The organism is Roseovarius sp. THAF27 (assembly GCF_009363655.1).
In the GTDB taxonomy this organism is placed as follows: Bacteria; Pseudomonadota; Alphaproteobacteria; order Rhodobacterales; family Rhodobacteraceae; genus Roseovarius.
This window is the reverse complement of the sequence record NZ_CP045393.1, coordinates 2,141,772-2,197,466: the sequence shown is the minus strand read 5'-3', so window position 1 is coordinate 2,197,466 and position 55,695 is coordinate 2,141,772. Positions and strand designations below refer to the sequence as shown.

At 62.4% G+C, this 55,695-nt stretch carries 53 protein-coding genes and 1 pseudogene (2 of these 54 running past the window's edge); 26 read left to right on the top strand and 28 right to left on the bottom strand.

All coding sequences use genetic code 11. The features are described 5' to 3' along the window. Nucleotides 1-647 carry the 3' portion of a 3-dehydroquinate synthase gene (gene aroB / locus FIU89_RS10880; RefSeq protein ID WP_152492609.1) on the top strand. The gene continues 466 nt to the left of window position 1, outside the view, so the window shows 647 of its 1,113 coding nt (coding positions 467-1,113); its start codon lies beyond the left edge, outside the window; the stop codon is at nucleotides 645-647. A gap of 62 nt (nucleotides 648-709) precedes the next feature. Here aroB and arsH read toward each other — a convergent pair whose 3' ends face one another. Genes arsH through FIU89_RS10865 form a run of 3 tightly spaced genes read right to left on the bottom strand, consistent with a single transcriptional unit; the run spans nucleotide 710 to nucleotide 2,869 of the window. Then, on the bottom strand, nucleotides 710-1,438 hold the full coding sequence (gene arsH / locus FIU89_RS10875; protein ID WP_152492608.1) for an arsenical resistance protein ArsH: 729 nt from the start codon (nucleotides 1,436-1,438) through the stop codon (nucleotides 710-712). After that, on the bottom strand, nucleotides 1,435-2,508 hold the full coding sequence (gene arsB / locus FIU89_RS10870) for an ACR3 family arsenite efflux transporter (RefSeq protein ID WP_152492607.1): 1,074 nt from the start codon (nucleotides 2,506-2,508) through the stop codon (nucleotides 1,435-1,437). Before arsB ends, arsH begins: the two co-directional genes overlap by 4 nt. A 28-nt stretch (nucleotides 2,509-2,536) precedes the next feature. Beyond that, the gene (locus FIU89_RS10865; protein WP_152492606.1) at nucleotides 2,537-2,869 is read right to left on the bottom strand and encodes a helix-turn-helix transcriptional regulator; all 333 of its coding nucleotides are present in this window, start codon (nucleotides 2,867-2,869) and stop codon (nucleotides 2,537-2,539) included. Between the two features lie 169 nt (nucleotides 2,870-3,038). Between FIU89_RS10865 and FIU89_RS10860 the strand changes: the two genes are divergently transcribed. Beyond that, nucleotides 3,039-4,019, top strand: coding sequence for a zinc-binding dehydrogenase (locus tag FIU89_RS10860; protein ID WP_152492605.1), 981 nt, complete (start codon nucleotides 3,039-3,041; stop codon nucleotides 4,017-4,019). A gap of 72 nt (nucleotides 4,020-4,091) precedes the next feature. On the opposite strand, the gene tyrS is transcribed toward FIU89_RS10860, so the two are convergent. Continuing rightward, entirely contained in the window at nucleotides 4,092-5,345 is a 1,254-nt protein-coding gene (gene tyrS, locus FIU89_RS10855; RefSeq protein ID WP_152492604.1) for a tyrosine--tRNA ligase, read from the bottom strand. 63 nt (nucleotides 5,346-5,408) lie between these two features. Here tyrS and FIU89_RS10850 point away from each other — a divergent pair, with 63 nt between their 5' ends. The 7 genes from FIU89_RS10850 (at nucleotide 5,409) to FIU89_RS10820 (ending at nucleotide 13,027) form a co-directional block, all read left to right on the top strand. Next, nucleotides 5,409-6,527 carry an anhydro-N-acetylmuramic acid kinase gene (locus FIU89_RS10850; protein ID WP_152492603.1) on the top strand — a complete coding sequence of 373 codons (1,119 nt, stop codon included), beginning with the start codon at nucleotides 5,409-5,411 and terminating at the stop codon, nucleotides 6,525-6,527. After that, nucleotides 6,524-7,273, top strand: a complete 750-nt coding sequence (locus tag FIU89_RS10845; protein ID WP_152492602.1) for an aspartate/glutamate racemase family protein — start codon at nucleotides 6,524-6,526, stop codon at nucleotides 7,271-7,273. Before FIU89_RS10850 ends, FIU89_RS10845 begins: the two co-directional genes overlap by 4 nt. Before the next feature lie 277 nt (nucleotides 7,274-7,550). Continuing rightward, on the top strand, nucleotides 7,551-9,149 hold the full coding sequence (locus tag FIU89_RS10840) for an ABC transporter substrate-binding protein (protein ID WP_152492601.1): 1,599 nt from the start codon (nucleotides 7,551-7,553) through the stop codon (nucleotides 9,147-9,149). A 419-nt stretch (nucleotides 9,150-9,568) separates the two neighbouring features. Then, nucleotides 9,569-10,582, top strand: coding sequence for a TRAP transporter substrate-binding protein DctP (gene dctP, locus FIU89_RS10835; protein WP_152492600.1), 1,014 nt, complete (start codon nucleotides 9,569-9,571; stop codon nucleotides 10,580-10,582). Nucleotides 10,583-10,656: 74 nt separating this feature from the next. Then, nucleotides 10,657-11,283: a TRAP transporter small permease gene (locus tag FIU89_RS10830; RefSeq protein WP_152492599.1), complete on the top strand. Its 627-nt coding sequence runs from the start codon at nucleotides 10,657-10,659 to the stop codon at nucleotides 11,281-11,283. Nucleotides 11,284-11,286: 3 nt separating this feature from the next. Beyond that, a complete protein-coding gene (locus FIU89_RS10825; protein WP_152492598.1) occupies nucleotides 11,287-12,573 on the top strand; it encodes a TRAP transporter large permease in 1,287 nt (428 codons plus the stop codon). 13 nt (nucleotides 12,574-12,586) lie between these two features. Beyond that, nucleotides 12,587-13,027, top strand: a complete 441-nt coding sequence (locus FIU89_RS10820) for a universal stress protein (protein ID WP_152492597.1) — start codon at nucleotides 12,587-12,589, stop codon at nucleotides 13,025-13,027. Between the two features lie 109 nt (nucleotides 13,028-13,136). On the opposite strand, the gene FIU89_RS10815 is transcribed toward FIU89_RS10820, so the two are convergent. The 5 genes from FIU89_RS10815 to FIU89_RS10795 all read right to left on the bottom strand — a co-directional run bounded on the left by FIU89_RS10815 (nucleotide 13,137) and on the right by FIU89_RS10795 (nucleotide 18,425). Then, the gene (locus FIU89_RS10815; protein WP_216647015.1) at nucleotides 13,137-14,468 is read right to left on the bottom strand and encodes an Nramp family divalent metal transporter; all 1,332 of its coding nucleotides are present in this window, start codon (nucleotides 14,466-14,468) and stop codon (nucleotides 13,137-13,139) included. Nucleotides 14,469-14,884: 416 nt separating this feature from the next. After that, complete coding sequence (locus tag FIU89_RS10810; RefSeq protein WP_152492596.1) at nucleotides 14,885-15,946, bottom strand: methyltetrahydrofolate cobalamin methyltransferase; 1,062 nt, start codon at nucleotides 15,944-15,946, stop codon at nucleotides 14,885-14,887. A gap of 3 nt (nucleotides 15,947-15,949) precedes the next feature. Next, complete coding sequence (locus FIU89_RS10805) at nucleotides 15,950-16,882, bottom strand: methylenetetrahydrofolate reductase (protein ID WP_152492595.1); 933 nt, start codon at nucleotides 16,880-16,882, stop codon at nucleotides 15,950-15,952. 32 nt (nucleotides 16,883-16,914) lie between these two features. After that, nucleotides 16,915-17,220 carry a virulence factor gene (locus tag FIU89_RS10800; RefSeq protein ID WP_152492594.1) on the bottom strand — a complete coding sequence of 102 codons (306 nt, stop codon included), beginning with the start codon at nucleotides 17,218-17,220 and terminating at the stop codon, nucleotides 16,915-16,917. Nucleotides 17,221-17,450: 230 nt separating this feature from the next. Continuing rightward, nucleotides 17,451-18,425, bottom strand: a complete 975-nt coding sequence (locus FIU89_RS10795) for a hypothetical protein (protein ID WP_152492593.1) — start codon at nucleotides 18,423-18,425, stop codon at nucleotides 17,451-17,453. A gap of 176 nt (nucleotides 18,426-18,601) precedes the next feature. On the opposite strand from FIU89_RS10795, the gene FIU89_RS10790 reads away from it, so the two are divergent. Both FIU89_RS10790 and FIU89_RS10785 read left to right on the top strand, forming a co-directional pair. Then, nucleotides 18,602-19,732, top strand: a complete 1,131-nt coding sequence (locus tag FIU89_RS10790; protein ID WP_152492592.1) for a Ppx/GppA phosphatase family protein — start codon at nucleotides 18,602-18,604, stop codon at nucleotides 19,730-19,732. Beyond that, complete coding sequence (locus tag FIU89_RS10785) at nucleotides 19,732-20,463, top strand: RlmE family RNA methyltransferase (RefSeq protein ID WP_152492591.1); 732 nt, start codon at nucleotides 19,732-19,734, stop codon at nucleotides 20,461-20,463. Before FIU89_RS10790 ends, FIU89_RS10785 begins: the two co-directional genes overlap by 1 nt. Nucleotides 20,464-21,012: 549 nt before the next feature. Here the strand turns inward: FIU89_RS10785 and FIU89_RS10780 are convergent. From FIU89_RS10780 to FIU89_RS10770, 3 genes are all read right to left on the bottom strand, one after another. Further along, nucleotides 21,013-21,228: a hypothetical protein gene (locus FIU89_RS10780; protein ID WP_152492590.1), complete on the bottom strand. Its 216-nt coding sequence runs from the start codon at nucleotides 21,226-21,228 to the stop codon at nucleotides 21,013-21,015. After that, nucleotides 21,225-22,385, bottom strand: coding sequence for an aromatic ring-hydroxylating dioxygenase subunit alpha (locus FIU89_RS10775; RefSeq protein ID WP_152492589.1), 1,161 nt, complete (start codon nucleotides 22,383-22,385; stop codon nucleotides 21,225-21,227). The genes FIU89_RS10780 and FIU89_RS10775 overlap by 4 nt, the downstream gene beginning before the upstream one ends. Nucleotides 22,386-22,508: 123 nt before the next feature. Continuing rightward, on the bottom strand, nucleotides 22,509-23,336 hold the full coding sequence (locus FIU89_RS10770) for a helix-turn-helix domain-containing protein (RefSeq protein ID WP_152492588.1): 828 nt from the start codon (nucleotides 23,334-23,336) through the stop codon (nucleotides 22,509-22,511). Nucleotides 23,337-23,559: 223 nt separating this feature from the next. On the opposite strand from FIU89_RS10770, the gene FIU89_RS10765 reads away from it, so the two are divergent. Then, complete coding sequence (locus FIU89_RS10765) at nucleotides 23,560-23,946, top strand: hypothetical protein (RefSeq protein WP_152492587.1); 387 nt, start codon at nucleotides 23,560-23,562, stop codon at nucleotides 23,944-23,946. An 18-nt stretch (nucleotides 23,947-23,964) separates the two neighbouring features. Here the strand turns inward: FIU89_RS10765 and ilvN are convergent, their stop codons facing one another. Further along, nucleotides 23,965-24,525 carry an acetolactate synthase small subunit gene (gene ilvN, locus FIU89_RS10760; protein ID WP_152492586.1) on the bottom strand — a complete coding sequence of 187 codons (561 nt, stop codon included), beginning with the start codon at nucleotides 24,523-24,525 and terminating at the stop codon, nucleotides 23,965-23,967. A gap of 42 nt (nucleotides 24,526-24,567) precedes the next feature. Continuing rightward, nucleotides 24,568-26,325, bottom strand: coding sequence for an acetolactate synthase 3 large subunit (locus FIU89_RS10755; RefSeq protein WP_152492585.1), 1,758 nt, complete (start codon nucleotides 26,323-26,325; stop codon nucleotides 24,568-24,570). A gap of 378 nt (nucleotides 26,326-26,703) precedes the next feature. On the opposite strand from FIU89_RS10755, the gene FIU89_RS10750 reads away from it, so the two are divergent. Then, complete coding sequence (locus tag FIU89_RS10750) at nucleotides 26,704-28,605, top strand: PhoX family phosphatase (RefSeq protein WP_152492584.1); 1,902 nt, start codon at nucleotides 26,704-26,706, stop codon at nucleotides 28,603-28,605. 63 nt (nucleotides 28,606-28,668) lie between these two features. On the opposite strand, the gene FIU89_RS10745 is transcribed toward FIU89_RS10750, so the two are convergent. From FIU89_RS10745 to FIU89_RS10735, 3 genes are all read right to left on the bottom strand, one after another. Next, on the bottom strand, nucleotides 28,669-28,995 hold the full coding sequence (locus tag FIU89_RS10745; RefSeq protein ID WP_152492583.1) for a hypothetical protein: 327 nt from the start codon (nucleotides 28,993-28,995) through the stop codon (nucleotides 28,669-28,671). A gap of 125 nt (nucleotides 28,996-29,120) precedes the next feature. Continuing rightward, nucleotides 29,121-29,765, bottom strand: a complete 645-nt coding sequence (locus FIU89_RS10740) for a response regulator transcription factor (RefSeq protein ID WP_152492582.1) — start codon at nucleotides 29,763-29,765, stop codon at nucleotides 29,121-29,123. Then, the gene (locus tag FIU89_RS10735) at nucleotides 29,762-31,183 is read right to left on the bottom strand and encodes a cache domain-containing protein (protein ID WP_254701647.1); all 1,422 of its coding nucleotides are present in this window, start codon (nucleotides 31,181-31,183) and stop codon (nucleotides 29,762-29,764) included. The genes FIU89_RS10740 and FIU89_RS10735 overlap by 4 nt, the downstream gene beginning before the upstream one ends. Before the next feature lie 262 nt (nucleotides 31,184-31,445). Here FIU89_RS10735 and FIU89_RS10730 point away from each other — a divergent pair, with 262 nt between their 5' ends. From FIU89_RS10730 to FIU89_RS10715, 4 genes are all read left to right on the top strand, one after another. Next, nucleotides 31,446-32,531 carry a TRAP transporter substrate-binding protein gene (locus FIU89_RS10730; protein WP_152492581.1) on the top strand — a complete coding sequence of 362 codons (1,086 nt, stop codon included), beginning with the start codon at nucleotides 31,446-31,448 and terminating at the stop codon, nucleotides 32,529-32,531. A 170-nt stretch (nucleotides 32,532-32,701) separates the two neighbouring features. Beyond that, the gene (locus tag FIU89_RS10725) at nucleotides 32,702-33,628 is read left to right on the top strand and encodes a TRAP transporter small permease subunit (protein ID WP_152492580.1); all 927 of its coding nucleotides are present in this window, start codon (nucleotides 32,702-32,704) and stop codon (nucleotides 33,626-33,628) included. Continuing rightward, nucleotides 33,628-35,982, top strand: coding sequence for a TRAP transporter large permease subunit (locus tag FIU89_RS10720; RefSeq protein ID WP_152492579.1), 2,355 nt, complete (start codon nucleotides 33,628-33,630; stop codon nucleotides 35,980-35,982). The genes FIU89_RS10725 and FIU89_RS10720 overlap by 1 nt, the downstream gene beginning before the upstream one ends. A 78-nt stretch (nucleotides 35,983-36,060) precedes the next feature. Further along, nucleotides 36,061-36,600 carry an AAA family ATPase gene (locus FIU89_RS10715; protein ID WP_152492578.1) on the top strand — a complete coding sequence of 180 codons (540 nt, stop codon included), beginning with the start codon at nucleotides 36,061-36,063 and terminating at the stop codon, nucleotides 36,598-36,600. A gap of 17 nt (nucleotides 36,601-36,617) precedes the next feature. Here FIU89_RS10715 and FIU89_RS10710 read toward each other — a convergent pair whose 3' ends face one another. The 5 genes from FIU89_RS10710 to FIU89_RS10690 form a co-directional block, all read right to left on the bottom strand. Next, nucleotides 36,618-37,346 (bottom strand): DUF1194 domain-containing protein, encoded by a 729-nt coding sequence (locus tag FIU89_RS10710; protein WP_152492577.1) that lies wholly within the window; start codon nucleotides 37,344-37,346, stop codon nucleotides 36,618-36,620. Nucleotides 37,347-37,461: 115 nt separating this feature from the next. Beyond that, the gene (locus tag FIU89_RS10705) at nucleotides 37,462-38,472 is read right to left on the bottom strand and encodes a serine hydrolase (RefSeq protein ID WP_152492576.1); all 1,011 of its coding nucleotides are present in this window, start codon (nucleotides 38,470-38,472) and stop codon (nucleotides 37,462-37,464) included. A 164-nt stretch (nucleotides 38,473-38,636) separates the two neighbouring features. Beyond that, a complete protein-coding gene (locus FIU89_RS10700; RefSeq protein ID WP_152492575.1) occupies nucleotides 38,637-39,467 on the bottom strand; it encodes an arginyltransferase in 831 nt (276 codons plus the stop codon). A gap of 86 nt (nucleotides 39,468-39,553) precedes the next feature. Next, on the bottom strand, nucleotides 39,554-40,003 hold the full coding sequence (locus tag FIU89_RS10695; RefSeq protein WP_152492574.1) for an RDD family protein: 450 nt from the start codon (nucleotides 40,001-40,003) through the stop codon (nucleotides 39,554-39,556). A gap of 67 nt (nucleotides 40,004-40,070) precedes the next feature. Continuing rightward, nucleotides 40,071-40,514, bottom strand: coding sequence for a DUF2852 domain-containing protein (locus FIU89_RS10690; protein WP_152492573.1), 444 nt, complete (start codon nucleotides 40,512-40,514; stop codon nucleotides 40,071-40,073). Nucleotides 40,515-40,679: 165 nt separating this feature from the next. Here FIU89_RS10690 and FIU89_RS10685 point away from each other — a divergent pair, with 165 nt between their 5' ends. From FIU89_RS10685 to FIU89_RS10665, 5 genes are all read left to right on the top strand, one after another. Further along, nucleotides 40,680-43,466 carry a glutamine-synthetase adenylyltransferase gene (locus FIU89_RS10685; RefSeq protein ID WP_152492572.1) on the top strand — a complete coding sequence of 929 codons (2,787 nt, stop codon included), beginning with the start codon at nucleotides 40,680-40,682 and terminating at the stop codon, nucleotides 43,464-43,466. After that, on the top strand, nucleotides 43,459-43,722 hold the full coding sequence (locus tag FIU89_RS10680) for a hypothetical protein (protein WP_152492571.1): 264 nt from the start codon (nucleotides 43,459-43,461) through the stop codon (nucleotides 43,720-43,722). The genes FIU89_RS10685 and FIU89_RS10680 overlap by 8 nt, the downstream gene beginning before the upstream one ends. 119 nt (nucleotides 43,723-43,841) lie before the next feature. Further along, on the top strand, nucleotides 43,842-44,495 hold the full coding sequence (locus tag FIU89_RS10675) for a DUF6778 family protein (protein WP_152492570.1): 654 nt from the start codon (nucleotides 43,842-43,844) through the stop codon (nucleotides 44,493-44,495). 20 nt (nucleotides 44,496-44,515) lie between these two features. Next, nucleotides 44,516-45,712: an RSP_2647 family RNA methyltransferase gene (locus tag FIU89_RS10670; protein WP_152492569.1), complete on the top strand. Its 1,197-nt coding sequence runs from the start codon at nucleotides 44,516-44,518 to the stop codon at nucleotides 45,710-45,712. Continuing rightward, nucleotides 45,709-46,254: an RSP_2648 family PIN domain-containing protein gene (locus tag FIU89_RS10665; RefSeq protein ID WP_152492568.1), complete on the top strand. Its 546-nt coding sequence runs from the start codon at nucleotides 45,709-45,711 to the stop codon at nucleotides 46,252-46,254. The genes FIU89_RS10670 and FIU89_RS10665 overlap by 4 nt, the downstream gene beginning before the upstream one ends. Before the next feature lie 109 nt (nucleotides 46,255-46,363). Here the strand turns inward: FIU89_RS10665 and FIU89_RS10660 are convergent, their stop codons facing one another. Further along, the gene (locus FIU89_RS10660; protein ID WP_152492567.1) at nucleotides 46,364-47,065 is read right to left on the bottom strand and encodes a M48 family metallopeptidase; all 702 of its coding nucleotides are present in this window, start codon (nucleotides 47,063-47,065) and stop codon (nucleotides 46,364-46,366) included. Nucleotides 47,066-47,322: 257 nt separating this feature from the next. Between FIU89_RS10660 and FIU89_RS10655 the strand changes: the two genes are divergently transcribed. Beyond that, on the top strand, nucleotides 47,323-47,505 hold the full coding sequence (locus FIU89_RS10655; protein ID WP_152492566.1) for a hypothetical protein: 183 nt from the start codon (nucleotides 47,323-47,325) through the stop codon (nucleotides 47,503-47,505). 7 nt (nucleotides 47,506-47,512) lie between these two features. Here FIU89_RS10655 and FIU89_RS10650 read toward each other — a convergent pair whose 3' ends face one another. After that, nucleotides 47,513-48,466, bottom strand: a complete 954-nt coding sequence (locus tag FIU89_RS10650) for a radical SAM protein (protein ID WP_152492565.1) — start codon at nucleotides 48,464-48,466, stop codon at nucleotides 47,513-47,515. 128 nt (nucleotides 48,467-48,594) lie between these two features. Here FIU89_RS10650 and zwf point away from each other — a divergent pair, with 128 nt between their 5' ends. From zwf to pgi, 3 genes are all read left to right on the top strand, one after another. After that, a complete protein-coding gene (gene zwf, locus FIU89_RS10645) occupies nucleotides 48,595-50,049 on the top strand; it encodes a glucose-6-phosphate dehydrogenase (RefSeq protein ID WP_152492564.1) in 1,455 nt (484 codons plus the stop codon). After that, complete coding sequence (pgl, locus tag FIU89_RS10640; protein WP_152492563.1) at nucleotides 50,046-50,717, top strand: 6-phosphogluconolactonase; 672 nt, start codon at nucleotides 50,046-50,048, stop codon at nucleotides 50,715-50,717. The genes zwf and pgl overlap by 4 nt, the downstream gene beginning before the upstream one ends. 94 nt (nucleotides 50,718-50,811) lie before the next feature. Next, nucleotides 50,812-52,356, top strand: coding sequence for a glucose-6-phosphate isomerase (pgi, locus tag FIU89_RS10635; RefSeq protein ID WP_254701871.1), 1,545 nt, complete (start codon nucleotides 50,812-50,814; stop codon nucleotides 52,354-52,356). Here the strand turns inward: pgi and FIU89_RS10630 are convergent. The 4 genes and pseudogenes from FIU89_RS10630 to FIU89_RS10615 form a co-directional block, all read right to left on the bottom strand. After that, nucleotides 52,353-52,772 (bottom strand): annotated as a pseudogene (locus tag FIU89_RS10630) (cupin domain-containing protein). The gene pgi and the pseudogene FIU89_RS10630 overlap by 4 nt on opposite strands. Before the next feature lies 1 nt (nucleotide 52,773). Next, the gene (gene eno, locus FIU89_RS10625) at nucleotides 52,774-54,051 is read right to left on the bottom strand and encodes a phosphopyruvate hydratase (protein WP_152492561.1); all 1,278 of its coding nucleotides are present in this window, start codon (nucleotides 54,049-54,051) and stop codon (nucleotides 52,774-52,776) included. A gap of 122 nt (nucleotides 54,052-54,173) precedes the next feature. Beyond that, complete coding sequence (locus FIU89_RS10620) at nucleotides 54,174-54,965, bottom strand: methyltransferase domain-containing protein (RefSeq protein ID WP_152492560.1); 792 nt, start codon at nucleotides 54,963-54,965, stop codon at nucleotides 54,174-54,176. A 110-nt stretch (nucleotides 54,966-55,075) separates the two neighbouring features. Then, nucleotides 55,076-55,695, bottom strand: the 3' portion of a protein-coding gene (locus FIU89_RS10615; RefSeq protein WP_152492559.1) for a DMT family transporter. Its footprint extends 262 nt past the window's final position; 620 of the gene's 882 nt are visible here — the last part of the coding sequence; the start codon falls outside the window, past its right edge; the stop codon is at nucleotides 55,076-55,078.

Below are 55,695 nucleotides of genomic sequence, written 5' to 3'. Positions count from 1 at the left end.
TCGGCGCGTTCCATCAGCCCAGTTTGGTCCTGGCCGATACGGACGTCCTCGGATCGCTGAAAAACCGTGATTTCCTGGCGGGTTACGGAGAGGTCGTAAAGTACGGCCTGCTCGGGGACGCCGCGTTTTTCGACTGGCTGGAAACTCACGGCCCCGGCGTTGCCGAAGGCGACATGCCGGCGCGCATCGCGGCCGTCAAGCGCTCGGTCGAGATGAAGGCCGAGATCGTCATCGAGGACGAAAAGGAACATGGCCGCAGGGCGCTTCTGAACCTGGGCCACACATTCTGCCACGCGCTCGAGGCTGCCACCGGCTATGGCGACCGGCTGCTGCACGGCGAAGGCGTCGCCATCGGCTGCGCGCTGGCGTTCGAGCTGTCCAGCCGCCTCGGCCTGTGCTCGCAGGAGGATCCCAGCCGCGTCCGCGCACACCTGCGCGACATGAAGATGAAGGTCGATCTGTCTGATATCCAAGGCGGTTTGCCAGATGCGGATGGGCTGATCGACCTCATGGGCCAGGACAAGAAAGTGGTCGACGGTAAGCTGCGCTTCGTCCTCGCCCGTGGCATCGGCGACGCCTTCGTGGCGGAAGACGTGGACATGACCGAGGTCCGCAAGGTTCTCGACGACGCGCTCGCCGCCCGCTGACCGCGCCCTCGGACCGGCGCGCCATACGCGTAGGGTGGGTGAAAACCCACGCGCCGCACGGGTCACTCCGTCCCGATCGCCTTTGCCGCGTTCACCCGCGCCGACAGCTCCTCCAACGTCTCCACCCGCTCGCTGTAGCGATCCGTCAGGTAGCCCGCCTGTCCGCGCGTCAGCACCGTGAATTTCACCAATTCTTCCATCACGTCCACCACCCGGTCATAGGGCGGCCCCGGCTTCATCCGGTCGGCCTCGTCGAACGCGTCCCAGGCTTTCGGCACCGAAGACTGGTTCGGGATCGTCAGCATCCGCATCCAGCGCCCCAGGATCCGCATCTGGTTCACCGCGTTGAAGCTCTGGCTGCCGCCGCTCACCTGCGCCACGGCCAGCACCTTGCCCTGCGTGGGCCGGATTCCTCCGATAGGGGCCAGCGGTATCCAGTCGATCATGCTCTTCATCACGCCGGTCATCGCGCCATGCCGCTCGGGACTGACCCAGACCATGGCTTCGGACCACATCACCAGCTCGCGCAGTTCGGCCACTTTCGGATGGCTCGCCTCCGCATCGTCCGGCAGGGGCAACCCGTGCGGATCATACGTCCGCGTTTCCGCGCCAAGATGGCGCAACACCCGCGCCGCTTCCTCGCTCAAGAGGCGCGAGAACGACCGCTCCCGCAAGCTGCCATAAAGCAGCAGCACACGCGGTACATGGGCGGCGCGTTCCGCCGGGAACAGCTTGCCTTCGTCGATATCGGGCAGGGCGCCCGCCTTCAGGTTCGGCAACTCGTCCGTCATCGCGCGCCCTCCCGTTCAGCCGAGTGCCCAGGAAACCGCGCCCGTGTCCGGTTGGCGAAGGCCACCAGCGACAGCATCACCGGCACCTCCACCAGCACGCCCACCACCGTGGCCAGCGCCGCGCCCGAGTTGAGGCCGAACAGGCTGATCGCCACGGCTACCGCCAGTTCGAAGAAATTCGAGGTCCCGATCATCGCGCAGGGCGCCGCCACCCGGTGCGGCACGCGCATCACGTAGGCCGCGCCATAGGCCAGCGCGAAAATCCCGTAGCTCTGGATCAGGATCGGCACCGCGATCAGCGCGATCACGAAGGGGTTCGCCAGGATGATGCTGCCCTGCAAGCCGAACAGGATCACCACCGTCGCGATCAGTCCGATGATCGACCACGGCTTCACCCGTGCCGTGAACGCCTCGATGGCGGTTTTTGAGCCCAGCATCCGCCGCGTCACCAGCCCCGCCACCAGCGGCAGCACCACGTACAGCACCGTCGCCGTCACCAGCGTCTGCCACGGGACGGTGATGTCCGTCACCCCCAGCAGCACTGCCACAATGGGCGCAAAGGCCACAACCATGATCAGGTCGTTCACCGACACCTGCACCAGCGTATAGGTCTCGTCACCGCGGGTCAGTTGCGACCACACGAACACCATCGCCGTGCAGGGCGCCGCCCCCAGCAGGATCAGCCCCGCGATATACTGCGCCGCATCCTCCGGCGCGATCCAGGGCGCAAAGACGTGGTCGAAGAACAGAACCGCCAGCAGCGCCATGGTGAAGGGCTTGATCAGCCAGTTGACCACCAGCGTGATCACCAGACCCTTTGGCTGTTTCGCCACCGCCGGGATGGTGCTCAGGTCCACGCCGATCATCATCGGATAGATCATCGCCCAGATCAGCACCGCCACCACCAGGTTGATCTGTGCGACTTGCGCCGCCGCGACCGCCTCCACCAGCCCGGGCGCCACGACGCCCAGCGTGATGCCCAGCACGATGGCCAGCGCGATCCAGACGCTCAGATAGCGTTCGAACACGCCAAGTCCGTTGTCCTGCGCGGTATCGGCTCTGTCCGTCATGCTTGCCTCTCTTCCGGTTCTGCCCTGGTCAGCACTTGAGTGAAATCTCGTCGATAAGTGACTGGCATTGCGCCGGATTCCCGCCGCAACAATCCTCCATCAGGAACCCCAGCAGCCCGCGGATTCCCTCGATCTCGGCCCTATAGCGCACCGATCGACCCTCCCGCGCAGCCCGGATCAGCCCGGCTTGCGACAGGATCGACAGATGGGCCGACATGGTGTTCTGCCGCACCGCGCAGCGTTCCGCGATCTCACCCGCCGCCATGCCCTCGGGGCCGGCGCGCATCAACAGGCGAAACACGTCCAGACGCGTGTCCTGCGACAGCGCCTGAAGGGCGGAAAGGGCGGCTGGCTTATCCATATATCGAGAAATATGGATATATTGCCCGCAACGCAAGCGACGTTTCCATGAAAGGGAACCGCTGCCGCCACGGCAGCACGGCGGCGCAGGAACAAAACCCATCGCCACCCGTTCCGCCGGGAACAGGCCCGCAGTCCGGCCGCACACTCAAAAAGAAAGGTCGATCCCAATGAAAGCCGCCCTCCACGACACGTTCGGCGACCCGGCAAAGGTCCTCTACGCCACCGATACCGACACGCCCGAACCGGGCGAGGGGCAGGTGCGCATCAGGACCCTTCTGTCGCCCATCCACAACCACGACCTCTGGACGGTACGCGGCACCTACGGCTACAAGCCTTCGCTGCCGGGCGCCATCGGCGGCTCCGAAGCGGCGGGCATCGTCGATGCCGTGGGCGCGGGCGTCGATGACAGTCTCACCGGCCAGCGCGTCGCCGTCGCGGGCGTCCACGGCACTTGGGCCGAGCATTTCCTGGCCCCGGCGAACGGCCTCATGCCCTTGCCCGAGCAGATCTCCGACGAGCAGGGCGCCCAGCTCATCGCCATGCCGTTCTCGGCCATCTCCCTGCTCGACAGCCTGAAGGCCGACAAGGGCGACTGGATCGCCCAGACCGCGGCCAACGGCGCGGTGGGCCGCATCATGGCGGTTCTGGCAGCCGAACGTGGCATCAACCTCGTCAACCTCGTGCGCCGGGAGGAGGCGGCGCAAGGCCTGCGCGATGCCGGCAAGTCCAACGTCATCTCGACGTCCGATGACGACTGGACCGACCGGGTGCGCCAGGCGGTCCGCGATGGCAAACTGGTGTCCGCCATCGACTCCGTCGGCGGCGACATCGCGGCACATCTTGTCGATATCCTGTCCAGCGACGGCGAACTGATTGTATTTGGCACCGCCACGGGCGAGCCGATGCCGCTGTCGTCGGGGCCTCTCATCATGAAGCAGATCACGGTCAAGGGCTTCTGGGGCGCGCGCGTCGGGTCCGAGATGGACCCCGACCGCCGCGAAAGCCTGATGAAAGAACTGGTGACACTCGCCATGCAAGGCAAACTGCCCCTGGCAACGGACGAAAGCTTCAGCCTCGACCGGATCACTGACGCCGTCACCGCCTCGCTGACGCCCGGTCGGGCCGGCAAGGTGATGATAAAACCCTGAGCCCCGAACGGCCCCGTTTTCCGAAAAATAAAACGCCCCGGAATTTTTCAAAAATTCCGGGGCGCCAAGGCCTTACCCGGCGATCTTCACCAGCGCGTGCCGCTTCTTGCCCGCCGACAGTTTGATCGGGCTGGCCAATGCCTGCGCATCCACCATCAGGCCCGCGTCGGTCAGCGGCTGGTCGTCCAGCCTGGCGCCGTTCTCGGCAATCAGGCGCTTGGCCTCCTTGCCCGAGCCCGCCAGCCCCGATTTCACGATCAGCTGCACAATGGAAATCCCGTCGCCCACCTCTGCCGCCGACAGCTCCAGCGTCGGCAAATCGTCCCCGACGCCGCCTTTCTCGAACACTTCCCGCGCCGTGGCCTCGGCGTTTTCCGCCGCCTGCGCCCCGTGCAAGAGGGTGGTGACCTCGTTCGCCAGAATGACCTTCGCCTCGTTGATCTCCGCCCCCGCCAGCGCGCCCAGGCGCTCGCATTCGTCTACCGGCAACTCGGTGTAAAGCTTCAGGAACCGGCCAACATCCGCATCCATCGTGTTCCGCCAGAACTGCCAGAACTCGTAGGGCGACCGCATGTCGGCGTTCAACCACACCGCGCCGTCCGCCGACTTGCCCATCTTGCGCCCATCTGCGGTTTCCAGCAGGGGCGAGGTCAGGCCGTAGATCTCATGGTCCAGCACCCGCCGCGTCAGGTCGATCCCGTTGACGATATTGCCCCACTGGTCCGACCCGCCCATCTGCAACAGGCAGCCATAGCGCCGGTTCAGCTCCAGGAAGTCGTAGGCCTGCAGGATCATGTAGTTGAACTCGAGGAACGACAGCGATTGCTCGCGGTCCAGCCGCGACTTGACGGATTCGAAGGACAGCATCCGGTTGACGGAAAAATGCCGCCCGATATCGCGCAGGAACTCCAGGTAATTCAACCCGTCCAGCCATTCGGCATTGTTCAGCATCAGCGCATCGGTCGGCTCGTCGCCATAGGCCAGGTAGCGCGCAAAAACCTGCTGCATCCCGTTGATATTGCTCTCGATCTGTTCCGGCCCCAGCAAGGGCCGCTCGTCCGACCGAAAGCTGGGATCGCCCACCTTCGTGGTCCCGCCGCCCATCAGCGTGATCGGCTTGTGCCCGGTCTTCTGCAGCCACCGCAACATCATGATATTCAGCAGATGGCCCACATGCAGCGACTGCGCCGTGGCGTCATAACCGATATAGGTCGGCACCACGCCCGCGCTCAGGGCCTCGTCCAGCCCCTGGTAATCGGTGCAGTCGGCCAGAAAGCCGCGCTCGATCATCGTGGCCATGAAATCCGATTTGGCGTGGTAGGTCATATCGCTTGTCCCAGCTGGTTTTGCGCGGCATGTATAGGGATGGTTCAGGCGAAGGAAAAGGCCATGTTGAAGGCCGGTTTGAAGAGCGGCCCTGTCTGGGCATTGGGGGCGATGTCGGGCACCTCGCTCGACGGGGTCGATGCCGCCATGGTCCAGACCGATGGCGAGACGATTTTTGCCTTCGGCGACAGTGCCTATCGCGCATATTCCCCCACCGAAGAGGCCGTTCTGCGCGACGCCTTGGGCAAGTGGCCGGACGAGGTGGGGCAGGAGGTCCTGCCGCTCGTTCAACAGGCCCATATCGACGCGCTGTCGCGCTTTCAGGGCGCGCAGATCGTCGGGTACCACGGCCAGACCCTGGCGCATGAGCCTCAAGGGCGCGGCACGCACCAGTTGGGCGATGGCGAGGCGCTGGCCATGCATCTCGGCCTGCCGGTGATCTGGGATTTCCGCAGCGCGGACGTGCGCCTGGGGGGCGAGGGCGCGCCGCTCGCCCCGTTCTTCCACTTCGCCTGCGCCAAGTGGATGGGGGCCGACCGCCCGCTGGCGTTCCTCAACCTCGGCGGCGTGGGCAACATCACCTGGATCGACCCCAGCCGCGACCGCCCCGATCAGGACGGCGCGCTTCTGGCTTTTGATACCGGCCCCGCCAACGCCCCCGTCAACGACCTCATGATGCAACGCCGGAACCAGCCTTGCGACCGCGACGGCGCATTGGCCTTGCAAGGCACCGTGGCCCAGGGCGCGCTCGAGCTCTTCCTCGACGAGCCATACTTCCGCAAGATCCCCCCGAAAAGCCTCGACCGAGACGCCTTTTCCGACCTCTACACCCTCGTGCACGAACTCTCCGATGCCGACGCCGCCGCGACCCTGACCGCGATGAGCGCCGCATCGGTCCTGCAGGCGATGGAGCATTGCCCATCCCCGCCCGAACGCCTGCTGGTCTGCGGCGGCGGGCGCAAGAACCCGGTGATGATGGCCATGCTGCGCGCCGCGCTCGACGCCGTGGTCGACCCGGTCGAGGCCGTGGGCCTCGACGGCGACATGCTCGAAGCCCAGGCCTTCGGCCACCTCGCCGTGCGCGTGTTGCGCGGCCTGCCCACATCCTGCCCCGCGACAACCGGCGTCGCGGCGGCTGTGGCAGGCGGCACTGTCAGCTGGCCGGACGGAAGCTCGCGATGAAATACGATCTGGACACCGGCATGGGCACCCGCATCGGCCTCGTGGTCCTCAGCACCGACGAGACGCTGGAAACCGAGGCGCGCCACGTTCTTGCGGGCCGCGACGTGGGCGTGCATCACACCCGCATCTTTTCCGACAACGAGGTCAGCCCCGCAAACCTGCTGTCCATGCAGGAACGCATGGCCGCCTCCGCAGCCCTTCTGCCGGGCGAGCTGAATGCGGTGGGCTACGGCTGCACCTCCGCCTCGGCGTTGATGGGGCCCGACCTGGTCGAGGGACAGGTGCAGCTGGCCCATCCCGGCGTGCCGGTCACCAACCCGATCAGCGCCGTGGTGGCCGGTCTGCGCGCCCTCAACGCCTCACGCATCGCGATGGTCACGCCATATTCGGCCCAGGTGATCGCCCCCATGCGCACATTCCTCGAATCGCGCGGCATCGAGGTGGTCCATAATCTCAGCTTCGGCGAAACCGACGACCGCCGCGTCGCCCGCATCACCGAATCCTCCACCCACGCCGCTGTGACAGAGGCCGCCAAGGCGGCGGGCGTGCAGGCCATCTTCACCTCTTGCACCAACCTGCGCACCTTCGGGGTGATCGACACGCTGGAATCCGAGCTTGGCCTGCCGGTCATCAGCTCCAACCAGGCGCTGCTGTGGCACGTTCTGGGCCGCGCCGGGACTGATGCGCGCGGCTGGGGACCGGGCTGGCTCTTCCAGACCGAGGGCGTGCGCACCGCCGTCGCCTGACCGGCGCCACCGCCACGTAGGGTGGGTGACAACCCACGCGTGCATACCGCCCACTTGTCGCCGCCCGACCATCCGATTGCACCGCCGCAGGGGCGACCAGGACGCTCAAAAAAGTGCCACCCGGCGGGGGAAACCGCGCATCCTCCCAACATCCACGAGACAGATCGTGAAAAGACTCGCTAAGCTGCGCCATGGGGGAGGCGCATCACGTGCAGTACGTCCCCCCGGAAACATAAAAAACGGCTGCCAAAAAGGCCGGTCCAACAAGGAGAAGAGAATGGATTTCCTCGACAAACTGACGCGCGACCTGCGCACGCGACGGATCTCGCGCCGCCGCTTCATGCAACAGGGCCTGGCCGCCGGCGCCACCGTCTCGGCGCTGTCGCTGACCGCCGACATGGTCCACGCCCAGACGCCGAAAAAGGGCGGACATTTCCGCGTCGCCCGCGGCCACGGCGCCACCACCGACAAGCTCGATCCCGGCGTGATCGAGAACGGCTACACCATCGGTCTCTCGCTCGGCGGCTACCAGGGCTACCTGACGCAGATCGGCACTGACGGCGGCCTGGAACCGTCGCTCGCCGAAAGCTCGGAATCCTCGCCCGACGCCAAGACCTGGACGTTCAAGCTGCGCGACGGGCTGGAATTCCACAATGGCCGCACCGTCAAGGCCAGCGATGTCGTGGCCTCGATCAACCACCATCGCGGCGAGGGCAACACCTCCGCCGCCGGCCCGCTGGTCGCGCCCGTGGTCGACCTCAAGGCCGATGGCGATCTCGTCGTGGTGGTCGAGTTGGAATCCGGCAATGCCGACTTTCCCTTCATCATGACCGATTACCACCTGCCGGTGATGCCCGCCAATGACGACGGCACCATGAACTGGCAGGATTACATCGGCTGCGGCTCCTACGTGCTCGACAATTACGACGCGGGTGTCAGTTCGCAGCTCTCGCGCCACGCCAACCACTGGTCCGACGACGTGGCCTTCTTCGACACCGTCGAGGTGCTGTCGATCATCGACCAGAACGCGCGCACCTCGGCGCTGGTGTCGGGCGACGTCCACGTGATCGACCGGGTCGACCTCAAGACCGCGGCACTTCTGGGCCGCCGCCCCGGCGTGAACCTGAAAACCACCACCGGCACGCTGCACTATTCCCTGCCGATGCTCTGCGACGTCGATCCCTATACCGACAACAACATCCGCCTCGCGGTGAAATACGCCATCGATCGGCAGGAACTGGTGGACAAGATCCTCTTCGGCTACGGCGAGGTCGGCAACGACCATCCCATCGGCTCGGGCCAGCGCTTCTACAACGACGAGCTGGAACAGCGCCAGTACGACCCTGACAAGGCCAAATTCCACCTCAAGGAAGCCGGCCTCGACTCCCTGCAGATCGAGATCATGGCCTCCGAGGCCGCCTTCGCCGGCGCGGTCGACGCGGCCATCTTGATCCAGAACTCCGCCAAGGGCGCCGGCATCGACCTCAAGGTAAACCGCCAGCCCAATGACGGTTTCTGGGCCGACCACTGGATGAAATCGCCCTTCATCACCAGCTATTGGAGCGGGCGCCCGGTGGAGGACCAGATGTTCTCGACCACCTACCAAACCGGCGTGTCGTGGAACGAGTCGCACTGGTCGAACGAGCGTTTCGACAAGCTCCTTGTCGAGGCGCGCGCCGAACTCGACGAGGCCAAGCGGCGCGACATGTATTTCGAGATGCAGAAGATCCTGAACGAAGAGGGCGGCTCGGCCATCCCGATGTTCGCGTCCTACGTTTTCGGCGTGGGCGACGATGTCGGCATGCCCGAACAACTGGCCACCAACTGGGATCTCGACGGCGAACGCTACATGGAACGCTGGTGGCTCAACAGCTGACCTGAAGGGCAGGGTGGGGCGCCCGGACGACCGGCACGCCCCACCGATCCGCCAAGCGCCGGACGGCATCGCATCCCTTGGAAACGCAGCGTGGAAAACCGGATGTCGGCACGCGTTTTGGGCGGCGGCTGACCGGCCGCCTGTGCCCGGTTCCGTGCGAAAATCATGCCTTTGAGAACGTTTTTCGCGTTGCTCGCACAGGTTCTCATAGAAAAGCCACCTGATTTTTCGGCATGGTTTCCGGCGCTGCAGCCCATGGTCAGTGCACAGGCATTGGCTTGATTTTATTGAGTAAATTCAACACCTCCAAAGTCCCGCCACCGCGTCGCGCCACCTCGGTCGCGCCGGATAAGTTCATTGACAGCTTAACTTCGGCCCCTCAGCCTAGGGTCAGTCACGAAAGAAATGGGAGATTTGAAATGGCTAGATTTTTGCCCACGTCCTTTGCCGCCGCGGTCGCCGCGGGCATGGCATTGAGCGCAAGTACCGCGAACGCCGAGACCTGGCGCTACGCTTTCGAAGAAGCGCTCGACGAGGTCCAGGGCGTCTATGCCCAAAAGTTCAAGGAAGAGGTCGAGGCCAATTCCGACCACACCATCCAGCTCTTCCCCTACGGCACGCTGGGTGAATCCGCCGATACGATGGAACAGGCCCAGACCGGCATCCTGCAATTCGTCGATCAAAGCCCCGGTTTCACCGGCTCGCTGATCCCCGAGGCGCAGGTCTTTTTCGTGCCGTACCTGCTGCCGCAGGACACCGAGAAGCTGGGCGAGTTCTTCCGCACCTCCAAGGCCATCAACGAAATGTTCCCCGAGCTTTACGCCGAGCAGGGGCTGGAGCTGTTGACCATGTTCCCCGAAGGCGAAGTCTGCATGACCACGCAGGAACCCGTCACCGGGCCGCCCGACCTCGACCAGGTCAAGTTTCGCGTCATGACCAATCCGCTGCTGGTGGAAAGCTACAAGGCGTTTGGCGCCACTCCCACGCCGCTGCCGTGGGGCGAGGTCTACGGCGCGCTTCAGACCGGCATCATCCAGGGCCAGGAAAACCCGATGTTCTTCATCGAGTCGACGAAGATGTACGAGGTGACCGAGGTCATCACCTGTGCCGGCCACAACAACTTCACCACCGCCGTGATGGCCAACAAGGATTTCTATGATGGCCTGTCGGAAGAGGACCAGACGGTGATCCAGAACGCGATCGACGTCGCCTTCGACCACATCATCGACTACCAGAAGGGCCTGCACGAAGAGAGCATCGAGAAGATCAAGGAAGCCAAGCCCTCGATGCAGGTCAACACCCTCAGCGAGGAAGAACGCCAGCCCTTCGTCGAGGCCGGCGCCTCGGTCGAGGAGACCTTCCTCGAAATGACCGGCGATGGCGGCAAGAAGATCCTCGATCAGCTCAAGGCCGATCTGGAAGCCGTCCAATAATAACAACAGCCGTGCGGCGGCCGTGCCTTGCGGGGCGCGGCCGCGGCCGGAACCACTGAACGCGGGGACAGGCTATGTCAGACGAACACGGCTCGCAGATCCAGTCGCAGACCGACACTACGGGGCTGGACGACGAACCCACGGGAGAATACGTCTCCACGCTGCCCGGAATTCTCGGCACCATCGACATTCTCATCAGCAAGATCGAGGCGGTGATGCTCGCCGTCGGTGTGCTCCTGATGGCGGCCAATACCATCGCCAACGTGGTCGGGCGCTTCGTCTTTCAGAACAGCATCTTCTTTTCCGAAGAACTCAACCGCATCCTGATCATCCTGATCACCTTCGCCGGGATCAGCTATGCTGCCCGCCATGGCCGGCATATCCGCATGTCCGCGATCTACGACACCATGCCGCCCAAGGCCCGCAAGCTGATGATGATCGTCATCACGCTGGTCACGGCGGTGTTCATGTTCGGGCTGGCCTATTACGCCTACGGATACATCCTCACACAGTCGGGCAGGGGCCGCGTCCTGCCCTCGCTTCAGATCCCGGTCTGGATCACGCTCGTCTGGGTGCCCATCGGCTTCTTCATGACCGGCGTGCAGTACCTGCTGACCGCCATCAAGAACATCATCGACAAGGATATCTACCTCTCGACCGCCGTGCTCGAAGGGTATGACGACACCGAGAAGGAGGTCTGAGCGATGGCCCTTACCATCTTTTCCATCATGGTCGTCCTTCTGCTCCTGGGCTTTCCGATGATGATCCCGCTGATCGTCGCCGCCTTCGTCGGCTTCTACACCATGTTCGGTGGCTTCGGTCAGCTTGAAACCATGATCCAGCAGATCATGGCGGGCATTCGGCCCGCGTCCCTGATCGCCGTGCCGATGTTCATCTTCGCCGCCGACATCATGACACGTGGCCAGTCCGCAAATCGCCTGATCGACCTTGTCATGGCCTTCGTGGGGCACCTGAAGGGCGGGCTTGCGGTGTCCACCGCCGCCGCCTGCACCATGTTCGGCGCGGTCTCCGGTTCAACCCAGGCCACCGTCGTGGCCGTCGGCTCGCCGCTGCGCCCCCGGATGCAGAAGGCGGGCTACAACGACAGCTTCATCCTCGCGCTCATCGTCAACGCTTCGGACATCGCCTTCCTGATCCCGCCCTCCATCGGCATGATCATCTATGGCGTCGTTTCCAACACCTCCATCGCCGAGCTTTTCATCGCCGGCATCGGGCCGGGCCTGCTGATCCTGTTCCTGTTCTCGGTCTACGCCTGGATCTACGCGGTCCGCCACAACGTGCCGACCGAACCGAAGTACAGCTGGGACGAACGTTTCAGCGCCGGGCGCAAGGCGCTCTGGCCGCTGGGTTTCCCGGTGATCATCATCGGCGGCATCTACGGCGGCATCTTCAGCCCGACCGAGGCGGCGGCCGCCTGCGTGCTCTACGCACTGGTGCTCGAAGTCATCATCTTCCGCGAAATGGACCTCAAGGGCGTCTACGAAACCGCCAAGTCCACCGGCCTCATCACCGCCGTGGTGTTCATCCTAGTGGGCGTCGGCGCCGCGTTCTCATGGGTCATTTCCTTCGCCCAGATCCCGCAGGAAATCCTGGGCGGCATCGGCATCGACGAGATGGGCCAGATCGGCGTGCTTTTCGTCATCTCCATCGCCTTCTTCATCGGCTGCATGTTCGTCGACCCGATCGTGGTGATCCTGGTCCTGGTCCCGATCTTCGCGCCGGTGGTCGATTCCGTCGGCCTCGACCCGGTGCTGGTCGGCACGATCATCACGCTTCAGGTCGCCATCGGCTCGGCCACGCCGCCCTTCGGCTGTGACATCTTCACGGCCATCGCGGTCTTCAAGCGCCCCTATATCGAGGTCATCCGAGGCACGCCGCCCTTCATCTTCATCCTGTTGTCGGTCGCCGTGCTGCTGATCTTCTTCCCCCAGATCGCCCTGTTCCTGCGGGACCTGGCCTTCGACAAGTAACCGGAGGAGAGACATGTACAAATTCATCCTGGTGCCCTTCGACGGGTCGCCCAATTCCGAGCTGGCCGTGGACAGGGCCATCGAGATGGCTGCGCTTTGCGGCGGGGCCGCGCTGACGATCCTGACCGTCTATCGCCACCATTCGATGCTCGAGGCGTCGCTCTCCATGGTCCGCCCCGACGATCCGGGCAACATGGACGACGCCATGCGCAGCCACGCCGAAGAGGTCGTCGGCACCGCCAAGAAACGCGCGCAGGACGCCGGCAAGACCGATGTCCGCGCCTTCGTCATGGCCGGCCCGACCGCGCGCAACATCGTCAAGTTCGTCGAGGAACACGGCATCGACCTGATCGTGATCGGCCGGCGCGGCATGGGCTCGATGGAAGGCTACCTTCTCGGCAGCGTCTCGCAGAAGGTCACGTATCTCTCGCCCGTGCCGGTGCTGATCGTCTGACGCGGCGGCACGCGCGTCCGGGGCAGGGGGGCCGCATCCGGCCCGCCCATGAAAAAAGCCGCGCCACGGTATCCCGTGGCGCGGCCTTTTCGTACAAGGTCAGGGCGCGCTAGGCCGTCGCCATCATGTACAGCACGTAGATCGACACCAGGGTCAGGCCGATTGTCCCGGCCCAGGCCAGTCCCATCATGAAGCGACCGGGCATGTGCTCGCGCTCCTCGGGTGTCTGGAACCCGTCGGTGATCGCCTTGATCGTCAGCCAGTAGATGACCGGCGAGAAGACCAGCGCCAGGATCGAGGCAAGCTGCACCACCAGGATCGGCTTCGGCAATCCGAACATCACCGCGGCCCCCCCGATGACCCACAACACCTGAAACCCGCGGTTGATCAGCTTGCGCGTTCCCGGCGTGTCCCAGCTTGTCTTCAGCCGCACACAGCATTCCTCGAACACCCGCGCCTGACCGTCGAAATAGGTGAACACGGTCGAAAAGAGCGCCGCGATACCGCCCGCGATAATGACCGGGAAGACCCACGCACCGAACGTGTCGGTATAGATGCGCGCGATGGTCACGCCCATTTCACGCCCCGCGGGAACCAGCCCGATCGGGTTCAGCACGACGGCGCCCACGATCAGGAACACCATGCCGGTCAGCGCCGCAACGATGTAGGACACGTTCATGTCGCGGCGATAGAGGATCATCGAGTTCTTCATGTAGTCGGGATGCACCTCGACCTTGTGGCCCTTGGCGCGCATCTCCTTGACGTAGACCATGCCGCTTTTCTTGTCGACGGCCCAGTTGGACTGCATCGCCGAAACCTCGGTCGTGGTCGGAAAATACCCGAACATCGCCCCGAACAGGATCATGGCCCCGGCCGGCGGAAGGCTCGGCAGCAGCCGCGACAGGTACTCGCCCGGGGGCGGTGCCTGCAGCGCGAAGGCGATGAAGGAAGACAGCGCGAAGACGATGATCGCCACCTTCACCACGCCTTCGAACACCTCGTACTTGCCCAGCCACAGGATCGCGACGCTGATCAACAGAACGGACATCGACCACATTTCCAGCGACATGAACGGAAACGCGGCCCAAAGCAGCGCACCGCAGCCCAGGGCCCGCCCGGCAATGCCAAAGGTGTTGGCCAGCGACTGGAAGCCAAGATACCAGAACGGCCACTGGCCGACCCGGCCATAGGCGTTCATGATGCTTTCGCCCTTCACCATCGTGTAGCGGTGCGCGAATTCGAAACAGCAGTATTTCAGGATATAGGCCGCCGGGATGATCCACAGCAGGGCGTAACCGTACTGCGCGCCGGCGGTCGGACCGTGCATGATGTGGCTCGCCCCGATGCCCGTCATCGCGGCGGCGATGCCCGGGCCTGCGTTCTTCCAGGTGTCCTTCAGCGTCGTTCCCGGCGCATCAAGATAGATCGTTTCGCCTGGCACGGCATCGGATCCGCTTGCGGCGGTATCCTTGCCTCCCGCTGGTATTGAAATGTCACTCAACTCTTGTCCTCCCAGACATCGTGCAAGCCCTTCGCAGGACCCCGGCCCGATGCGCCCTGAGGCCGCTCGGGTGGTCCGTGACACGCGTCGGGCGATACTCTTGTTGTCAGGGCAAATTGAGGCAGCGCGAACCTCCTCGTACGCGCTGTCCTTTTACCCGTACTGGTAGGCTGGCATCCCACACACCAAAATTCAAGACAAATATAATTGCGCGTCCGAACCGGCCATTTGCGGCCCCGTGTTCCGACTGAGAGCTAGCAGGATTTCGGGCATGTCAGAAGCCCGCTCACCCCCCTCGCACAATGAAAAAGCCCCGGCGCAAGACCGGGGCTTTCCAGATTTCACTGTCCGGGTGTTCAGGCCCGGCGACGGCGCCGTCCACCGCGTCCGCCACGTCCGGCCTCTTCTTCGCCGGCTTTCGGCGGGGCCTTGTTGAACTTGATCCACTCGCCGCCATGCGGGTCGTTGTTGGTCAGGAAGTTGGCGGCGCGAATGGCCTCCATCTCCTTGCCCGCGCGCGGCTTCGTGCTGCCCAGGCCAAACAGCTGGCAGAAGGTCTCGTCATCCATGTCCTCGGGAATGATGATCCCCGCGGCCTCGGCCTCGGCTCGCTTGGCGGCCTTCTCGGCCTCCTTCACGGGCAGGGCGATCGGGTTCATGATGGCGCTCGTCATCCCCGCACCCATCGCCATCGGCAGGAATGCGTTGTTGATCCCGTGCCGGTTGGGCAGGCCGAAGCTGATGTTCGACGCACCGCAGGTGGTGTTCACGCCCAGTTCCTCGCGCAGGCGGCGGACAAGCGTAAAGACCTGCTGACCGGCCGTGCCCATCGCGCCGATCGGCATGACCAGCGGGTCGACCACGATGTCATGCGCCGGGATACCGAAATCGGCGGCCCGTTCCACGATCTTCTTGGCCACGGCAAAGCGCACGTCGGGGTCTTCCGAAATGCCCGTGTCGTCGTTGGAAATCGCCACCACCGGCACGTTGTATTTCTTGACCAGCGGCAGAACCAGCTCCAGCCGCTCTTCCTCGCCGGTGACCGAGTTCAACAGCGGGCGGCCCTCGCAGGTCTCAAGCCCCGCCTCCAGCGCGCCGGGCACCGAGCTGTCGATGCACAGCGGCACATCCACCAGCCCCTGCACCAATTCCACGACCTTGCGCATCAGCGGCGGCTCGGTCTGGTTGGGATCGGGGTTCGAGTTGTAGACAACGCCCGCGTTGATATCCAGGACCGTCGCGCCCGCCGCGACCTGCGCGATGGCGTCTGCCTCCACGGTCGAGAAATCGCCCGCTTCCAGCTCGGCGGCCAGTTTCTTGCGGCCGGTCGGGTTGATCCGCTCACCGATCACGCAGAACGGCTGGTCGAACCCGATGATGGCGGTCTTGGTTTTGCTTTCGACGATGGTACGCGTCATGACTTATCCTTGTTTCGCGGCGGGCACGGTCGAGGCGCCGCCGTTTTCGATCGCCCACTCGGCGTTGGTCTTGATGCCGCCCAGCGGGAAGAAGTGCACGTTGGTGATGTTGAAATCCGGGTTGGCCGCCTTGTGCGCCGCCAGCTTGGTCAGCACGTCGGTCGGCTCGTAGGGCAAGAGCAGCTTCGACACATCCATCGCCCGCTTCTGCAGCACCTTCAGCGACGGACCCACGCCACAGGCAATGGCGAACTTGATCAGCGTCTGCAGTTTGGCAGGCCCGGCGATGCCGATATGGATGGGCAGGGTGATACCGGCGGCCGACAGGTCGTTGGCCCACTTGATGATCGGGTCGGCGTCGAACGCGAACTGCGTGGCCAGCGCCATCTCGGCGTCGGTCCGCTCGGAAAACTTCTGTTTCCACTGCATCGCGTCGTCGACGTTCCTGCGCCCGCCATCGGGGTCGATGTCCTTGTTGCCCTCGGGGTGGCCCGCCACGTGCAGCCGCTTGAAGCCCGCGCGGTCGAACGCGCCCGATTCCAGCAACTGCATCGAGCTGTCGAAATCGCCATGCGGCTCGGTCACGCCACCGGCCAGCACCAGCGCCTGGTCGACGCCCGCCTCGCCCTGGTAGCGCGCGATCCAGTCTTCCAGCGTCGCCCGGTCCTTGATGATCCGCGCCGGGAAGTGCGGCATCACCTTGTAGCCCTCTGCGGCCACGCGCTTGGCGGTCACCACCATGTCCTCGATCGGCGTGCCCTCGATATGCGCGATGTAGACGCGCGTGCCCTCGGGCAGCAGGTCGCGGAAATTGTCCACCTTCTCGGCGGTGCGCGGCATCACCTCGATGGAATACCCGTCCAGCAGCGCCTCGACCTGCGGGTTCACGGTGCGTGCGCCCGGGGCTTCACGTTTCTTGAAGTTCAAAAGAGCCATCGCGGCCTCCCAGAAAGATTTGCGGGCACCGCTCACTGCGAGCCGGCCCAACCGTCATTCGCGATCAGCTGCTTGATGCGGTCCTGATCGTATTCCTTGTCCAGCCGCGCCGCCTCGGCCTCGGCCACCGCGTCGGCATCACCCTCCACCTCGTAGGGCGCGGCCTTTCGCCACTCGGCGAGATAGGCATCGGTATCCTCGGCGCCGACCTTCATGGCGGCACGGTCTATGGCCTGCTCGAACCGCTCGGGCAGGGGGCGCTTGGACCCGCGCCGGCCCTTGCCGACGATCACCTGCGCGGGGATGTCCCGCCAGTATACCACAGTCACATCGACCATCGCTGATTCCTCTACCTCGATTGACTCTCTCTAGTTCACCAGCCGGGTCCGAAAGGGTCGTTTTTCGACTTAACGGCATCTTCCAGCGACGTCACCCTAACCGGGATGTCGTTTCAAGACCACTGCAAGCCACCGGAAAATGATTCAAGTTTATCCCGCGCATGGCTCAACGCCTGCGGCACGAGGCCGAGCGGTAACAGCCTGAGCCGGTCTTGACCTCATCCGGCTCGTCAGGCGGTCACGATCGAGATGAAGTCCTGGGGGGCAAGTCCCGGCGTGCCCGTCAAGGCACCAAGGTTGATCGTGCCCGAAACACTGTCTCCGGCCTCGTTCAGAAACGACACGACGATCTCCAGAGTGTCGCCATCCTCGCTGTCGCGGATTTCGGTCTCGACCGCGTCGCCGGACCCGGCGGTGTCGCTCAGGTCGATCACGATCTGGTCTTCCGCGGGATCGAAATCGCGCAGGTCGAGAATGCGCGCCGGACCCGCGTCTTCATCCGCGCCGTCGCCATAGGCCGGCATGAAGGTCAGGGTGTACGTATCGGCCCCGTCACCGCCATAGGCCTGCAACCCGATTTGCGGGCCCTGGTCGGGCACGGCAAGGTCGAGGTTCAGCCTGTCGTCGCCATCGCCACCTTCCAGGCGCGTGAACTCCTCGTCATAGCTCTCTTGCTGGACGTTGATCTCGTCGTTCCCGTCACCGCCCCGCAGCAGCGAGGCCGACGGGTCGCGGGCCGTGATCACGTCATCTCCCGCGCCGCCATCCGCGTTCACATTGTAGACGATAGGCTGATCTTCCCCGATCGTGATCGTGTCGTTCCCGTCCTGGCCGAGGATGTCGATGTTATTGACCTGCGTCGCGATGGAATCGTTCCCATCACCGGCTTCTACTGTCTCGACGCGGGCGTCGATATCCTCGGCTGCGATCGTGTCATCACCGTCGGTGCCCATAAACACGGTGTCCGCGACGGGCATGTCGCTCTCATCCTCCGGCGGCACGTCCCCGGGGTCTTCTCCAGTGTCACCTCCTGAGTCTTCGCCGGAGTCTTCGCCGTCCGTCGACGGGTCCTGCGCACCATCGTCACCCTCACCAGGCGTGGACACATCCCGCGCCGGTTCGTCGTCATCGTCGTTGACGAACTCATCAATGATAAACGCACTGGCCCCGATACCCAGCAGCGACAAGGCGATAATCGTAAACATGGCACCCCCAATGGCCCGAACAGACCGCAGCCTTCAAAGGCTACGGGCAAACATCTGCCGAAGTCAAACGCGACCCGGCCCATCAACGCCGAGGGGAATGTTGATGAGTAGCAAGTATTGCGTGACGGCCCTGGAAGGACTACCTTTATATCAACTCGAAATGGAGGGCGTGAGTTATGGCGCCCAAGCGTCCCGAAAGTGCGGGCGCGGTCCCTCGTTCACCAGAACGGCCAAAGGTCGAAAGCCCCGCACTGATCTCGCCCGAATCCCGCCCGCTCTACGCGGCGCTGGATCTGGGAACGAACAGTTGTCGTATGCTGATCGCCCGACCCGACGGCGCTCAGTTCAAAGTCGTGGACAGCTTCTCGAAATCGGTGCAGCTGGGGCAGGGGCTGGAACAGACCGGCAAGCTGTCGCGCGCCTCGATCTACCGTACCATCCAGGCCCTGCGCGTCTGCCAGCAAAAGCTAAAGCGCAACAAGGTGCGCCGGATGCGGCTTGTGGCGACCGAGGCGTGCCGCCGCGCCTCCAACGGGGCCGCCTTCATGAAAAAGGTCGAGCGGGAAACCGGCCTGCGCCTCGACATTATCGAACCCCAGGAAGAGGCGCAGCTTGCCGTCGTCTCCTGCGCGCCCCTGGTCAGCAAGAAGACCGAGCAGCTGCTGGTCGTCGATATCGGCGGCGGCTCGACCGAGCTTGTCTGGATCGACCTCACCAACGTGCGCCCGCGCGAACGGGCCTCGGCCATCATGCGGATGCATGGCGGCTTTCCCGACGCCCGCCGCAGCGACGGCCCCTCGGCCCGCGTGGTCGACTGGATCAGCGTGCCGCTCGGGGTCGCGACCCTGCGCGACCAGTTCAACGATGTCGAGGATGACGCCGCCCGCTTCGCTTTGATGAGCTGGTTTTTCGAGGAAAACCTCGCCGAATTCGCCCCCTACAAGGACGAACCCCCGCGCGACGGCTTCCAGATCGTCGGCACCTCGGGCACGGTGACGACCGTGGCGGCCAGCCATCTCGGGCTCAAGCGCTATGACCGCAACAAGGTCGACGGGCTGCGCATGACCTCCGAACAGATCGACAAGGTCATTCGCGACTACCTCGCCATGGGCCCGGCCGGCCGCCGCCGCGACCCGCGCATCGGTCTTGACCGGCAGCCGCTGATCATGTCTGGCGCGGCGATCCTCCAGGCGCTTTTGCGCTGCTGGCCCACCGACCGGCTGTCGGTGGCCGACCGCGGCCTGCGCGAGGGCATGCTCTACGCCCAGATGGCCGCCGACGGCGTGTTGATCGAAGGACAGGACTGATGGCCAAGAAACCAACCGGCAAGGGCCCCACGGGCAAGAACACCTCCGGCCGCGGCCAGCGCGACCTGACCGTCAAGGTCAAGACCGCCAAGGGCCGGCGCAGCAGTTCCACCCGCTGGCTGCAACGGCAACTCAACGACCCATACGTGAAACGCGCCCAGGCCGAGGGCTATCGCGGCCGTGCCGCCTACAAGATCATGGAGCTTGACGACAAGTTCCGCTTCCTCGTCCCCGGCGCGCGTGTGGTGGACCTTGGCTGCGCCCCCGGCGGCTGGTGCCAGGTGGCCGTGCCCCGCGTCAACGCCCTGGGCGAGAAATCCGGCAAGGCGCAGGGCTCCATCCTCGGCATCGACCTGCAGGAGGTCGAGCCCATCGCCGGCTGCGAGTTGCACGTGCTGGACTTCATGGAAGACGACGCCGACGACAAGGTGAAGGAATGGCTCGGCGGCAAGGCCGATGTGGTCATGTCCGACATGGCCGCCGCGTCTTCCGGCCACAAGCAGACCGACCACCTGCGCATCATCGCCCTCTGCGAGGCCGCGGCCTACCTCGCCTTCGACGTGCTCGAAGAGGGCGGCACCTTCGTCTCCAAGGTTCTCGCCGGCGGGGCCGAGGGCGACCTGCAGAAATTGCTGAAGCAACGCTTCACCAAGGTCGCCAACGTCAAGCCGCCCGCGTCCCGCTCCGACAGTTCCGAGAAATTCGTGGTGGCCACGGGCTTCCGCGGCTAAAGCCTCGCCGACCCCCCGATCAGCGAGCGCTCCGCCGCCTGGCGAAACCTCAGGGCCGCCTGTCGATCGTTCGGTCTCGGGGCAGGGGGCATGGACCGTATTTTCAGCGCCATGTTCTCCTGCCGCAGCAGTTCGAACAGGCGCGCATGGCGGGCCATGGACATTTGATCGGGGCTGGTCTGCATGTGGCCTCGATGGGGGATTGCGACACTCTCCTGCAAAAAACCTGCCATCCCATTAAGGCAATTCTGGCCCGGACATCGTTCGATTTGCGGGCACCGGGACGCAAGGGCGTCCTCGGGCAGAGATCCCGGATCAAGTACGGGAGTCCGCGTGACCGGCCGCATAGGGTGGGTGAAAACCCACGCGCCGCCGGGGCCGTTGGCTTCACCCGATCTTAACGCTCTCCTGATCGCGCGGGTCGCACCGCACGCCCGGTTAATCCCAGGATCTGGGCAGAAATCGCACCGCCGCGATACCACCTGGATACCGACGCGATACCGACGTGCCGAATCCGGTCGAGTCGCAATCCTTAACCGTCCAGTGCCCTCAGGCCTCGCGCCCGTGCCGCACCAGCCGCGAATGCAGGCTCCGAGCCGCCGGCGCCCCGGCCTCCAGCGCGAACACATACGCATGTGTCAGGTAGAAACACGACGCGTCCAGGTCATTCGCCGTATCCGCCGCCTGCGTGTAAAGCCGGATCAGGGCGGCACTGTCATACGCCTCGTGCGCCGCGATCATCGCAGTGTCCAGCGTCCCGCTCATTCCGCGGCCTTTCCCATGCCGCGGTAGGCCTCGACCTTGCCGGCAACCCAGTCATGAAAACAATGGGTTGGGCTGTCCATGACGGGCGAGAACCGCCCCCCGTCGAACTGGTCCGCATGGCGCCCGCGCTGCATGCCTTCGACCACGAAGAGATCCTCTTCGAAGACCGTCTTCCAAAGCTGCGTGTTGCGCATCCGCAGCCCTTCGTCGCTGTCGGGAACGGAATAATACAGATGGATATGCTCGACCGTCTTCTCGGGGCCCTTCGGCTCCAGGATGATGGCGAAGGCGTGGTCGCGATGCACGCCCAGAAGGACGTTGGGGTAGACCGCGATATATTCCGCCTGTTCATTCCACTTTGCGCCAACCCCTTCAAAATCAGGGAACTTTTCGCCGTTCTCGTTGGTCAACTGACGATAGACCATCGTGCCCTGACCCGAGAACGCGCCGGGCTTTTCGATGTTGTAATGGTCCTCCAGCTTGGAATAGCTGTTGAGGCCCGGATGCACCCACGGCAGGTGATAGCTCTCGCAATAATTCTCGACCGCCAGCTTCCAGTTGGTGTTGACCTCGAACTCGATCTTGCTGTCGAATCCACCGTGATAGACGGGCAGTTCAAACTCCGACCAGCGTTCCATGACCTCGCTCATGGCCTCCTCGAAGGCCGGCGCATCGCCCGACACGTTGACCCACACGACATCGCGCCACACATGGCTGCGCACCTCGATCAGGCCAAGGTCGTCGCGCTTGATGGCCTCGTGCGTGTTGTGCCCCGGCCCGCCCACATGCGGGGTCGAGACCAGCTTGCCCTTGGTGGAATAGCACCAGGAATGGTAGGGGCAGCGGATCGCGCCCTCGATCTTGCGCGGCTCTTCCACCAGGATCATGCCCCGGTGGCGGCAGATGTTCTGGAACACCCGGACATCGCCATCCTTGTCCCGCAACAAGAGCAGCGGCATGCCCAGGAACTCGATCGGCTTGGCATCCCCCGGCTCCGGCACGTCGGCGGCCACGGACAGCCCGGCCCACTGCGTATAAAGCAGCGCCTGACGCTCCTCGGCATAGACGGCGGGGTCGATGTAATGGGCGTTGGGCAAGCCGTTGGCCTGTTCCACACTGGTGCGAACGGCGGAAAGATCGGAAATCGTTGCGGACATCGGTGGCGCATCCCCTTGGCTGGTTACGCGTTCCGATTGCCTGAAATCCGCGTGCCGTAACCGACAAATCCCGACATGACCTCACGAAATGCGACGCGCGTGGCGCTCGGTTTGGAAGGCGCTCTAGCGAAAGGTCTCGTTCAGGCGCAACAGCCTTGCATGGAACAGGGGAATATCCTCCAGCGCCGCCAATCCCGCACGGCGCGCGACCGGCAGTGCCCGTTGCAGACCGGGACCGAGATACTCGTAGACCATGCGCGCCGCCCGTCGCCCGGTGACCTTTTCGCGCACCGTCCGCGTGGCGTAACCTTCCCAGATATTGGACTGGAAGGAGGTCTCCCGCGTCAGGAAGTTGAAGGAACAGGCCAGCGAACTGCGATGCGTGACAAGCGCCATCACACCTTCCTCCTGGCGCATGACAAGGCCGCGGTATTCGCGACTGCCAGCCGCGGTGGACAGGCCCTGGCTTCGCAGGGCGTCGCGCGGCTCGAACCCCCGCAGGAAGGTGTAGGGCTCTTGGCGATGCACATAAACAAGACCTATGGTAAACAACGCGTCGTCGATAAAGGACCGCCGGACGAAACTGTAGAACCCACTGGGAAAGGCATCCTCCGGCACCGCTGTAGGTCCGCTGCCGAAGAAGCCCGACAGAAACGGATGGCTCAGCAGTTCGGGAGAGGTTGTGTAGATCGCCTCGACAGGTTCGAGCAATATCCGCGCATCGACATTGAAGAACCGGCAAATCTGATGCAGCACGTCCGGTCGTGGAAAGCTTTCGCCCGACAGGTAGCGATTGAATTGCGTGCGGTTGATTCCCAGTTCTCGGCACAGCGCCGAAACCGACCCGTACGGCGCGGTAAGGGTTTTTAGGTTCTGTCCGAATATTCCTCTCAGCGCGGCCGGGTCCTCGGGATGATGCGGACTTGCGCCTGTTGCGGTTTTTTTTGTCAACTTGGCATCGTTTCCGTTTCCAGCCGACACGCCCCGCAGGGTGTCGGATACATGATTTGGCAACTGATTACACGAACCCGAACAGTTCTGTCCAGAAAATGACGCGAATTAGCGTCAGGCCAAGACGCATCTGACACAAATGGATGTAGCCGATGCGTCGATTTTACAGTGAATGCAGCGTGGCACTGTCCTATCCTTAATTCAGGATAGTTGCGGGGACGCTATGTACGGTGCTGTATTGTGGACTGATCGATGCACGAAACGGGCGCTGATCTGGTGCGAGGACCACGGAAGCCTGGCCTTTTTCGACGGCGACCAATCGCAGCTCTCCGAAGCGCCGAGCTTCGAAGAAGGCGATCTTGTTTCATTCAAGATACGTGACGGGCGCGGTGTGCGCATCGCCTACGAGATAGAAATTGTGTCAAGCGAGCAGTACCCCTTTCTGGCCGCAGATCTGCGCGGCATGACCGAGACGCAACTACTCGCGCCCCAGTCAGGCCAGGCAGGCGCTGCCAGCAATATCCTGCCCTTCATGCCGGGCCGCGACCGCCGCAATGTCGCGCCCCCGGCGGGACCGGATACCAAGCAGGCGATCGTCAAGTTCAGCTAGGCAAGACCCCCGCGAGGCTCAACTGCCGCGCGACAGGGCCGCGACCCCGGTGCGGGCAATCTCTTCCAGCCCGAGGGGGCGCATCAGGTCGGCGAACGCGTCGACCTTCTCGGACGTGCCGGTGATCTCGAACACGAAACTGTCCAGTGTGCTGTCCACCACGTTCGCTCGAAAGATATCCGCCAGCCGCAGCGCCTCGACCCGCTTGTCGCCTGTCCCGGTGACGCGCAACAGCGCCAGCTCGCGCTCGACCGTGCGCCCCTCGACCGTCAGGTCATGCACTTCGTGGACCACCACGATACGGCCCAGCTGGGCCTTGATCTGTTCGATGATCTGCGGTGTGCCGGTGGTGACGATCGTGATCCGGGACATGTGCCCCGTATGATCGACCTCGGCCACGGTCAGGCTGTCGATGTTGTAGCCGCGCCCCGAGAACAATCCGATCACGCGGGCCAGCACGCCCGGTTCGTTGTCCACGATGACGGCAAGCGTGTGACGCTCTTCGGCATCCGAGAAGGTCGGGCGCAAGTTGTAGGCCGAATGGCTGGACGCGCCTTTTTTGATTTTGAGAGCTGACATGAGCTTCTGGTCCTTTGAAGTTTGCCGGGCGACAGTGCTGGTCTACACCAGCACCGCGCCGCCTGCGTCGATGGCATCGGCCGTGGACGCATTTTCGCCCAGCAGCATCTCGTTATGGGCCTTGCCCGACGGGATCATCGGGAAGCAGTTCTCGTGCTTCTCGACCAGGCAATCGAAAATCACCGGCCCGTCGTAGTTCAGCATCTCCATGATCGCATCATCCAGATCGGCAGGATCCGAGCACTGGATTCCCTTCGCCCCGAACGCCTCGGCCAGCTTGACGAAATCGGGCAGGGCGTCGGACCACGAATGCGAATAGCGCTCGCCATGCAGCAGTTCCTGCCACTGGCGCACCATGCCAAGGCGTTCGTTGTTCAGGATGAACTGCTTGACCGGCAGGCGGTACTGTACCGCGGTGCCCATCTCCTGCATGTTCATCAGCCATGACGCCTCGCCCGCGACGTTGATCACCAGCGCCTCGGGATGCGCCACCTGCACGCCGATCGAGGCCGGGAAGCCATAGCCCATGGTGCCCAGCCCGCCGGAGGTCATCCAGCGGTTCGGGTCCTCGAAGCCGAGGTATTGCGCCGCCCACATCTGGTGCTGGCCTACCTCGGTGCAGATGTAGCGATCATGCCCCTTCGTCAGCTCTTCCAGCCGGTGCACCGCGTGCTGAGGTTTGATCGTCTTGCCCTTCTGCGTGAACGCCAGGCAGTTGATCTTCTTCCATTCCTCGATCCGGCTCCACCAGTTGCGGATGGCCTCGCGGTTGACCTTGGCCCCGCGTTCCTTCCAGACCGAAAGCAACTGGCGCAGCACTTCCTTGACGTCGCCCACGATGGGAAAGTCGGTGCGGATCACCTTGTTGATCGAGGACGGGTCGATGTCGATATGTGCCCGCTGCGAGCCCGGCGAGAACGCGTCCAGCCGTCCCGTGATCCGGTCATCGAACCGCGCGCCGATATTGATCATCAGGTCGCAGTCATGCATCGCCATGTTGGCCTCGTAAAGGCCGTGCATCCCCAGCATCCCCAGCCAGTTCTTGCCCGAGGCAGGATAACAGCCCAGGCCCATCAGCGTGGAAGTGATCGGGATGCCCGTGGCCTCGACCAGCTCGCGCAGAAGCGCGGTCGCCTCGTCGCCCGAATTGATGACGCCGCCACCTGTGTAGAAGATCGGCCGCTCGGCCTGTTCCAGCGCCTCGACCAGCTCGGTGATCGTATCGATATCGCCGGTGGTCTGAGGCTGGTAATGCGAGGTCTTCGTCTGCGCCGGCTCCAGATACTTGGCCGAGGCGAACTGAACGTCCTTGGGGATATCGACCAGCACCGGCCCGGGCCGGCCCGAGGTTGCCACGTGAAAGGCCTCGTGGATGGTCTGGGCCAGCCGCTCGGTTTCCTTGACCAGCCAGTTGTGCTTGGTGCAGGGGCGGGTGATGCCCACGGTGTCGGCCTCCTGGAACGCGTCGGAGCCGATCATGAACGTGGGCACCTGGCCGGTCAGTACGATCAGCGGTATGGAGTCCATCAGCGCGTCGGTCAGGCCCGTGACCGCATTGGTCGCGCCGGGCCCCGAGGTCACCAGAACGACGCCCGGCTTGCCGGTCGAGCGTGCGTAACCTTCGGCGGCATGGACCGCGCCCTGCTCATGCCGGACAAGGATGTGCCGAATGTCATTCTGCTGAAAAATCTCGTCATAAATCGGTAGCACGGCACCGCCGGGGTATCCGAATACGACGTCCACACCCTGATCCTTCAAGGCCTGAACCACCATTTTCGCTCCGGTCATCTGACGTGTCATCTTGTTGCTCCGTTCATGACATGTGTCTCATTGCGTTACGCATAAAAAAGCCCCCGGAGGGTTCCGAGGGCGCATGGGGTACCGTTATGGTGTCCGTTACCGGCCCATGCGCCATTCACCTACGATTACGATTAGCGATGCCATTTTTGGCGACTCCCTGCTGCGTTTGGCGACCTTAGGTGCGGCTTTCGGGAGCGTCAACAGGATTTTGCGCGAAAAATGTCGCGCAAGGGGGCTGTTTCTTTTCATTTGTTGCGCAGAACGGGGCGCGGCAAAGACGCGCAGGTTTGAGGGACTGTCACCAACCCGTCCGAAGGTTGTTACAGTCACGTGGCAATCTTGGGGTATCCAAACGCCACCGCCAGCCGGAGATCTGCCATGAATGACGCCGACCTCACCCGTCTTCCCGCCGACGATTGGGACGAACTGATAAACCCGCGTCCGGTCGAAAACGACTTCGACCGGGTGGTCGATGCCGCGATTTCGCGGCGGGGTTTTCTGGGCGGGGTGCTCGCCTTCGGCTCGGGTGCTTCGGCGATGGGCACAGGTGTGATGATCCCTGCGACCTCGGCCCAGGCGCAGGCCACCAGCCGGTTCGCCTTTGATCCGATCGGTATCCAGACCGATGCCACCGTGCATGTTCCGGGGGGCTATCGCTGGGACGTGCTGATCCGCTGGGGTGATCCGATCTTTCCCGACGCGCCGGAGTTCGACCACGAAACCGGCGGTGACGCCGACAGCGCCGACCGCATCTTCGGCGAGAACACGGACGGGATGGAAAGCTTTCAGGTGGGCGGGCGACAGCTTCTGGCGATCAATCACGAGTATACCAACCGTGAGATAAACCTGCCCCATGCAACGGATGGCGTTCCGACAGGACTGGATGACGTGCGCAAGCTTCAAAGTCTGCAAGGCGTCGCCGTGATCGAGGTGGCCGAAGACGCGGAGGGCTGGCATGTGGTCAAGGACAGCCCCATGAACCGCCGCATAACGCACCTGACGCCGATGAAGATCGCCGGCCCGGCCGCGGCGCATGACCTGCTGACGACCGAGGCCGATCCTACCGGCACCGAAAGCCTCGGCACTTTCAACAATTGCGGGTCCGGCAAGACGCCCTGGGGCACGTACCTGACATGCGAGGAAAACTTCAACGGTTACTTCGGTGCCAAAGGTGCCGTCGAGGTGTCGGACCCGGTCCATGCAGGCTACGAGCGGTACGGCATCGGCGCGGACGGTTGGGGCTATGACTATCACAAGTGGGACGACCGTTTCGACATTTCGACACATCCGAACGAGCCGCACCGAGCCGGCTGGGTGGTCGAGATCGATCCGGCAGACCCCGACAGCACGCCGGTCAAGCATACCGGCCTAGGGCGCTTCAAGCACGAGAATGCCGAAGTGGTGCTGGCTTCTGACGGACGGGTCGTGGTCTACATGGGCGACGACGAGCGGGGAGAGTTCCTCTATCGTTTCGTGTCGAACGGCACCTACACGCCCGGCGGCCCGACCGAAGGATTGCTGGACGAGGGCACGCTTTACGCGGCGAAGTTCCACGATGATCAGAGCGGCGAATGGCTGGCCCTGACGCCTGAGACCACCGGGATGGCCAGCCTGGCCGAGGTCCTGGTATTCGCCCGGCAGGCCGGTTCGGCGGTGGGGGCCACGACCATGGACCGCCCCGAATGGATTGCCGCCAACCCGCACGCGGTCGAGGCCTATTGCTGCCTGACCAACAACAAGAACCGCGGCGTAAAGCCCAATGCGGGCGGTGACGAGACGCCGGTCAACGGCCCCAATCCGCGCGAGACCAACAATTACGGTCAGATCGTGCGCTGGCGGCCGGAAAACGACGATCATGCCAATGATCGTTTCACCTGGGATCTTTACGTGATGGCGGGCAACCCGGAGGTTTACCACAATATCTACGGCGGCTCCGAGAACATCACCGCCGGGAACATGTTCAACTCTCCCGACGGCATGGCCTTCGACAGCGCCGGGCTGGTCTGGATCCAGACCGATGGCGACGACAGCAACGAAGGCGAGTTCGAAGGCATGGGCAACAACCAGATGCTGGTCGGAGACCCGGTCACGGGCGAAATCGCCCGGTTTCTCACGGGGCCCAAGGGCTCAGAGGTCACGGGCCTGACCTGGTCGACCGACCGGCGCACAATGTTCGTGGGCATCCAGCATCCCGACGCGCCGTTCCCTGATGGCGAGGGCAAGCTGCCCCGCTCGGCAATCGTGGCCGTCAAGCGCGACGACGGCGCGCCGCTGGGTTGAAGAAAATTCGTACGAATTTTCTGACCCAAGAATCTTTGGACGAAGACTCTTGGGTCACAAGCCCTACATCATGTGGCCCAGCGTACCCATCATGTAGTCGCGGTTGTAGTGCAGCGACTGAACCCGCGGATCATCCTGCGATTTGCGCATCACCGTGTCGTAATCCGCGAAACAGATCAGCTGCGCCTCGTTCTGGATGATGCGGATGTTCAACTCGTTGAGATAAGCCGTGCGAAACCTGTCGGCCAGCCGCTCGGAGGCGAAATTGATGATCGTTGTGGTGCCGCCGGCGTTGTTCTGAAGGCCGTAGCAAACGGCTTTCTGGCGGTCGAAGGTGAAATCGGCGAACTCGACCGTGCTTTCGCCATAGTCTTCTTGAACGTCCTGCATGGTGTCCCCCATGGCCAAGAATGTCTTAACGATGACAGAATTTCGAAATTATGGAAGGGGTGCAGCATAAATTTTTCTGCGCCGCGGCATGTGGTGCCGCAAAATTGGTCCACGACCGGCCGGTGCTACAGGGAAACGCCGGTTCCCTGCAGCACCCCGTGCTCCAGTGCGTAACGCGTGAGGCCGGCGGTAGAACTGATTCCAAGCTTTCGCTTGATGTTCTTGCGATGGGTTTCGACCGTGCGGACCGAGATATCCAGAGCGAACGCAACAGCCTTGTTCGACTTGCCTTGCGCAAGTTGCAGCAGAATTGTCTGTTCGCGGTTGGTCAGCTGCGGGCGGGTTTCGCCCGTGTCCGGCGCAAGCGAGCCTTGTGCCCCGGTGCAGAGATACCTTTCGCCAGCATTGACGGCGTCGATGGCGCGCTTGATCTCTTCCGTGGGTACATCCTTCAGAACGTATCCGCTGGCGCCATGACTGAGAGCGGAGCTGATGTATTCGGGGCTGTCGTGCATCGACAGGATCAGGATTCGCGTATCGGGCTGCCGTTCCAGCAGGATTTCCGTCGTCGACAGCCCGCCAAGGCCCGGCATGTTTAGATCCAGCAGGATGACATCGGGGGTCAGGTCGGGGGCTTGCTCGATGATCTCCCGACCCGAAGACAGGGTCGCGACCACCTCGATATCGTCGTAGCTTTCCAGGATCGCTTCGATCCCCTCGGCGACCATGGGATGGTCATCGACAATGGCGATACGGATACAATCGGTCATGCGCTGGCCTGGGTCTGTTTCGGGGACTCGGTGCCGCCTTCGGGTTGCAGTATGTGGGCGAGCGGTACGTTGGCCTCTATCACGGTTCCGCTTCTTGAACTGAGTATGCGCAACGTGCCGGCCAGTTGCTCGATGCGTTCCTGCATGTTCCGAAGGCCCAGACCCGAAGAGGGCGACGCTGCGGCCCGGTCCTGGTCCAATCCCCGTCCATTGTCCGAAATGCGCAAGGTGGCGCCGTTCTTGTGGCCGCGAATATCGACCGAGATGCGGCTGGCACCAGCGTGGCGTTCGATATTTGTCAAGGCTTCCTGGGCAACGCGGTAAAGGGCTGTCTTGGCATCGTCGTCGAGCCGGTTGCGAAACGGCACGGTGCTGAACTCGGTCTTGATGCCAGTGCGGTGTCCGAAATCCTCTACCAGGGATTTCAATGCCGGGCCCAAGCCGAGATCGTCCAAGACCCCCGGACGCAGGTCTCGCGAAATGCGCCGGACCTCGTGAATCGCACCGGAAAGATGCGCGATGCCACGATCCAGCGTCTCACCGGCGCGGGCGTCGTCAGACGCGAACCGTCGACGGGCACTGTCCAGCGCATAGCGGACCCCGACAAGGATCTGGCTGATCCCGTCATGCAATTCGCGCGCGACACGACTGCGCTCTTCCTCTTGCGCGTCAAAGACCCTTTGGGTGAGTTTCTTGAGTTTGGCATCCGCTGCGCGGCGTTCGCGCAGGTTGATGAACATGCCTGAAGTGAACACGAGCAAGAGCGCGGCCATCGTCAGCCCGCCGATATAGAGGAACGTTCTTTGGATGCGGCTTTCCACCGTGGCACGGGCCGAACTGACCGCAGCGATCACGTCGTCGACGAAGACCCCTGTGCCGATCACCCACCGCCAGTCCTGCAGGCCTATGACATACGTCACCATCTGGGCCCTCTCGCCAGTGGAGGGTTTGGTCCACTCGTAACCGTGATATCCGCTGCCGGTCCGCGCGATGCGAATCAGCTCGTCGGTGATGGGGGTGCCGTTCGGGTCCTCCATGCCTGTCCAGTTGCGCCCGATAAGCTGGGTGTATCTGGGGCTGACCAGGTTGTTGCCGTCGTAATCGTAGACGAAGAAATATCCGTCCTGGCCATATAGCATACCGGCGAGGATCTGCGTGACCGCGAGTTTCGCCTCTTCGTCATCGGGTGCAGCGCGGCCATATATGTTGATGATGGCCGTTCTGGCGAGCGACAGATAATTTTTCAGCTCGTCGCGCTTGGCTGCGATCAGCTTTTCTTCGAGCGTGTGGATCTCTTGTTCCGCCATCTGGCGCGACTGCAATGTAACCAGTACGGAAATGGTGACCACCGCCAGGACAAGGGGCAGGGTGGCCGTCAAGAACAGTTTCTGACCGTAATTCATCTGAAGTCTGATCATCGATTCTCCCGATGCGAATCGTTAATGCCAATTGGGCTCGAAGCCCAGAGCCGCGGCAAGCCGGTTTTCCGGCGCACTCTCCCCGAGTTGCCCGAAAAGTAAGCACCGTCAGAGATGTCCGCGACGCATCGGGGCCAAACCTACGCATTACTCGGTATTTCCTTTGATCGAGGTCCGCGATAGTGTCCCGGCACCTGCAACGGTCCGCGCGCAGGCTGATAGGGACGGCATGCGCGCTTCATCAATTGGGAGGATTTACCGAATGGATCGTCGTTCATTTCTGAAGAATACCGCATTGGGCGGGTCGGCTGCGGCCGCCACGTCGCTGGCCGCACCGGCTTATGCCCAAGGCAACCGCACGCTGACCATGGTCACGACCTGGGGCCGTGGCCTTGCCGGTGTGCACGATGCCGCGCAATACTGCGCCGAGCAGATCACCGCGATGAGCGACGGTCAGCTGACCGTGGACCTGAAAGCCGCTGGTGAACTCGTTGGCGCGTTCGAGGTTTTCGACGCCGTCACCGCCGGTCAGGCCGACATGTACCATGGCGTGGACTATTACTTCCTGGGTCAGCATCCGGCTCTGTCGTTCTACTCGCAGATCCCGTTCGGCATGACCTTCCAGGAATATTCGAACTGGTGGTACATCGACGGCGGCAAGGAACTGGGCGACGAGCTCTACTCCATCTTCGGCCTCAAGGCATTTCCGTGCGGCAACACCGGCCCGCAATCGGGCGGATGGTTCGCCAAGGAAATCAACTCGCCCGAGGACTTCCAGGGCCTGCGTTTCCGCATGCCCGGCCAGGGTGGTGAAGTGCTGGGCAAGCTGGGCGCCAGCGTCCAGAACCTGCCCGGATCGGAAGTGTACCAGGCGCTGTCTTCGGGTGCCATCGACGGCACCGAGTGGATCGGCCCCTGGGCGGACGAGAAGGCCGGTTTCCAGGAGATCACCAAGACCTACTACACCGCCGGCTTCCACGAGCCCGGCCCGAACCTGAACTGCGTTGTCGGCCTCGAAGTCTACGAGAGCCTTACCCCGGCGCAGCAGGCGATCGTCTCGGGCGCGGCGCAAGCCACCAATATCTGGAGCATGTCGCAGTTCATGGCCAACAACGGTGCGGCGCTGCAGCGTCTGCAATCGTCGGGCGTCACCTTGCGTGAATTCCCCGACGAGGTCTGGGACGCGTTCGGTGCGGCGGCACAGGAAGTGCTGCAACAGAACATGGGCGACGAGCTCTACAAGAAAGCCTACGACAGCTACCGCGAGTCGCTGGAAAGCTCGGCCTCCTGGATCAGCCGGTCCGAAGGCAGCTTCCGCTCGCAGCGCGACCGCGTGCTCGACATCTGATCGCCGGGCGACTGATACCTTCGCACCCCGCGCCCTTGGATGGCGCGGGGGCATTTTGCACATAGACGTGTAATTCCTGTTCAGGATCGACCAAGCTTGGATATGCATCAGAGCCCTTGTGACGCTGACATGTTCCGGGTGGTCTGAACACAGGATTTGGGGGAACAGACATGGGCGAGACGGAAGCGACCGGAACAGGGTCCGCCTTTGTGGATGCAATCATTTGGTTTTTCGGTGGAATATTCGGGTCTTTCTACGACCTGGCGTATGCGATCACGCATCCCGGGCTGTGGCTGAACTGGGCCGACAAGGAAGCGATCATGCGGTTCGTCTACTACGGCGGATCGATCGAGTTTTTCTTTGTGGTATTCACGTTCGTGCTGGTCCTGACCGCGGTCGGGTTGTGGCGCAACAGCTTCATGTGGGGCTGCGTGCGTGTGATGGAAGGCTTCGCCAACATCACGGGCCGCCTGTTCGCCTGGGCCGGTCTGATCATGGTGCTGCAGCAGATCATCATCGTGTTCGTGCAGCGCATCTTCGTAAGACCGGATATCTCTTTCGGCTTCGGTATCCCGCTGACCTATGACATCAGCTGGTGGGCGGAAGCGCTGAAGTTTCACAATGCCCTGGTCATCGCGCTGTGCTGTACCTACACGTTTGTGCAGGGCGGTCACGTGCGAGTCGACCTTGTCTACGCTGCGGTGAAGTATCGGACGCAGAAGCTTATCGACATGATCGGCTGCGTGATCTTCATGGCGCCAATGGCCGTGCTGGTCTGGATGTATGGCTGGTATTTCATGTGGCGGCACCTGATCACGCCAAAGCCTTCGGCATCGGAGTCGCTGGACCGGCTGATGATGAAGGCGCGGGCGGTCCGCTGGAATGTCGAAACCATCGGGTTCAGCCCGAACGGGTTCAACGGCTACTTCCTGTTCAAGGTTTTGATGGTAGCCTTTGCGGGCATGGTCTTCATCCATTCGGTCGCCTTTTTCTACCGCTCCTACCTGGAATGGAAGGAAGGACCGGAGAGCGAAGGTAAATACCTTGACAAGGACAGCCTCGGGGAAGGCGAAGAAGCCTATGAGGGGACGCACTGATGTTGTTTGGACTTGATGGCGTCGAGATCGGCCTGATCATCGTGTTCCTGTGCCTCTTTGGAGGCATCCTGTCCGGCTTTCCGGTGGCGTTTGCCATCGGCGGTGCCGGGGTGATTTCCTTTGGCATCATTGCCGGCCTGGACAGCGCCGGCCTGTTGATCCACCAGGCGATCGACACCGGCAGCGAGGCGTATCGCACCTTGCTCAGCACCGGGGTAAAACCGGACAGCGTTTCGATTTTCCGATATCCCGATCTGCCACGGGTGGGCGAGCCGGTCTTCCCGCAGGGTTGGGAAACCGCGCTGGACCGCAATATCAGTTTCATCGTCAACCGAATGAACGAACGCGTCTTCGCGGGCCAATCGATCGAGACCTTGCTGGCGGTTCTGATGTTCGTGCTGATGGGGATCACGCTGGAACGTTCCAAGGTCGCCAACGATCTGCTGACGACGATGGCGCGCGTCTTCGGCCCGTTGCCCGGCGGCCTTGCCGTTTCCGTCGTGGTGGTGGGCGCATTTCTCGCAGCGTCAACCGGCATCGTGGGGGCCACAGTGGTCACCATGGGCCTCTTGAGCCTGCCGACCATGCTGCGCAACAATTACAGCCCCGAGATCGCCACGGGTGTGATCGCAGCCTCCGGCACTTTGGGCCAGATCATTCCCCCTTCGATCGTGATCGTTCTTCTGGGCACGCTGGCCGGCGACCTCTATGCGGTGGCGCAAGAGGCCCGGGCACAGGAAGCTGGGTGCACCGACGCCCTGACCTATCTGGGCGAGCCTGCGGTCGTGTCCGTGGGCACGCTTTTCCAAGCCGCCTTGCTGCCCGGTATCCTTCTGGCTCTGCTCTATGCGCTCTATGCTTTTGGCTACGCGCTGGTGAACCCCAGCAAGGCCCCTGCGGTCGAACTGGGCGCTACGAATGCCGAGGCAATCACGCGCGGCGAGGCCTTTACCTGGTTCCTCGGCATCCCGGTTGCGCTTGTCGCTGGCATGTTGGTGCTGGGGCAGATGAACGTCATAGGCAGCCAGAGCACCACGATCGACAGCTTCAGTGAACAGGGCGAGTCGGCCAGCTTGCGGACCGCCGTCGGGTCTGAATGCAAGGACTCCATGATCGAACTGCACGGGCAGGCCGCCTGGGACCGGGCGGTCGCCGAACAGCAGGCCATCGACGAGTCAGGTGGTGTGACCCAAAGCGTGCGGCTGTCCGAGGAAGAGCGCGCCGAGATGCTGGCCCGCAAGATCGAGAACGCGGCGCCTGTCGGGACCGGCATTGCCGTGATGATGCTGATCTTCGCCTTGATCCTGACCTTCGCCCGCGGCGTTCTTCCATCGGAAAGCCCGACACCGCTGATTGTCGGAGGCGTAGGGATTGTGCTTGGCCTGATCGTCGATATCTTGCTGATCGGGCCGCAATGGAGCTCCGGCGCGACATTCGTGATCATGGCCATTCCGGTAGGACTTGCGCTTTACGGCTGCACCCACGCCGCGGCGCGGCTGGCGCAGAATGAGCTGATACGGGTGGTCTTCCCCCCGCTCGTGCTGATCGTAGCGGTTCTGGGGTCCATCCTGGGCGGTATCACCAACCCGACGCCCGCCGCGGCTTTGGGGGCAGGCGGTGCGATCATGCTCGCGGCCTATCGCAAGCTGAAGGACGAAGAACGTTCGGGCAAGATCATCATCTTTGCCACCTTCGCAATTCTCATCGCCATCATCATCGGCGTGAATTTCGACCTGCGGGTCAATGTCGAAGGCGCGGGGGCCGAAAACTGGATCGCGTTCCTGGTGGCTCAGGCCGCCTACCTTTACGCTCTCTTCGGGCTGCTCTTCGCCTGCTGGGTGCTTTTCGCGGGCGGCGTGCTGTCGCCTGTGGTGCGCGAGACGGCGAAAGTGACCAGCATGGTCTTCACCATCCTGATCGGCTCTCAGCTTCTGAACCTCGTGGTCATCTCCTTCGGTGGCGAGCACTATATCCAGCAGTTCCTGCGCTCGTTCGACAACGAGTACAAGGTGTTCCTGATCGTGATGCTGGTGCTGTTCATCCTGGGCTTCGTGCTCGACTTCCTCGAGATCATCTACATCGTGATCCCGATCGTGGGGCCGGTGATCTATGGCGGAACATTCGACCCCAAGTGGGTAACGATCATGATCGCGGTGAACCTGCAGACCTCGTTCCTGACGCCGCCCTTCGGATTTGCGCTCTTCTATCTAAGGGGCGTCGCACCGAAAGAGGTGACCACCGGACATATCTACCGCGGTGTCGCGCCTTTTGTTCTGATCCAGGTGGTTGGACTGGCCATTCTGTGGTTCTTCCCGGACATCGTCACGATCTTCCCGGATCTGCTCGGGGGGTGAACGCTTGGGCCTGAGTTCTGAACAGGCATGGTTCGGACCAGGTCTCTGCCCGTTCCGCGCAGCGGTCAGTCGGGCCTGATGAGTCCCGTTGCGCGCCGGCATGTGATCGTGTCAGGCTGTTCCGGGGGTGGGAAATCGACGCTGCTGGCCGCGCTCGACCGAGCCGGTTACCGCGTTGTCACCGAGCCGGGCAGGCGGATTGTCGAAGCCGAGATGCAGGGCACAGGTGCGGCGCTGCCGTGGATCGACCTTGAGGCCTTTGCCCGACGTGCTGTCGAGATGGCGCTGCGCGACAGGGCGGGTGTGCAGGATGACGGGTCTTGGGTGTTCTTCGACCGCGGCCTGATCGACGCGTCGGTGGCCTTGGAGCACGCCGCGGGGATATCCCTGAGCGACAGCCTCGCAGGTGCCGCCCCGTTTCATCGGACTGTCTTCATGGCCCCGCCCTGGCCTGAACTTTACCGGAACGACGCGGCGCGCCAACACGGCTTCGATGCAGCCGTCGACGAATACCATCGGCTGTGCGCGGCCTACGACCGGCTCAATTATCGCCTGGTTCACCTGCCCAAAACCAGCGTGCGTGAACGGGCAGCCTTCGTTCTGGACACTCTCGGCTAAGCTGCAGCGACGCGCGCCTAATGTGCCGACACAGCGGCGACCCGCCCGGCGCCTGGGGCAGGGGTGCGCCCCGATATCTCGAGCACCAGTTTGCGGCGCACGGTTCGGGCAAAGCTGTCGCGCCCTTCGGCCGTCACCATGAAGGCCCCGGGCCCGCCGATGATCCGCTCGGCATATTCGTCTTCGAGGTTGGCCCCGGCGCGACGTCCGTCTTCCGGCCGCAGGATGGGCAGCGCATTGATCACGATCCCCGCAGCCAGAACTTCGGCGCGTGCCGCCGCGATCGGCGGGCCGGACGAATTTCGGATGCTGTCGCCGGAGAAGTCGATAACGGCGCGGGGCGCGAGGATGTCGTTGGTCTCGATCAGGCGCTTGGCTTCCAGAAGCGCATCACCGATGGCGTTGCTGCCGTAGGCCTGACGTGGCGGGCCAGCCAAGGCGTCCGCAAAAGCCCGCGCCGAGCTTTCGCCATCGATGACCGTCCACGGGACGACCACGGCGGCGTTGGTTGCCCACTCGACATAGGTGACGGCGACATTTCCATAGAGCGAGTCCTGAATGGCCTCTATCACGTCGGGGTCGGTGATCGCGCTTGCGTAGCCTTGTCGCTGAAACGAGAGTTCCATGTCGTCGATCGAGCCCGACGCGTCCGCAAGCAGAACCAGTTCAAGACCGACCTCCTGCCGCGTTTCGGCAAGGGCTGAGCCGGCGAAGAAGATCGCGCAAATGAAAGTGAGAACCCGCATGGAACGAGTTTTCGCTCGGTGGCGCAACATGACAAGGCAGACGCGATCAATTCCGCGTGTGTGGGCGGCAATTGGGGTCACTTGCCGAAAAACCACGCGGTTCCGTCTGGACCGTTCAGGTCGTATCCTTGCGCGCCAGGGGCAGGATCGTGCCTTCGATCAACCGCATCAGGTCGCCGAAATACCCGGCGCTGCGGGCAGGCTGTGTCGAATCCGACGTGATTGCGATGGTCAATCCCAAGCCGGGAACCACGCATATGATCTGTCCGCCATACCCGCGCGCAAGGGCGTAAGCGTCGCCCTCGGATTGCCCCAGAAACCAGCCGTAACCGTACCGTAGTCCGGACCAAGGTGAGCGCGTGACCGGCTCGAAGGACCGAGAGACCCAAGCCTCGCTGAGGACGTGTGTGTCGCCCCACATGCCTTTGCGCCGATACATTTCTCCGAAATGTATCATCGCCGGAAGGCTCAACGACATTTCGTTTCCGCCCAGATAGCGCCCTTGCGGATCGCGGGTCCATGGCGGGATTCTGATGCCGAGCGGTGCCCCCAGCCGGTCGCGGGCTTGGTCGAGCAGGCTTTGGCCGGACACTTCGGACAGGATTGCGCCGAGTACGTGAAAGGAGCCAGTCGAATACAACATGCGCGCGCCGGGATCCGTCTCGAACGGGCGCGAGAGCGCATTGGCGACCCAGTTTTCGCTGCTGACCCAGCCGCCGTAATTCGGCCCTGACGTCCGCTCCAGCCCTGCCTGCATCGTCACGAGGTTTTCGATAGTGATGTCATGAACGCGTGGGTCGGCGTCATCCGGAATGAGGCCGGGAGCCAGTTCGCCAATCGTGGCGTCGACGGAGGAAATTTCGCCACGGTCAATTGCTGCGCCCGTCAAGGCGGCAACCACGGTTTTCGAGACCGACTTTATCGGCGCCGGAGTTCCCATCTCAGGGCCACGGAATACCTCGCCGAAAACCTCCGCGCCGTGTTGGTGGATCAGGACTGCATGAAGCTGGTCGAGCGCCTGGCCTGCGTCAGCCACGGTGCGCCACGAAGCGGGTTGAGAGTGAGCCGGAGACCCGACAAACGCAGCAGAAATCGCAAGAAAATGGCGGCGGTCAAGGCAGGGCATGGAACCTCGTTCAATCGGGTCAGGCAACAGATATCACGCAAGCCGCCCATGGCCACAGAAGGGTGACAAGAAAGAGTTGCCCCACACACGAACGTGTTGTCGTCAGGGCGCGCGATTGCAGAAAGAAGCGACAACGATCTAAGACAGTGCGGTACCCGAGCCTATCAGTATTTCTTGGTTCGTAACGGCTTGCTGTCGGGAAGCGAGATATTTGCGACCTGTTCCGCAATGGGATCGTTGGACAGCGGATGGCAATGTGCCTCGTAATCAGCCGGGTCGCGCATTTCCTGCCATGTCCCGCCTGAATAGACCTCGAGCCCCGAAAACGCGGCCTTGTAGCCCATTTTGGCGCTGCCCGGCACCCAGTACCCCAGGTAGACATAGGGCAGCCCCGCCTCGCGCGCGATCTCGATGTGGTCGAGGATGATGTAGGTTCCAAGGCTGTTACGTTGACGATCCGGGTCGTAGAACGAGTAGACCATGCTTATACCGTCGTCGAACACGTCCGTCAGGCAGACCGCGACCAGATCGCCGCTTTCTCGGTCCGCATATTCGACGACGCGCGTCCGGATTGGCGTCTCTTCGATCATCGCTGCAAATTCGAACGTATCCATGTCGGCCATGCCACCATTGGCGTGCCGGTCCTCGAGGTACTTGCGGAAGAGCTCGTACTGTTCCTCTGTGGCCCAGGGCGAGGTCGCGCGACGGTCCAGGTGGTCGTTGCGTTTCAGCGTCCGGCGCTGGCTGCGCGAGGCGGAGAAATTCTCGACACTGACCCGGGCCGACAGGCACGCGGCGCAATCGGCACAGGACGGACGGTAAAGCACGTTCTGCGAGCGGCGAAACCCCTGCTTGGAAAGAGTGTCGTTCAGACGTTGCGCGCCGTCGCCCTGAAGCGCAGTGAACAACTTACGCTCCATCCTGCCTTCAAGGTAGGGGCAGGGCTGAGGCGCCGTCACGTAGAATTGGGGCGCGATGGGGAGAGTGTGACGCATGACAGGCTTTGCAACTTCCAAAGGTGACGATAACAATGATGCATCGCTGCGCCAAGAGGTCAAATCCGGCTATGACCGGGGCGGCGTCAACTGGTCGCGCGACGATTCACGGCCACGGTTGCGAGAACGTGATCGGTAAGGCCCTGGCCCCTTGGTCCGACCAGCATCAATAGCATCGAGGCCAGTTGCACAAGCGGGACGGCGCAGGAAAAGGTGAAGCCGAGCGAGTGCAGGAACGCCGTGGCTGCATCGAGACGTTGGCCCGATGCGCTGCGGAACTCTATGGCCATCAGCCGCATCCCCCAAGTTGCCGACCCTTTGGCGATGGTCGCGGTCCGGTAGATCAACCCGACGGAGAGGAACAGCATGGGCAGGAAAAAGAGGCCCGTAAAAGCTGTAAAAGGCAGGATCAGAACACAGATCACGATCACAAGCACGCTATCCACCACCCAAGCCAGGAACCGCTTGAGCGGCACGTCGGCGTAAAAGTCGGGTTGCGTGTCGGGGTCGGGAGTATGCCAGGTGGTTTCGGTCATGGTGTGCATATAGGCCTGTACCCCGCGCCTTGAAAGGTGCGGCACGGGGATCGAGGCGTGTCCGTGGTCAAGCGTTGCGTGCTGCTTCGCGATCTTCGTCCTCATGGTCCTCGTCAGAGCCTGCCTTGCGAGCGCGTTCCTCCATGAACTGGTCGAACTCTGCCTTGTCCCGGGCGGCGCGCAGCCGATCGAGGAACGCCTCGAAGTTCTGTTGCTCCTCTTCGAGGCGGCGCAGCGTTGCATCGCGGTAGGCGTCGAAGGCGGAATTGCCGGAAGACCCCCGCAAAGCTCGTGACGATTGGCGATGCGTCACGCGACCCGAGGGGCACGAAAACTTGTTGGCCCAGATCATGTAGGCAAGCAGTACGAGGCCCAGCGGCCAGAAGACAACGATCGACGCCACGAGCGCGGCGATCCATGCGACCTTGCCTTTTTCGTCGAGCCACGTTTCGGCCCTTGCGAACACGCCGGGAATGCCACCGGAGCGCGGAGTGTAGGTCTGCGTATTCATCCTTGGTTCCTTTTCTGAACGTTGGTTTCGGCTGGATGTGAATTCCATTTACATCTCCCAGATGGGAAGCCGCCGCCGCTGTGACAAGGGGTGATGTTAATAATTTTCACATTTGCAGCGGTGGCACGCATTGACCGGCCATCTTGAGGGTGTATCACTTGGCGCATGAGCTTTTCCGCCCGCATGTCCCGTTGTCCGCGACCCCACGATCCTGAACCCGGGCAGGAGGCCAGACAGGCCATGCCAGGGCTCTCTGAGGATCTGGGTGCCCTGGTTGAGGGGACGGCAGGGTGTAGCCCCTACTTGCATTCACTCTGCCTGAAAGAGCGGGAGTGGTTGCCGGAGGTTTTCTCGAATCCAGAAGCGGCGTTCGAAGCATTGCTGAAGGATGTCGATGACATTCCGTTTGACGAGGCGCCGCCGCGTCTGCGGCGGCTCAAGGCGCGTGTGGCACTGTTGGTTGCAATGTGCGACCTCGGCGGTGTCTGGGACTTGGAAGAGGTGACGCATGCCTTGACCCGCTTCGCGGACCGGGCGGTCAGGATAGCCTTGCAGGCGGCGCTGCTGCCCGAGCTTCGGCGCGGCAAGATCCCGGGCCAGGATGAGAGCATGCTGGAGGAAGCCGCCGGCATGGTGGTTCTGGCCATGGGTAAAATGGGCGCATACGAACTGAATTACAGTTCCGACATCGACTTGATCTGCCTCTTCGATGAGACTCGTTTCAATGGCGACGCTTATCATGAAGCACGAACCGGCTTTGTGCGCGCAACACGGCGGATGGCGGCCACGTTGAACGACCGTACCGCCGATGGCTACGTGTTCCGGACGGATCTGCGCCTGCGGCCGGACCCGAACGTGACGCCCGTCTGCATGGCGATGGGGGCGGCAGAAACCTATTACGAAAGCCTGGGCCGGACATGGGAACGGGCCGCCTACATCAAGGCCCGCGCCGCGGCAGGCGACCCGGAGGCGGGGGCGCGTTTTCTGGATACCTTGCGCCCGTTCGTCTGGCGCAAACACCTCGATTTCACCGCGATCGAGGACGCGCACAATATGCGCCTGCGCATCCGGGAGCATAAAGGGTTGCATGGGCCGATACGTCTGGACGGACACAACATGAAGCTCGGGCGCGGCGGCATTCGCGAGATCGAGTTCTTCACCCAGACCCGCCAGTTGATATCGGGCGGAAGAGACCCGGATTTGCGGGTGCGCGGCACGGTCGAGGGTCTGGCCAGACTTGCGGAAAAGAACTGGGTGCCCGGGGACGCGGCAGGCACGTTGACCGAAAACTATCGCTTTCACCGCGAAATCGAGCATCGTCTACAGATGCTGCGGGACGCGCAGACCCAGATACTGCCCGATCAGGCCGACGGATGGACGCGGCTGGCGAACTTCTGCGATCGTGACGAGAAGGAATTTCGGGACGAACTGACCGAGCGCTTACAGACCGTGCATGACCTGATCGAAGGATTCTTCGCGCCTGAAGGCACAAGCGAAAGACCCGCTAAGGTCGAGGGTCTGGATGAAGAAGTGATTGCACGATGGCGCAACTATCCGGCGCTGCGCAGTGAACGGGCCAACACGATATTTGATCGGTTGAAACCGGATCTGCTGGAACGGCTCAGCCGCTCTTCCACGCCGCAAGACGCACTTATTGCATTCGATGGATTCCTGGCGGGTCTGCCCGCAGGCGTTCAGGTCTTTGCCCTGTTCGAAGCCAATCCGCAGCTGATCGACCTGATGGTGGATATTGCAGGGATATCGCCTGCTCTGGCGTCGTATCTGTCGCGCCATGCCGGTGTTTTCGACGCGGTCATCGCCGGCGATTTTTTCGCCCCTTGGCCCGATGAGCAGCATTTGCGCAAGGAATTGGCCGCGCGTCTGGATCGCGAAGAAGACTACGAGCGCAAGCTGGATGCGGCGCGTCGGTGGCAGAAGGAATGGCACTTTCGCACAGGCGTACATCTGTTGCGCGGCCTGATAGATGCCGACAAGGCAGGTGCGCAATATGCGGATCTGGCACAGGTGATCCTGGCAGAAATCTGGAAAGTCGTGTGCGCCCATTTCGCCGAGAAGCATGGGCCGCCGCCGGGGCGTGGTGCCGTCGTGCTCGGCATGGGCTCGCTCGGGGCAGGGAAGCTCAATGCCGCCTCGGACCTGGACCTGATCGTCATTTATGACGCGGAAGGCGTCGAGCGGTCGGAAGGTCGTCGCGCTCTGGCAACGAGACCTTATTACGCGCGGTTGACACAGGCCCTGATTACGGCCTTGACCGCCCCCATGTCCGAAGGGCGCCTTTACGAGGTCGACATGCGCCTGCGGCCCTCGGGCAACCAGGGGCCGGTGGCGACCAGTTGGACCTCTTTCCAGACTTATCAGCAGGAAGAGGCGTGGGTGTGGGAACATCTTGCCTTGACGCGGGCGCGGGCCGTCGCCGGTCCGGACGCTCTGGCCGGGGATGTCGAGGCGTTCCGCTGTTCCCTGCTGCAATCAAGGGGTGACAAGGCTAAGGTGTTGTCTGAAGTGGCCGAGATGCGCGCGCGGATCGCCGCGGCCAAGAGTTCGGCCGGCGCATGGGACACCAAGCTGGGGTCCGGACGGATGCAGGAGATCGAACTGGTGGCGCAGGCAGGATGCTTGCTGGCAGGCCAACCCGAACGCTCGGTCGAGGCCGGATTGACGGCCGGTGTCGCCGCCGGGTGGTTAAGTGACGCAGACGAGGCGGCATTGAAAGCGGCATATCGGCTTTGCTGGCAGGTGACGCAGGCCGCACGGTTGCTCGGCGACAAACCCATCGACGAAGAGTCGCTTGGTGCCGGGGCGAAATCTTTCATTCTGCGCCAGACGGGACATGACAGCATGTCCGAACTGAGAGATGATCTGGACGCAAGGACACGCCAGGCTGGTCTGGTGATCGACGCCGCATTGAACAAAGGTTGCGAGAATGGCTGACGCTCTGGACCCCAAGGGCTTGATACGGGAAGCCTATCGTATCGAGGGCATAACACCGGGGGAATGCCGGTCGATATTTCTGGATTGGGCGTTGTCGGTCGATGGCGAGGGAGATACCCACGCGCGGCTGGAGCGGTTGCTTGAACGCCACGGCGATGCAGGTCCGGATCATCCGATGACGTCTGTATTGCGAGAAGGACTTCAATCGTCGCAGACACCGAAACGGCGTGGGGGGGCGCGCGCTCGTGAGCGTTGAGTGAACGAGTGCCGCCGGGTCACACCTTCGTAAAGTGCTGAATTTGCCTAAAACCTGCCTCAATCCAATTGCATCTTGCTTCCGAGTTCCGCGCGACGACCGCGCCGAGGAGGAAGACAATGAAGACACGTCGAGCCATCTGCGCCCTGATCGTCGCCCTGACAGCGGCGGGCTGTTCCGCGCCTGAAACAGCGACGCGCAACGCCCCGCTGGACACGACACCGGCAATCATCTCCGTGCCGTCCTACGATATCCAGGACATCCGTGTCAGCGTACCCAAATCGCTGAAGGTGTCCGAGGCCAACCGCTATTATCCGGGCGGCGACATCGTGTGGCGAGAGGATCCTGCTGGCGACCGGCACGCCCAGGTCAAGGCAATCTTTGAAGATGCAATGCGGCAAGGAGTCGATGCGATGCGGCCGGGCAAGGTGCCCGCAATCCTGGACATCCAGGTGACGCGCTTTCATGCGTTGACCGAAAAGGCGCGCTACACGGTGGGCGGCGTCCATTCGCTTCAGTTCCACATGCTGCTGCGCGATCCCGAAACCGGCCTGGCCTACGGCGAACCGCAATTCGTGAAGGCCGATTTCAAGGCGCTTGGCGGACAGGCGGCGATCAAGGCCGAATCGCAAGGTCTGACGCAGAAGTACCGGATCACGACACATCTGGCGTCGGTCATCCAGAGGCAGCTGGGCAGCCCGAACGGATATCAGGCGGCCAGTCTGGGACTGATGGGCGCACTGAACCAACTGGGTGCTTCCCACACCAACTGAAACGGCTTAAGGGGGACGGCATGACGACGTCCTCCTTGCCAACGATCCGCTTGAAGCCAAAGACGCAGGCCCGTGCAATACGGCACGGGTTTCCTTGGGTCTACGACAACGAGCTGGTGGCCGACCGCCGGACAAAGGCAATTGCGCCCGGCACCATCGCATTGCTCGAAGACTCGGACCGCGCGCCAGTGGCGACGGTCACCGTAAATCCCAGCTCGCGTATCATGGCGCGCGTCCTGGACCGTGACCCGAATGTGCAGATCGATCAGGCTTGGATAGCAGCCCGGTTGCAACGGGCCCATACGATGCGCGAGAGGGTCTTCGACACACCCTACTACCGACTCGTTCACGCTGAGGCGGACGGGCTGCCCGGCGTGATCATCGACCGTTTCGGCGAGATTGCCGTGGTTCAGCCAAACGCGGCGTGGGCCGAGGCCCTGCTACCGCAGATCGTTGACAGTCTTGTTACCGTGACGGGCGTGACCTGCGTGATCAAGAACGCCTCCGGGCGAGCGCGGGTCCTGGAAGGGCTTGACGACAGCTCGGGCGCCTTGCTCGGGGATATGCCTGCATCACCCCGCCCCGTTGTCATGAACGGCGCCACTTACATGGCGGACCTGACTGGCGGCCAAAAGACCGGGCTTTTCTACGATCAGCGTCCAAATCACGCTTTTGCCGCCACTCTCGCTGCTGAAAGCCGCGTCCTGGACGTCTTCAGTCATGTCGGGGGATTCTCGCTTGCGGCCCTGGCGGCAGGCGCTGCAAGTGCACTGGCCGTCGACGGTTCGCAACCGGCCCTGGAGCTGGCGCAGGAAGGGGCAGGGCGCATGGGAGCGACCGACCGCTTTTCCACGCGGAAGGGAGACGCCTTTGAGGTTATGAGCGCTTTGGCGGAGGAAGGAGAGACCTTCGATGTGGTCATCTGCGACCCTCCGGCTTTTGCCCCCAACAAGCAGGTTCTGGAAAAAGGCCTGCGCGCGTACGAACGTGTGGCCCGGTTCGCGGCCCCCCTCGTCGCGGAGGGCGGGTATCTTGGCCTTTGTTCCTGTTCACACGCGGCGACGCTGGACAAGTTCCGTGCCGCTTGCGTCAAGGGTATCGGCCGGGCCGGACGCGACGGGGCGCTGATCCATACAGGGTTTGCCGGGCCCGACCATCCGCTGCACCCGCAACTGGCCGAAAGCGGTTACCTGAAGGCGCTGTTCTTTCGGTTATGAAATGCGTTCTGGACACGTGCGTGATCTATCCCACGGTAATGCGCCAGATGCTCCTGGGCGTCGCCGCCGAGGGTATTTTCCAACCTCTCTGGTCTAATCGCATCATCGAAGAGTGGCAGCGATCGGTGGTGAAGCTTGGCCCGGAAGGCGTCTCGCAGGCGCGGACCGAGGCGGTGATGCTTGCGCAGCAATGGCCGGACGCAGAAGTCGAATGGCCTTCGTCACTGGAAACGCGCCTTTGGTTGCCCGATCCCGCGGACGTGCATGTTCTGGCTGCGGCAATCGCGGGCTCTGCCGACCTGATACTGACGCTGAACGCGAAGGATTTTCCTAGGGGCGTCTTGGCCGAAGAGGGTGTGAGCCGGGCTGATCCGGACACTTTCCTGTTGGGGGTCTTCGAGGCGACGCCGGATCCGGTTCGCAGCATTGGCAAGGCGGTTCTGGAGGAAGCGCGGCGTCTCTCCGGCGAAAGTTGGGAGATACGTGCGCTGCTCAAGAAGGCGCGTCTTCCGCGATTGGGAAAGGCTCTTGCAAACGGCTGAGCGCCTTTTTCTCGGAAAAACGTGAAGTCGGATCGGATGTGCCCGACATGGATTTTCAGTCGGGATGCGCGTTCTTCCTGCCAATGTGAAGAATGGCAGTGTGCTTCGGTTACAGAGGTTCTCTCGGAAGGCCCGACCAGCGATTTTCAAGTGTCTGAATGGCCGCAACGCGCTCGGCCGTTTTGGGATGGCTCATCAACCAAACCAGCATTGCACCCGATCGAGATTGAGTCAAGGCCTCGAGCTTCTCGAAAAGAGAAATTTGCGGTGCGGTGCCGATCCCGGCCTTGGTCAGAAGCGCTGCCGCGTATTCGTCCGCTTCATACTCGTCCGAACGTGACAGGCGCGCGGCAAGCAACGAGGTCAGGCCATTGGCGATCCATACACCGATCCCCGGGATGAACCTGGAAAGCACCATGGCCAGCGCCGTCCGCAAGGCATTTTGACCCGAAAAGTCGATCATCCTGCGGCGGGAATGCCCGAGAGCGACATGACCCAACTCATGGGCGATCACGCTGGCCATTTCCTCGGCAGAAACCTCGCCCTTGAGGAACTTGCGATAAAAGCCCCGGGTGATGAATATTCGCCCGTCCGGAGCGGCAAGGCCGTTTACAGGATCGATTTCGTAGATGTAGACCTTGATTTTCTCAAGGTCGAGCGCCTTGGCCAGACGCGAGAAAAGCGGCGTTAGCTTGGGATCGACAAGTTCGGTCGACCGGGCGTCAAGCTCCCGCTTGGTGCGCCAGACCGAAAATCGGTACATCACCACGGCATAAAGGATCGCCAACAGGATGGGGGTAAACTTGATCATGGCGCATGATATGGGGTTTGGCGCGTCGTGTGGCAAGCGAGGGTTTGCAGGAGAACAAGAAACCGTGGCCTGCCGTCAAAGCGAGCCACCGTTTTGCCTTCTACATAGGGGATGTTCATCGTGACCACGCCTGAGTAGAGCTAGATACTGGAAATGATTTACTGCCCTCAGCGCCGGTGGCAGGGCGGATGGCTGAAGGGTTGCCTTGTCGGCCAGGCTGCCCCAGTTTCTGATCACGCAAACGGAAAGGAAAGCCTATGCAAAAACTTGGTTTGCCCTTGGGTTTCGCGCTCGTAGGCGCCGTGGCCGCGCTGATAGGGTACGGCTTGTCGCTCTTGGTGGGATGGGACCTGGGAGCACCGGGCTGGTTGATCGTGGCTTCAGGCGCGGTCGGCGGGTTCATCGGCGGGGCGATCCGGAAAAAGCGCGGCGAACAATGATCCGCGCTCAGCCGGAGCAGCTGGCGCCGCCCAGGACGCAGAACTTGGCGCAATGCGGGTGGTTCAGGGCGACGTCTCTCTCGGCATCTTCCAGCGTGGTGCCAAGCTCGAACTCTTCGTCGTATGGCAAGAGCGTACACGCCAGTACTGCAGGTTGGCCGGTCCCCTTGCGCTTGACCACCATGCGCGACGATGCACACATCACGCTGTCCGGTGATTTTCCCAGTATCTCCCAGCACGCGGTGGTGATCTCTGGTACCTCGACCGATTCGTCCATTTCCGGAAAAAGCACCGTCATTGCGGGATCGTATGCGTCGATGTCGAACCCGTTGGACGCGAAGAACGCCTGATACCCCGCGCGCGACTGCGCTTCGGTGTCGTTCCAGACGCTTCGGCCTGCCACGGCCATGCGGATACCCTGGTCGCGCAACCATGACATGCCAATCAAGGTACGCGAAAAACTGCCGCTTCCGCGTTCTTCGTCATGCAGCGCCTCGGAATGATGATCGACGGAAATCCGCAATGTCAGCAGCGCGCCGAATTCCGCGTTCAGGGCGCGCAGTCCATTTTGCATCTTCGGACGCATCATGGGGCGCATCGCATTCGTCAGGATAAGGACCTTGAAACCGCGATTCAGGCACGTCCGCGCCATTTCGATCATTTCGGGGTTCATGAAAGGCTCGCCGCCGGTAAAGCCTATCTCCGTCACCGGCCAGTCGCGCTCGGCCAGTTGATCAAGATACTCTTCGACCTCGGCCGTGGTGATGTAGACAAGACGGTCGTTTTTGGGTGAGCTTTCGATGTAGCAGTTGGCGCAAGTGATGTTGCACAGCGTACCGGTATTGAACCAAAGCGTCTGGGGCCGTTTCAGCGCCACACGGGCGCGCGCCTGTCCGTCGGCGGTAAAGTCCGGGTCGATGAATTTCCCGCCATTGGCGCTTGGGACTGCTGTATCTTTCATCCGTCTATCACCCGAATTTCATTTACCTTTCTCGCATAACCTGTCGTTTCTTGCCTATAAAGTCGATATCGGGCAGGTGACACCTTCGTGATCGCCGCATAGTCTCATGTCGAATGCAGGAGAACACCATGGTTTCGCGCGTCATTCCGGTAGACCCTTTCGACCTCGTGATCTTTGGCGGGACGGGCGACTTGGCCCGGCGAAAGATCCTGCCGGGGCTTTTCCGCCGGTTTCGGGCGGGTCAGATGAACGAGGATGCCCGTGTGATAGGCGCGGCGCGCAGCGACATGGACGCGGTCGAATATCGCGAATTCGCAAAAGAGGCCGTGACCGAGTTCGAGCCCGAGGCGGCGCGCGATACCGAGATTCTTGACGGTTTCCTGCAGTGCCTGGACTTCGTGACAATCGATGCAAAAGGCGATGCGGGTTGGTCCGAATTGAAGGGTTTCTTGCGCGATACCGAAATTCGCGCTTTCTATTTTTCAGTTGCGCCCACCCTGTTCGGCGACCTGGCCGATCGACTGCATCAGCATGGTCTGGATTGTCCCAATTGCCGGATTGTCGTGGAAAAACCCTTCGGTCGTGACCTGAGCACCGCGAAAGCGCTGAATGCGACCATCGCCAAGTACTTCTACGAGCACCAGATCTACCGAATCGATCACTACCTCGGCAAGGAAACGGTGCAGAACCTGATGGCGATCCGGTTCGGCAATACGCTGTTCGAACCGCTGTGGAACAGCCAGTATGTTGATCACATCCAGATAACCGTGGCCGAGAAGGTCGGGGTTGGCGGCCGTGGCGATTATTACGATCGCTCCGGCGCGATGCGCGACATGATGCAGAACCACATCATGCAGCTTTTGTGTCTCATCGCCATGGAGCCGCCCGCAAAGTTCGATCCCGATGCGGTGCGCGACGAGAAGCTGAAAGTCATTCGCGCACTGGATCCTGTCGCCCCTGAAGACGCCGTGCGCGGTCAGTATGAAGGTTCGGGAGAGACCGGAAGCTATCGCAACGAAGTCGGCAACCGCGACAGTACGACAGAAAGTTTCGTGGCCCTGCGCGCGACGATCAGCAACTGGCGATGGGCCGGTACCCCGTTTTACCTGCGCACCGGAAAGCGCTTGCGCGACCGGGCCAGCGAGATCGCGGTCGTCTTCAAAGACGCGCCGCACTCGATCTTCGGGGCAGATGCGGGCCGGCATCGCAACATCCTCACGATCAAGTTGCAGCCCAACGAGGGGATCGAGCTGGGCGTGACCATCAAGGAGCCCGGTCCGGGCGGTATGCGCTTGGTAGATGTGCCTCTCGACATGACATTTGCAGAGGCTCTTGGACCGGAAGAGGCGGATTTCCCGGATGCCTACGAGCGGCTGATCATGGATGTGATCCGAGGCAATCAAACCCTCTTCATGCGCGGTGATGAGGTCGAGGCCGCATGGGCGTGGATCGATCCCATCATATCGCAATGGGAGGAGTCGGGGCGCGCACCGCTCAGCTACGCGACAGGAAGTTCCGGCCCCGACGACGCATTGATGTTGATGCATCGCGACGGGCGCCGCTGGCGGGAGATACGCGCATGAGAGTGATCGAATATGCGGACGAGGAGATGCTGGCGATCAATCTTGCGAACCAGTTGGCAGGTGATTTGAACACGGCACTGGAGCACGAAGATAGGGCGCTTTTCGTTGTCCCCGGCGGTAGCACCCCCGGCGGCGTCTTCGACGTTCTGTGCGACGCTGATCTAGACTGGTCCCGCATCGACATCTGCCTCAGCGACGAGCGCTGGGTCCCGGAGGTGCACATTCGATCGAACACGAAAATGGTGCGCGAACGTTTGCTTGTGGGCCGGGCGGCCAAGGCGAACTACCTCCCGCTCTATGCAAGGGCCGAAGCGCCCGAACCTGTGTTGGCCGAGCTTGAATCTAGGGTCCAGCCCTATCTGCCGATCGACGTTTTGTTGCTGGGCATGGGCGCAGACATGCACACGGCTTCGCTTTTTCCGGGCACCGAGGGCCTTGAACTCGCACTGGCCCGCAACGCACCGGTGCTGATGCCGATGCGCCCCACGAAAGTGGAGGATGTGCGCGTCACGCTATCCGCGCGGGTTCTGAATGCGGCGGTGGCCAAGCACATCGTCATTACCGGCCCAGAGAAGCGAAAAGCACTGGAGCGGGCCAGGACCTGCCAACCGGAACAAGCCCCTGTCGTGGCGATCCTCGACGAAACGGATGTCCATTGGGCACCGTGATGGATGCAATCGGTCCGGGGCGTGTGAAGCAAGGGGAAGACGGATGATCTGGGCCGAGTTGCGAACAGAGGCGGGCGCCTCGATAAACGAACTCATGAAGGCGCCGGATCGGGCGGCGTGTTTCCAGGTGTCTGCGGACGGCATGCTCTTCGATTATGCCAAGACGTCGATGACGGAGGACGCCCGCGACGGGCTGCTGACACTCGCGCAGACGCGTGGGGTCGAGACCCGGCGCAAAGATATGTTCGGCGGCGCGGCCATCAACCGCACCGAGGGACGTGCGGTGCTGCATGTCGCGCTGCGCGCCGGCAAGGATACCGTCATCAAGGTCGACGGCGCAGACGTCATGCCCGGCGTGCGCGACGTTCTGGGACGTATGCGTGCCTTTGCCGATAACCTTCGTGCAGGGCGGCACAGCGGGGCAGGTGGCGCGATAACCGACGTCGTGAACATCGGGATTGGCGGCTCGCACCTTGGTCCCGAAATGGGCACCCTGGCGCTGCGCCCGTATCATGATGGCCCACGCTGCCATTTCGTCTCGAATGTCGACGGGGCGGATATTTCGGATTGCCTCCAGGGGCTGAACGCCAAAACCACGCTTGTTATCGTGGCCTCGAAAACATTCACCACGATCGAGACCATGACGAATGCCTGGACCGCTAGGCACTGGATGGAGCGGCATGGCGGAGATCCATCGGCGCAGTTCGTTGCCGTATCGACGGCTGAGGACAAGACATCGGATTTCGGCATCGCACCAGAGCGGGTCTTCGGCTTCGACGATTGGGTCGGGGGGCGGTACTCTATGTGGGGGCCGATCGGGCTTGCGCTGATGCTGGCGATCGGGCCGGAACGGTTCGACGAATTCCTTGCGGGCGGCGCGGCCATGGATGCCCATTTCCGCGATGCGCCACTGGATCGCAACATGCCGGTGATGCTGGCCTTGACGGGCTTGTGGCACAGCCACGTGTGCGAACATCCAACCCGTTCGGTATTGCCCTACGACCAGCGCCTGTCGCGCTTGCCGGCCTATCTCCAGCAGTTGGAAATGGAGAGTAACGGCAAACGCGTCCAAATGGATGGCAGCCTCGTTCAGACCGGCTCCGGTCCGGTTGTCTGGGGCGAGCCGGGGACGAACGGTCAACATGCGTTTTATCAGTTGATCCATCAGGGAACGCAGGTTGTCCCGTGCGAATTCATGGTTGCCGCGCTCGGGCATGAAGCCGAACTGGACCATCATCATCGTCTTCTTCTCGCCAATTGCCTCGCGCAGTCCGAGGCCTTGATGCGCGGTCGGGATATCGCGACGGCGCGTGACCTGATGCGCAAGGCCGGCTTCATCGGGCAAGAGTTGGAGATGCAGGCGGCACACAGGGTTTTTCCCGGCGACCGGCCGTCAACGACGCTCGTCTATGACAGGCTGACGCCATACCGGCTTGGCCAGATCATCGCGCTTTACGAGCATCGCGTCTTTGTCGAAGGTGTCATTCTCGGAATCAATTCCTTCGACCAATGGGGCGTCGAGTTGGGAAAAGAGCTTGCAAAGGAAATGGAACCGCTCGTCGCGGGAGACGTCGCCCCCGACGACAAGGATGAGTCGACGCAGAACCTACTAGCGTTCGTGAAGGCCCTGCGCGACTAGCGTGGGATATCGAAGTCGTCAGGCGCCAATGTGAATCCTTCGAACGTGAATCCCGGGGAAACGGTGCACCCAACGAGCGTGTACTCGCCGGTCGACCGGGCCATTTGCCAGCAATCCGGTGGCACTATTACCTGGGGGCGCTCTCCGGCGGTGAGGTTGGAGCCCAGCAGCACGTCCTGCACAGGACCCGCGTCGTCGCCGGACATCGACAGGACAAGCGGTGCTCCACCGTAGAAATGCCAGATCTAGGTGGCGTCGACCTTGTGCCACCGATTGCGGTCCTGTTCGCGCAGCAGGAAGTAGATCGCGGTCCCATGGGCCCGGCCGTCATTTACCGCGCGCCACGTTTCTCGATAATATCCGCCTTCGGGGTGCGGGACCAGCTGAAACGCCGAAATGATGTCTTCGGCGGTCACGTCAATCCCGCAGGATCGAGCGACCTGCGTAGATCGCTGTATCGCCGAGCGCCTCCTCGATCCGGATCAGTTGATTGTACTTCGCAAGCCGGTCGGACCGCGCCAGCGAGCCGGTCTTGATCTGACCGCAGTTCGTGGCGACAGCAAGATCTGCAATGGTGGCATCCTCGGTCTCGCCGGAACGGTGGGACATGACGTTGGTATAGCCCGCGCGATGCGCCATTTCGACCGCCTGAAGCGTCTCGGTCAGGCTGCCGATCTGGTTCACCTTGACCAGCATGGAGTTCGCGACGCCGCGCTTGATTCCGTCCAAAAGGCGCTCGGGGTTGGTGACGAAAAGGTCGTCGCCCACCAGTTGCACCTTGTCCCCGATCTGGTCGGTCAGGGTTTTCCAGCCGTCCCAGTCATCTTCGGACATGCCATCCTCAATCGAGACGATCGGATAATCTGACACGAGAGACGAAAGATAGGCGGCGTTCTCTTCCGGCGAGAGGGACTTGCCTTCTCCCGCAAGCTCGTACTTCCCGTTCTTGAAGTACTCCGTCGCGGCGCAATCGAGCGCGAGATAGATGTCCTCGCCGGGCGCGTAGCCGGCCTTCTCGATCGAGCGAAGGATGAAATCCAGCGCGTCGCGCGTCGAAGCGATGTTCGGAGCAAAACCGCCCTCGTCGCCGATCCCGGTCGACAGACCTGCGCCAGAGAGCTCCTTCTTCAACGTGTGAAATACCTCCGCGCCCATCCGCACGGCATCGCGGACATTGCCCGCACTGACCGGCATGATCATGAATTCCTGGATGTCGATCGGATTGTCGGCATGTTCCCCGCCATTGATGATGTTCATCATGGGCACAGGCAGCGTGCGGGCCGAGGTGCCACCCACATAGCGAAAGAGCGGCTGCATCGAAAAATCGGCAGCGGCCTTCGCCACCGCGAGGCTGACTCCAAGGATTGCATTCGCGCCGAGGCGTTCCTTGTTCGGCGTTCCGTCAAGTTCGATCATTGCTTCGTCGATTGCGACCTGCTCGCTCGCATCGAAACCGGCTAGGGCATCCGCGATTTCGCCGTTCACGGCGGCCACGGCCTCAAGCACGCCTTTGCCCATGTAGCGGGATGCGTCACCGTCACGTTTCTCGACGGCCTCATGGGCGCCGGTGGAGGCGCCCGACGGCACCGCGGCGCGGCCCATGGTGCCGTCTTCGAGTATCACGTCCACCTCGACCGTCGGATTGCCGCGGCTGTCCAGGATTTCGCGTGCGTGGATGTCGAGAATGATGCTCATGTGAGACCCTTTGGCAAAATGATGTTGCCGGTGCCATAGCAAGAACCAAAGCGAATGGGAACTGCGACGCGTGGCGAATGCGCGGTCTTCGTCAATCCCGGCCGAGAGCGGTCAGGATGCGCTCAGGTCTTGTCGATACGCATGGCGGGCAGGCCGGTTTCGGGACACTCCGAAAAGGTGGCACCGTGTCTGGTGCGCATATGCTCCATGAACGTGCGGGCCGCTGCCCGTGTTTCCGCCGTCTTTGGATGTGCCGGGTTAAGGACCAGTCCAATTGAGCAGCGCGCAATCCGCAACATTTCGTCAATCGCGTCATACCAGTACTGGACGGGTCCGTAGGCGTCGATTGCCTGATGGCACAGAACAATGTCGAAACTGTCGTCAGCAAATCCGTAGGGCAGGCTACGCCCGTCGAAATGGCGGCACTCGATGCCCAGAATCTCGTGTATCGCGGCATAGGAGTCACGAACATTGTTGAACCCATCCGGTTGATAAAAGTCACAAACCGTCACGTCATGGCCGAAGTGACTGAACACTTCGTAGGTTCCGCAGGCGCCCGCCGAAAGATCTATGATGGTTCTGGGTTCGGCCGAACCGTCGACAAGTTCTGGAAAGAGTATGTTGGCACGAACCAGTTCCCTCAGGTTGTTGAGAGCGCGGAAATGGTACTTCAAAGGTATGCCCGCTCTCACGCGCGCGAGAATGTCGATCTCGTAGGACCGCACCAGTTCTTTGGAAACCGCCACATCATTTTCGTCGAGCCACCGTGCCAAGGTGCCGACCCGGCGCAGCCAGATACCGCGCTTTCCCTTGGCGAACTTGCGCTCTGCAACGCGTGGTGCCTGCAGGTTTGCCAAGTTGTAGCCCTCGGTTTCGGTGGTGACAAAAGCTTCCGCGAGTTTTTGAGCCTGCATCGATTTTCCATTATTTTTGTTTACTGCTTCGTAGAGAATAAGCGCTGCCTTGGGCGCCGTGAAAATTCAAAATGTGTGGCAGTCTAATTATCCTGCCGGGCGTTGCATTCTTACGCAGCCAGCCGTGCCTGCCTGGCGAGCCGCCGTTCGCGCAGAAACGTGTAGAGGCCGGTAGAGATAATCAATGCCGCGCCAAGTAACGTCAGCATGTCCGGCCGTTCGGAAAACACCACGACGCCGACAAAGAGGGAAAACAACAGCCGCGTATAGCGAAAGGGCGTCACGACCGCGGCGTCGCCCATGCGCATGGCCGCCACGATACCGTAATACCCGAATGCGCCAAAGACGATGCCGCCGCCGATCATGGAGCAAAGCGCGGGCGTCAGCGTGGAAACGCTTTGGGGACCGAGCGTGACAAGAAACAATCCCGCCGGGACAACCGCGGCAAAGCCCTGGAACGAGACGACCGTGGAGGAAACCTTCACATCAATCCGCCGCGTAATGAGGTCTCGCGCGGCCACGCAAGTCACCGACACAAGCACCAGCAACGCCGCGGGGTCGAACCCCTCCAGGCCTGGCCTAATGATTAGCAGCACGCCCATGAACCCGATCAGAATTGCGCTCCACCGGCGCCAACCGACATCTTCTTTCAGGAATATCGCGGCGCCCATGGTGATGAAGAGAGGCGTGGCCTGAAAAACCGAAGCAACAACGGAAATGTCGACGAGTG

Coding starts and splice junctions, on each gene's coding strand:
- arsH (WP_152492608.1), bottom strand. CDS start 1,438: ATGACGGACGAGTTGCCGAACCTGAAGGCGGGCGCCCTGCCCGATATC.
- zwf (WP_152492564.1), top strand. CDS start 48,595: ATGGTTTCGCGCGTCATTCCGGTAGACCCTTTCGACCTCGTGATCTTT.
- FIU89_RS10830 (WP_152492599.1), top strand. CDS start 10,657: ATGTCAGACGAACACGGCTCGCAGATCCAGTCGCAGACCGACACTACG.
- FIU89_RS10805 (WP_152492595.1), bottom strand. CDS start 16,882: ATGGCTCTTTTGAACTTCAAGAAACGTGAAGCCCCGGGCGCACGCACC.
- dctP (WP_152492600.1), top strand. CDS start 9,569: ATGGCTAGATTTTTGCCCACGTCCTTTGCCGCCGCGGTCGCCGCGGGC.
- FIU89_RS10825 (WP_152492598.1), top strand. CDS start 11,287: ATGGCCCTTACCATCTTTTCCATCATGGTCGTCCTTCTGCTCCTGGGC.
- FIU89_RS10735 (WP_254701647.1), bottom strand. CDS start 31,183: ATGATCAGACTTCAGATGAATTACGGTCAGAAACTGTTCTTGACGGCC.
- FIU89_RS10790 (WP_152492592.1), top strand. CDS start 18,602: ATGGCGCCCAAGCGTCCCGAAAGTGCGGGCGCGGTCCCTCGTTCACCA.
- FIU89_RS10800 (WP_152492594.1), bottom strand. CDS start 17,220: ATGGTCGATGTGACTGTGGTATACTGGCGGGACATCCCCGCGCAGGTG.
- arsB (WP_152492607.1), bottom strand. CDS start 2,508: ATGACGGACAGAGCCGATACCGCGCAGGACAACGGACTTGGCGTGTTC.
- FIU89_RS10720 (WP_152492579.1), top strand. CDS start 33,628: ATGTTGTTTGGACTTGATGGCGTCGAGATCGGCCTGATCATCGTGTTC.
- FIU89_RS10725 (WP_152492580.1), top strand. CDS start 32,702: ATGGGCGAGACGGAAGCGACCGGAACAGGGTCCGCCTTTGTGGATGCA.
- FIU89_RS10750 (WP_152492584.1), top strand. CDS start 26,704: ATGAATGACGCCGACCTCACCCGTCTTCCCGCCGACGATTGGGACGAA.
- FIU89_RS10690 (WP_152492573.1), bottom strand. CDS start 40,514: ATGAATACGCAGACCTACACTCCGCGCTCCGGTGGCATTCCCGGCGTG.
- FIU89_RS10730 (WP_152492581.1), top strand. CDS start 31,446: ATGGATCGTCGTTCATTTCTGAAGAATACCGCATTGGGCGGGTCGGCT.
- FIU89_RS10655 (WP_152492566.1), top strand. CDS start 47,323: ATGCAAAAACTTGGTTTGCCCTTGGGTTTCGCGCTCGTAGGCGCCGTG.
- FIU89_RS10700 (WP_152492575.1), bottom strand. CDS start 39,467: ATGCGTCACACTCTCCCCATCGCGCCCCAATTCTACGTGACGGCGCCT.
- FIU89_RS10860 (WP_152492605.1), top strand. CDS start 3,039: ATGAAAGCCGCCCTCCACGACACGTTCGGCGACCCGGCAAAGGTCCTC.
- FIU89_RS10740 (WP_152492582.1), bottom strand. CDS start 29,765: ATGACCGATTGTATCCGTATCGCCATTGTCGATGACCATCCCATGGTC.
- FIU89_RS10695 (WP_152492574.1), bottom strand. CDS start 40,003: ATGACCGAAACCACCTGGCATACTCCCGACCCCGACACGCAACCCGAC.
- FIU89_RS10780 (WP_152492590.1), bottom strand. CDS start 21,228: ATGAGCGGGACGCTGGACACTGCGATGATCGCGGCGCACGAGGCGTAT.
- FIU89_RS10810 (WP_152492596.1), bottom strand. CDS start 15,946: ATGACGCGTACCATCGTCGAAAGCAAAACCAAGACCGCCATCATCGGG.
- eno (WP_152492561.1), bottom strand. CDS start 54,051: ATGAGCATCATTCTCGACATCCACGCACGCGAAATCCTGGACAGCCGC.
- FIU89_RS10785 (WP_152492591.1), top strand. CDS start 19,732: ATGGCCAAGAAACCAACCGGCAAGGGCCCCACGGGCAAGAACACCTCC.
- FIU89_RS10650 (WP_152492565.1), bottom strand. CDS start 48,466: ATGAAAGATACAGCAGTCCCAAGCGCCAATGGCGGGAAATTCATCGAC.
- FIU89_RS10675 (WP_152492570.1), top strand. CDS start 43,842: ATGAAGACACGTCGAGCCATCTGCGCCCTGATCGTCGCCCTGACAGCG.
- FIU89_RS10620 (WP_152492560.1), bottom strand. CDS start 54,965: ATGCAGGCTCAAAAACTCGCGGAAGCTTTTGTCACCACCGAAACCGAG.
- FIU89_RS10685 (WP_152492572.1), top strand. CDS start 40,680: ATGAGCTTTTCCGCCCGCATGTCCCGTTGTCCGCGACCCCACGATCCT.
- FIU89_RS10865 (WP_152492606.1), bottom strand. CDS start 2,869: ATGGATAAGCCAGCCGCCCTTTCCGCCCTTCAGGCGCTGTCGCAGGAC.
- FIU89_RS10665 (WP_152492568.1), top strand. CDS start 45,709: ATGAAATGCGTTCTGGACACGTGCGTGATCTATCCCACGGTAATGCGC.
- FIU89_RS10680 (WP_152492571.1), top strand. CDS start 43,459: ATGGCTGACGCTCTGGACCCCAAGGGCTTGATACGGGAAGCCTATCGT.
- FIU89_RS10775 (WP_152492589.1), bottom strand. CDS start 22,385: ATGTCCGCAACGATTTCCGATCTTTCCGCCGTTCGCACCAGTGTGGAA.
- FIU89_RS10795 (WP_152492593.1), bottom strand. CDS start 18,425: ATGTTTACGATTATCGCCTTGTCGCTGCTGGGTATCGGGGCCAGTGCG.
- FIU89_RS10850 (WP_152492603.1), top strand. CDS start 5,409: ATGTTGAAGGCCGGTTTGAAGAGCGGCCCTGTCTGGGCATTGGGGGCG.
- FIU89_RS10845 (WP_152492602.1), top strand. CDS start 6,524: ATGAAATACGATCTGGACACCGGCATGGGCACCCGCATCGGCCTCGTG.
- pgi (WP_254701871.1), top strand. CDS start 50,812: ATGAAGGCGCCGGATCGGGCGGCGTGTTTCCAGGTGTCTGCGGACGGC.
- ilvN (WP_152492586.1), bottom strand. CDS start 24,525: ATGTCAGCTCTCAAAATCAAAAAAGGCGCGTCCAGCCATTCGGCCTAC.
- FIU89_RS10660 (WP_152492567.1), bottom strand. CDS start 47,065: ATGATCAAGTTTACCCCCATCCTGTTGGCGATCCTTTATGCCGTGGTG.
- FIU89_RS10745 (WP_152492583.1), bottom strand. CDS start 28,995: ATGCAGGACGTTCAAGAAGACTATGGCGAAAGCACGGTCGAGTTCGCC.
- tyrS (WP_152492604.1), bottom strand. CDS start 5,345: ATGACCTACCACGCCAAATCGGATTTCATGGCCACGATGATCGAGCGC.
- FIU89_RS10820 (WP_152492597.1), top strand. CDS start 12,587: ATGTACAAATTCATCCTGGTGCCCTTCGACGGGTCGCCCAATTCCGAG.
- pgl (WP_152492563.1), top strand. CDS start 50,046: ATGAGAGTGATCGAATATGCGGACGAGGAGATGCTGGCGATCAATCTT.
- FIU89_RS10670 (WP_152492569.1), top strand. CDS start 44,516: ATGACGACGTCCTCCTTGCCAACGATCCGCTTGAAGCCAAAGACGCAG.
- FIU89_RS10710 (WP_152492577.1), bottom strand. CDS start 37,346: ATGCGGGTTCTCACTTTCATTTGCGCGATCTTCTTCGCCGGCTCAGCC.
- FIU89_RS10755 (WP_152492585.1), bottom strand. CDS start 26,325: ATGACACGTCAGATGACCGGAGCGAAAATGGTGGTTCAGGCCTTGAAG.
- FIU89_RS10705 (WP_152492576.1), bottom strand. CDS start 38,472: ATGCCCTGCCTTGACCGCCGCCATTTTCTTGCGATTTCTGCTGCGTTT.
- FIU89_RS10715 (WP_152492578.1), top strand. CDS start 36,061: ATGAGTCCCGTTGCGCGCCGGCATGTGATCGTGTCAGGCTGTTCCGGG.
- FIU89_RS10840 (WP_152492601.1), top strand. CDS start 7,551: ATGGATTTCCTCGACAAACTGACGCGCGACCTGCGCACGCGACGGATC.
- FIU89_RS10765 (WP_152492587.1), top strand. CDS start 23,560: ATGTACGGTGCTGTATTGTGGACTGATCGATGCACGAAACGGGCGCTG.